Raw genomic sequence first — 57,039 nt, forward strand, 5'->3', positions numbered from 1 at the left:
ATGTCATAGAGGCAAAAAATGAAAACACAGAGGGACGCAATCAAGACGATCCAGTAGAGGTTACGTTGCAGCGCAAAAACAGCCTCCCAGAACAGGGGGCGCAGTATGAAGAACCATAAAAACTGGCCGACCGGTCCGAGCATCAGGATGACAGCGCCAAGAATCATCAAACTGATCATGATCCAATCACGTTTTTGAGGAGGCTTTTTCATGACATGAACTCACTTGCATAAACGGGAAATGACGGAAAGGTGGAGACGTCAAACATGGCCGGGTATGGCTTGGCGTAGAGTCGAGTGGTTGGGCTTCTCAGGCGGACATGCTCCAGCCCATCAGGCAGGATCTTATCGAGCGCGGGACCTTGCAGGGTCAGCAGGCGACGGGAGGAGAGCAGCGAGGAAAGCATGACAGGGAATCATGTGGCAAAAGACGGAACCGATCATGCACAGGATTGTGAATTCAGGGTATTGCCCCTAAGGGTAGAAGCGCTTATTCAATAACTGCGTATTTCTGAATACTCTCCCGACCAAGTATCGAAATATGGATATGAATTTATCAAGACCGCTAACAACCGACATAAAAAAACCGGCCATTTCGGCCGGTTTGATCCGCTTGCCAGCGATCAAGGCAAATCGTTAGTCACGGTCACCCAGTACTGCCATCAGAATCTGCAGCAGGTTGACGAAGAGGTTGTAGATATCCAGGTAAATAGCCAGCGTAGCCATCACATAGTTGGTTTCGCCACCATTCACAATGCGGCTCACGTCATACAGGATAAAGCCGGAGAACAACAGCACAGCCACGCCAGACAGGGCCAGTGAGAACGCTGGAATCTGGAAGAACATATTGGCCAGGGAAGCAATGATGAGCAGCACGATGCCGACCATCAGGAACTTGCCCATGAAACTGAAATCCTTCTTGGTGGTGGTTGCGATACCAGCCAGTGTCAGGAAAATAATGCCAGTGCCGCCTGCGGCAAGACCAATCAGCTGGCCACCATTACGCAGTTGCAGCGCCACTTGCAGGATAGGGCCAAGCATCACGCCCATGAACAGGGTCAGGGCCAACAGCAGAATCACGCCCAGGCCGCTGTTGCGGTTAGCCTGAATGCCATAAAACAAGCCAAACATGCCAGCCAGTGTAGCCAGTGCGAACATGATGGGGTGCTGAGCAGCCCAGCTGAAATTCATGCTCATGCCGATGAAGGCACCGATCACGGTGGGGATCATGCTGAGTCCGAGTAGCGCGTAAGTATTGCGCAGTACCTTGTTGCTATCGGCAACCAGCACTTCGGAATTACGTGCGATCTCATAATTGCTTTGCATCATTTGCGTTCCTCATCAAAAAAATCTGTACATCAATCAATTGTTAAGACTAAACAAACATCGTTAAAGTTTCAACCTTGGCGTGACATTTAGCATGGCCCATCAAGAGGCCTCGGCAAACATGTCATCCTCATGGATACCGATCTGGCTGATGGTGTGCACCGCCTCAATATACTCCTGGCTTTCACGCAGGCCCGTCATGTCCGCCGGATGCAGTTTGCCATGCATGCGGGCGAGGCGAGCCAGACTCGGCGCCGAAATATTCCACTGAAGATTTTCAAGCAGCTCATCGGCAAGGTCGGGACGATTGCACAGCAAGGCCATATCGCACCCGGCATTCAGTGCTGCCAGCGCACGCTGGGTAACATTGCCCGCCACCACCGCGCCTTCCATCGACAGGTCATCGCTGAAAATCACGCCATTAAATGCCAGACGTTGCCGCAGGACTTTCTGCAGCCAGCGCTCCGAGAAGCCAGCGGGCTTGTCGTCCACCTTGGGGTAGATCACATGTGCAGGCATGATGGCGGGCAAGCCGTCATCAATCATCTGGCGGAAAGGTTGCATGTCGGTGGAAGCAATCTCGTCAAAGCTGCGCTCATCCACCGGAATCGCGATGTGCGAATCCGCAGCAATGTAGCCATGGCCGGGGAAATGCTTGCCGACGGCGGCCATGCCGCCACGTTTGAGGCCTTGCATCAGCGCATACGCCAGTTCGGCAATAGCCTGTGGCTGCATGTGAAAGGCGCGATCGCCGATTACCTGGCTGACGCCGTAGTCCATATCCAGCACTGGCGTAAAGCTGAAATCGATGCCATGGGCACGCAACTCCACGGCCATCAGCCAGCCAGCTTCTTCGGCCAGCTGTTTGGCTTTTTTCGGTTGTTTGTCCCAAATCTTGCCGAATTCGCGCATGGGGGGAATGCGGGTAAACCCTTCGCGGAAACGCTGCACGCGGCCACCCTCATGGTCCACGCCTATCAGCAAGGGCGGCTGGCGCACGGCATGAATACTGGCGGTGAGGGCTTTCAGTTGAGCGGGCGACTGGTAGTTGCGGGCGAACAGGATCACCCCGCCCACCAGCGGGTGTTGCAAACGGCGGATATCGGCGGCATCCAGTTCGGTGCCAACCACATCCAGCATAATCGGGCCTAGTGTCATGGTTTGGTTTTTTAGGTTGAGTGTTAAGTGTCTGTTTTCAGGGCAAACGGATTGAAATCGGTATGGCGATCGTAGTAATCCTCATTTTCGGCACGCTTGAGCCACGCCACCACTTTGTATGTTACCGGGGTGAATACGACTTCCACGCCGACCTTGGCCACAAATTGCGCCAGCATCACCAGCGGCAGCTTGTCATCGGGGATCACTCCGCTACCGTAAAACGCCAGGGGATAAAACAGCGCGGAATCCACGCCTTCACCGAAGATGGTTGAACCTATGGTGCGCATCCACAGCCAGCGTCCGGCGGTCATGACTTTCATTTTTGCCATGATGTAGGAATTCACAAACTCGCCTGCAGCAAAGGCCACCAGCGAAGCCAGCGATACGCGCCAGGCCGAGCCAAAGGCAACTTCATAGGCTTCCTGGTTATGCCAGAACGGCGCGGCAGGTAAGGCAACGATCATCCAGGCCATGAACGAGGCAAAGGCCAGGCCACCGAACCCGGCCCAGATGACTTTGCGTGAACGGGAATAGCCGTAAACCTCCGTCAGGATATCGCCAAAAATGAAGGAAATAGGGAAAAACAACAGGCCCGCGCCGAAGGTCAGCGTGCCCAGCACCGGTACGTCGATCTGCGAAATCTTGGCCGGGCCAATCAGATTGGAGCAGACCAGCACGGTGACAAAAGCAGCCATCATGAGGTCGTAATAGCGGTAGCTACGCGGTGTCTGCACGGGGAAGTAAGTTTTGGAAAGCGATGCCGGAATAGTAGCAGCTTTTTCCGCTTATGCCCGCTTCACATCCCAATGGTCGCGCAGGCGATCGCCGAGCAGATTGATCGCCAGCACCAGCGACATCAGGCTGATGCCGGTAGCCAGCACATAATGCGGTGCCACCAGCAGATAGCGCACGCCATCGCGCAGCATGCTGCCCCAGGAGGCCTGCGGTGCCTGCACCCCCAGCCCAAGGAAGGACAGGCTCGCCTCCGCAATCACCAGGCCCGCCATGCTGTAGGTCGCCTCCACCACCAGCGGTGCGGCCAGCAAAGGCAACATGTGGTGCCGCATCAGTCGCCACGGACTGGCCCCAAGCGCTTCGGACGCCTGCACATGCTGGCGTTGCCGCAGGGAAAGCGCCTGCGCCCTGGTCAGGCGCGCATAGCCCACCCACGAGGTCATGCACAAGGCCAGCAGTAAATTGTTCAGGCCGGGGCCCAGCACGGCGGCAAATGCAATCGCCAGCAGCATGCCGGGAAATGCCAGGAAGATATCGGTGATGCGCATCAGCAGGCGGTCCAGCCAGCCACCATAAAATCCGGCCAGCAGGCCAAGCACGGTGCCTATCGACAAGGTAATCAGCGTAACGGCGCTTACCACCAGCAGCGACACCCCTGCCCCACTCAGCAAACGCGCCAGTATATTGCGGCCAAGATCGTCGTAGCCCAGCCAGGCATGGTGATCCGCAGCTGCCAGAATGTACTCGAGGTGGATATGGTCGGGTTGCAAATCAACGACGGCTGCCAACATCACGGCAGCAAGCCAGAACAGAATCACCAGTGCGGGCAGTTGCTTCATGACAGGCGCACGCGCGGGTCCAGCCGCTGGTAAGCGATATCGGTAACCAGATTTACCAGCACATAGGTCAGCGCAATCACCAGTACACAGGCCTGGGTCACCGGATAATCGCGCTTTTCGATGGACTCCACCAGCAGACGGCCCAGACCATCCCAGCCAAACACGGTTTCGGTAATCACTGTGCCCGCCAGCAGGCTGCCCATCTGCAGGCCGACGACTGTCACTACTGGCAGCAAGGCCGCACGCAGCGCATGGCGCAGGATGACATGCGACTCGCTCAAGCCCTTGGCCCGGGCCGTGCGAACGAAATCTTCGCTCAGCACTTCCAGCAGGCTGGCACGGGTCATGCGGGTCAGGATGGCACTCAGGCCAAAACCCAGCGTCAGGGCGGGCAGGATAATGGCGGAAGCTGGCGTCATGCCACTGATAGGCAGCCAGCCCAGCCACAGGCCAAACAGCAACATGAGCAAGGGCCCGAGCCAGAAATGTGGCATGGCCGATAATGAAAGGCTGAACAAGGTCGCCACGGTATCCGGCCAGTGCCGGGCGCGGAGCGCGGCGAGGATGCCGAGCGGCAGCCCCACCAGCAAGGCGATCAGCAAGGCCAGCATGGCAAGCTTGAGCGTCGCGGGCAGGCGCTCTGCCAGCAGGCTGCTCACGGCCTGCCCGCTATGGATGGAGCGCCCGAAATCGCCATGGGCAAGATGTTGGAGGTATTGCACGAACTGCACTGGCAAGGACTGATCCAGCCCCAGCTCGGCCCGCAGCTGGGCACGGTCTGCCACGGCGGCAGACTCGCCCAGCATGACATCCACCGGATCGCCCGGCACCAGATGCAACAGCAAAAAAGTCAGCAGCAGCACGCCAAACACAACCGGCAGCACGCCCCACAATCGCTTAATCACGCGCCGTATCATCCTCAAGCCATACGGGTGTTCCCACCGGCACCAGGTCAAACAGCGCGATGACATCCGTATTGCGCATGCGCACGCAACCATGCGAAGCCGCCACCCCCATGAGTTCGGTATCAGGCGTGCCGTGAATGTAGATGTAGCGCTGCATGCTATCGACCTGCCCCAGCCGGTTGAAGCCAGGCTCGCAACCGGAAAGCCAGAGGATTCGGGTCAATATCCAGTCGCGCCCCGAATAGTGGGCGGCCAGCTCAGGCGTCCAGATTTCGCCTGTAGGACGACGGCCACGAAACACGGTATATGGGGCCGCACCTGCGCCTATCTTGGCCCGTATGATATGCGCGCCACGCGGCGTGCATCCGCTATCTTTCTGCTCGCCGGGGCCATTCAGCGCGGTAGAAACAGCATAGCTCGCCAGCAGGGATCCGTTGTCATCAAGCACATCAAGCTTTTGCTTTTTAAAAGAAATATTAATCTGCATGGTCGTTTTTACTGTTCCGCGTTACCGTGATGAGGCCATCCCAATTACCGTCGGCTGCCAGCGTGTAATGGTACAGGCCACGCCGCATGGCGACAAACTGCCCTTCATACCAGAGCGGCACATACGGCAGCAGTGCATGAATACGCTGGGTGGCCGCTGGCCAGTCGCGCTGGTCTATCAGCGCATCCAGCTCGGCATCCTGCAGCCGCCCGCGGTTGGCGCCAAGCGGCGGGACGCTGGCCGAATGAAACGCCAGCCGGTAAATATCCGGCGTGCGGATGCCCACCCAGTTGAGGCTGTACATCTGAAAATGGCCCTGGCGGATATCATCAAAAAACGTGCCCCAGTCCAGGCTGCGTATCTGCAAATCGATACCCGCCTCGCGCATTTGGGCCTGCAGTATGGTGGCTAGCCGCACGCGTTGCGCATCGGTGGAGGTCTTGTAGACCAGCGTCAGCGGCAGGTGCACCCCGGCTTCCTGCAACAGCTGACGCGCCAGTTGCGGATCATGCGCATACGGCGTCAGGCTTGCATTGCCCGCCCAGTGTTCGGGCGGCAAGATGGCGCCTGCCAGACGGCTATCCGGCACCAGGGCCAGGCGCACGATGGCGGGCCGATCAATGGCATGAGCAATGGCCTGACGCACTTTGGGGTTGGCGAGCAGCGGGTCTTGCAGATTAAAGCCGAGATACGAAAAATTGGCACCCTGCGTATGTTCCACCTTGAGCGCCGGCTGGGTTTGCAGATACACCAGCAGCTCGGGCGGCAGATCACCCGCCAGCAGGTCAATTTCACCGCGCACCAGTTTCAGCACGCGCACAGTCGGGTCTTTCACCTCTTCCAGCACATAGCGCTGCCCGTCGGACTGACGTTGCAATACGAGGGGGCCGCGCCACCTTACAAAGGCGAGGGGCCCGCTGCCCACCGGCTGGCGACTGAAGTCGTGCCCGGCGGCAATCAGGTGCGCAGGCAAAATGCCGATGATGAGCCGCGCTGGAAATTCCGGGTCTGCCGCATCCAGCGTGAAATCAATCGTGTCATCGTCCATCGCCCACACCTTGCGGATATGTGAAAACTCGGCCGCCAGCGGGCTGGCGCCAGGCTTGAGCATGGACTGATAGGTCGCGACGACATCATGGGCGGTCATGGCACTGCCGTCATGAAAACGCGGTACGGGTTTCAGCAAATGAAAGCGGTAGTGATCGGCGGCCAGTTGCTGCCAGTCGGCCAGCGCCGGTTGCGGGCGGGCATGGGCATCAAAGCGCACCAGGGCCTGATAAAGCAGACGATTGACGCGGGCAGAGGCAGCATCCGTCGCCATGCGCGGATCCAGATTGACCGGGGCCTGCGCCAGCCCCATATGCACCGCAGTGTCGGGGGCGGACGGCGTGCAACTGCTGAGCACCAGCGCCAAGCACAGCCACCAAGCGCTTAAATACCTATGCAAGCGTCATTCCCTTTCCCGTCATTGTCGATTCCCGCTGCCTGGCATTCTATTACATTTAGGGAGTATTGCTTTTTTATGCGTCTGTAGCAGACTAGCGCGTTGATGCAGGCAACATATCCTGCCGCGCTGGAGTCTTATGGCATGTCGGGCCGCCATGGCGCCGCCCTTTCCCCAATCTTCAGGAGATGAAATGAATCCCAAGCAAACAGCACTGGTACTGATTGAATTTCAGAATGACTTTACGTCCGAAGGCGGCAGCCTGCATGGGGCGGTGAGCGGCGTCATGGCTCAGAACAACATGCTGGCAAATACCGTGGATACCGTGAATCAAGCGCGTGCCCAGGGCGTCACCATCGTGCATGTGCCCATCAGTTTTACGCCGGACTACCGTGAGCTGCCCAGCGCGCCCTACGGCATTCTCAAGGGCGTGGTGGATAGCCAGTCTTTTCGCAAAGGCACCTGGGGCGCCGAGATAGTGGATGTGCTGACACCTGCTGAAGGCGACATCATCGTGGAAGGCAAGCGCGGCCTGTGCGGGTTTGCCAGTACCAATCTGGATTTTGTCCTGCGCAGTCGCGGTATCCAGCATGTGGCGCTGGCCGGGTTTTTGACCAATTGCTGTGTGGAGTCCACCATGCGTACGGCTTACGAACTGGGCTACCAGGTGATTACCCTGGGCGATTGCACCGCCACGCTGAGCCCGGAAGAACAGGAAATGGCGATTGCCAAGAATTTCCCCATGTTTTCCGTTCCCATGGATCACAAGGGCTTCCTCGCCACATTACAGGGTTGATGCCATTTGAGTACGTTGCATTTCAGGATGGCTGACATCGCCGATATTCCCGCCTTGGCGGTGCTGGTCAATAGCGCTTATCGCGGTGAATCGAGCCGTCGTGGCTGGACTACCGAGGCTGACATATTGGGCGGGCAACGTACGGATGCCGGGGAATTGTCCGAGCTGATCGCGGCGCCAGCCTCCTACATTCTGCTGGCTGAGCAGGCGGGGCAGATCATCGCCTCCATTCATCTCAAGCAGACGGCCAACCAGTCGGCCTATGTGGGCATGCTGGCGGTGGAGCCAGGGCTGCAGCAGCGCGGCACTGGGCGCGCCCTGCTCACTCACGCCGAGAAAACTGCCTGCCAGGGCTGGCAAGCCAGTGAAATCTCCATGACGGTAATCACCCTGCGCACCAGCCTGATTGCCTATTACGAGCGCCTGGGCTACCAGCGCACAGGCAAGCTGCAACCCTTCCCCGATGACCCGCGCTATGGCCTGCAAAAAGTACCAGGGCTGATGCTGGAAACGCTGACCAAGCGCTTTTAGTCTAACCAGGCGCCTGGCCAGGTCTGAAAAACATGGCCAGACGCAGGTATCCGATGTCAGACGGATGTCTGGATTTTTTCAAAGAGCGCAATCGATTCCACATGCGAGGTGTGGGGGAACATATTGATCACGCCCGCAGCTAGCAGGCGATAGCCCTTGAGGTTGACCAGCACGCCAGCATCACGCGCCAGTGTCGCCGGATTGCATGAGACATACACAATCCGTTCAGGACCGGCTACCTTGGGGGCAACCGGCATGGTGCCATCCTCGCCACGGCCGACATCCGCCAGCGACTTGATCAGCTCCAGTGCGCCATCCCGCGGTGGATCAATCAGCCATTTGTCGAAGTAGCCCAGCGATTGCAGCGCTTCTGGCGTCATCTTGAACAGATCGGCCTCGCGATATTCCACCTGATCGGCCAGCCCATTCAGGCTGGCGCTTTCCACCGCACGCGCCACCAGCGCGGCTGAGCCTTCCATGCCCAGCACGGTCGCGCCGCTGCGTGCAATAGGCAGGGTAAAGTTGCCCAGGCCACAGAAAAAATCGGCAATACGCTCCTGCGGCTGGGCGCCAAGCAGCTGCATGGCACGGCGCAACATGACGCGATTGATATGCGGATTGACCTGGGTGAATTCAGTCGGCTTGAACGGATAGGTGAGCTGAAATTCCGGCAGCGAATAGGTCAACGCCGGGCCGTTCAATGGATAAAACGGCATGACGGTATCCGGCCCTTTGGTCTGGGTCCATATCTGTACGCCATGCGTATCGGCAAACGCCTTTAGGATGGGACCATCTTCGGGTCGCAATGCCTCGAGTATGCGCAGTACCAGCACGGTGGCCTGCTCGCCCACCGCTACTTCAATCTGCGGCAGGCGCTCACGCACGCTCAATTGCGCGATCATGTGCTGCAAAGGCACGATCAATGCCGACACATGCGGTGGCAAGACTTCGCAGCTATCCATATGGGCCACAAAGCTGCTGGCTTTTTCATTGAAGCCGACCAATACGCCGCCTTTTTTCGGCACATGGCGCACCCGCAGGCGTGCCTTGTGACGATAACCCCATGCCGGGCCGTAGATAGGCGGCAGCATGGTTTCCGCCTTCACCTTGCCGATATGCCAGAGATTGCCTTCCAGCAGCCGCTGCTTGGCCGCCACTTGCCCGGAGAAGTCCAGATGTTGCAGGGCACAGCCACCGCAATAGCCGAAATGCGGGCATTTGGGCGTGGTTCTGAGGTTGGATGGTTTCAATACCTCCACCACATCCGCCACCTCGTAACTGGATTTGCGACGATGCGATTTGTAGGTCACCTGCTCGCTCGGCAGCGCGCCGTCAATAAAAATGGTTTTGCCGTCCACATGGGCGACACCGCGCCCTTCCTGATCCAGCGACTCAATAAATGCAATAGTAGAATTTTCCATGGCCGGCATTTTACCGCAGACTGCCTTGCACACGGCATACATCGATGCATGCACCTTAATTTGTTGAACATGCACCCGGCAGGTGCAGAATCACTTGTACAAGCAGACAAATACCATGCAAACCAAGGCATTAAGGTCAATGTGCGCATGGGCATGTTTTTTGCTGAAGTGTTCTTGATCACATCCATTCAGAACAGAGGCCGTATGCAAACTGCATCTCATGCCGCATTGAGCACCATGACATCCAGCCTGATACAGCATCAGCAGACCGGGGACTTTGAACACCAGGCCAGCCTGCTCAAAGGCTGGAACCAGGATTACCTGCAACTCTCTGCCGGGGCGTTTGAGGGCTATGTCTCGGAGCTTTACCTGCGCGACATGCATCTGTTTCTCGAATACACCAACCAGGTGCTCTACCAGAGCGGCCATCTTGGCGAGGATGTCATTGCCATCGGCGTTCCCTTGCAAAGACCCCATGGCATGTTCTGTGGCAGTTCCTGTCAACCTGCTGCCGTCCATCTGTATTCCGGCAACCAGGGCTTTGAATATATCTCTGCCCAGGAAACCCTGGTGGGCGTGCTGACCATCAAGCGCGAAGTCTTAATGGCGGCACTGTGCCCTGATGAGCAGGCACAACTGTCGAATGTCATCAAGCAGGCCAGGCTGCTGCCTGTCAGTGAAAGTGCCTGGGTCAGGCTTTGCACGTATCTTTCCGGCACGTTTGAACGCTTGGCGACGACACCAGAGCTCGCAGATAGCACAGCATTCCTTGAAAGCGTGCGCATGGCGGGCCTGGAGGTCATTGCCGATTGCCTGTTGCCAGCCGCAGAGGCGATCCATGTGCCTGGCGCAAAATCCTGGAAAATGATTACCGAAGTGCGAGAGCTGGTCAGCCAGCCAGATACGCAGGCGCTGACCGTAGCGGATTTATGCCAGAGACTGGGCACCAGCCGCCGCAGCCTGCAATACCACTTCGAACAGGCGCTCGATATCAGCCCGATTGCCTTCTTGCGCGCCGAACGCCTCAACGGCGTACGTCGCATGCTGAAAACCGCCAACTCGGTGACGGAAGCCGCGACGCACTGGGGCTTCTGGCACTTCGGGCATTTTTCGCAGGAATACAAAAAGATGTTTGGCGAGCTGCCATCAACGACCTTCCGCCGCCTGCATCCGCTTAACTAATTCTCCGCCAAAAAACAAAGGCCTGATGTGGAGCACCCGTTGGTGTCCATCATCAAGCCTTTATTTATCGCCAACCTTCACCCATCCGGGTGCTCTTCTGGCGCGGAGCTTATGACTTACTCGGTTTCTTCCTGAAATTTGCGGCGGGCACGCACACCGGCAGCCAGCGTATCCAGCAAGGACACCGTGTCGTCCCATCCCAGGCAGGCATCGGTGATCGACTTGCCATATTCCAGCGTGCAGCCAGGGCTGTGCTCCTGACGCCCTTCGTTCAGGTGCGACTCCACCATGACGCCGATAATACGGTCATCGCCACCTGCCAGCTGGCCGGAGACATCCAGCGCTACATCCAGCTGACGCCGGTATTGCTTGAGGCTATTGGCGTGCGAGCAATCGATCATCACCTTGGCGGCCAGTCCGGCCGAGGCCAGCTCATGCGCTGCTGCTTCCACATAGGCCGCCTCGTAGTTAGGCTCCTTGCCACCACGCAGAATCACATGGCAGTCTTCATTGCCACTGGTCGACACAATCGCGGAATGGCCTTCCTTGGTAACGGACAGAAAGTGATGCGGGCTGGCAGCCGCCTTGATCGCATCGACTGCAATGCGGATATTGCCATCCGTCCCATTCTTGAAGCCCACGGGGCACGATAAGCCGGAAGCCAGCTCGCGATGCACCTGTGACTCGGTGGTGCGCGCACCAATCGCGCCCCAGCTCACCAGGTCGGCGGTGTATTGCGGCGTAATGGTATCGAGGAATTCGGTGCCCGCAGGCATGCCCAGCTCATTCACTTCCAGCAGGAAGCGACGGGCGAGTTGCAGGCCTTCGTTGATACGGAAACTGCCATCCAGGTACGGGTCGTTGATCAAGCCTTTCCAGCCCACGGTGGTGCGTGGCTTCTCGAAATACACGCGCATGACGATGAGAAGATCGGCCGACAGGCGATTGCGCTCTTGCAGCAGGCGCTTGGCGTACTCGACACCCGCATCGTAATCGTGGATGGAGCATGGCCCGATGATCACCAGCAGGCGGTCATCGGAGCTGTGCAGGATACGGTGAATGGCAGCGCGGGTTTCGAGGATATTGTCTGTCGTGGCACTCGTGGCCTGCAACTCATCCAGCAGGTCTGACGGTGGGCGCAACTCCTTGATTTCCTTGATACGGACATCATCGGTGGCAAATTTTTGACTAGGACTCATGAATTCTGCAATGCAGCGCAAGGCGCAAACGATGTGCTTGAAGTAAAACGGCTATTATAAGAGCTGTGCAAAAAAAAGTAGATTGATTATTTGCACCCTGACGATTTACGCCGCAAATCAGCCGCCGAGGCGGATTCCGGGCCCATACACAGGCCCACATGATTTAAGTCATTAGTCATAAAGGATTATTGCACCCGCATGATGCTTTGATTATCATGCAACACGGCTTGGGAAGAAGCCATCAAAACGATAAATCGGCATAGACCATGATTAGCTCCACTACGACGCCGCACGCATTGGGCGGTCATATCATTCAACATCGGAATAATGCGTAAGAAACTCCACACGCATTACGACAACCTCAAGGTTGCGCGCAACGCGCCACCCGAAGTGATTCGTGCGGCCTACAAAACCCTGTCGCAGAAATACCATCCCGACCGCAATCCGGATAATGCCGAGGCTTCGCGCATCATGGCGCTGATCAATACCTCGTACGAAGTGCTGTCCGATCAGGAAAAACGCAAGTCGCATGATTTGTGGATTGCCGAGCAGGAAGTGGTCGTACGCCGGCCACCACCTCCTCCGCCCGAACAGCCGCGAGCCAGCAGGGCCGAACCCAGAACAGAATCCGCTGCACCCAAGACTTCAGCTTCAGCCGTATTCGGGAGCCGCTTGCGCCAGCATTGGGCCACCCGGCATCTGCTACGCTATGGCCTGCTTTATATCAGCAGCGCGGTCTTTATCTGGACCTTCAGCAGCGACAAGCAGGCCCCGGCGGTCACCATGCCCAAGCAGTATGTGGCCACCCCGCCCATGGAACCGGAAGCCAGCCTCACTACCAGCAAGCGCACGCCATTTGCGCCCAATGGCGCGCCGTGGCCGCACAACGCGGGCTATGTGGATGGTTACCCAAAATTGCGTATGCAAGGTCTGTCGACCGTTACCGTGGACAATCGACAGAATGATGGTGATGTTTTCGTAAAACTGGTCTACCTTGGCGACGATCAGGCATTTCCGGTACGGCAGTTTTTCATTCCCGCCCGCGGGAAATTCACGCTGACCAAGGTCAACCCCGGCGATTACGATATCCGCTACCGCAACCTGCAAAATGGCGCCCTGGCAAGATCAGAAGCGTTCAAACTGGAAGAATCAAGCACCACCGAGGGCATTCAGTTCAGCAAGATCACCATGACGCTGTACAAGGTGGAAAACGGCAACATGCAGACCTACAACCTGACCGACGAAGAGTTCTAGTCAGGCAGATTCTCCCGGCAAACGCGGTACGGCCTGCACTTCGATTTCTACTGCGTCACTCTCATCCTTCAGCGCCACACCCGAAAGCTTGAGCCGCATGGATTCGCGTGCCAGCCACAGCAGTTTTCGAGCAGCCGCCGCGTACATCAGGCCTTCTGGCCGCACATTCGAAATGCAGTTGCGATCCGCATCGTTACGACCGGTGCGGGGGTCATAGGTCAGGTAAACACCCAGGCTATCCGGTGAACTCAGGCCAGGGCGCTCACCAATCAGCATGGCGACCATGCGGGCGTTGAGCAACTCGCCTATGGTATCGGCAATGGCCACACGCGCCTGGCGCACCAGCACCACCGGGCCCGTGCTCCAGTCCGGCGGAAAGATCGCCTTGATTTCGGCCAGCAAGCCGTGCACATGCCGCTCTACTGCCAGGGATGACAAGCCGTCCCCGACCACGATGAGCAGGTCTATCGGACTGGCGCTGCGCATGGCCAGCAGCTTTTCGCTATCAGCCTCACTGAGGCGACGCCCGAGGTCGGGCCGCAGCAGATAGGTCGCGCGATCCGGCGCACAGCTATGCACCTGCACGGTGTCGTAACCCAGTTCGGCAATGCCCGCCGCCAGTTGATCCATATCCAGCGCCAGATGCACGGCATCGCGCGCCATGGCATGCGACATGCCAAAATCCAGCACTTCACGCGTAGGCAGGCTGCTGCCCACCCGTCCCAGGGCAATGCGCGCACGGGTAAAGCCTTTCAGCTGCTGCCAGGGGTCATCGGCCAAGGCTTCTGGTTTAAGAGGTTGATCGTTTTCTTTCATGGGAAACTACGCTGCACTCAACAGATTCTTGGGCATGTTTTGCAACATGTGATGACCAGTACGCACCGGCTGCACCAGGCCTTGGGCGTCCATGATGTTCATTTTCATCAGCCACTGCTCGAATTCCGGCGCAGGCTTCAGGCCCAGCACCTTGCGCAGGTAAAGCGCATCGTGGAATGAGGTGGTCTGGTAATTCAGCATGATGTCGTCCGCACCGGGGATGCCCATGATAAAGGTCAGGCCAGCAGCCCCCAGCAAGGTCATCAGGGTATCCATATCATCCTGATCGGCCTCAGCATGGTTGGTGTAGCAGACATCGCAGCCCAGCGGCAGACCCAGCAGCTTGCCGCAGAAGTGATCTTCCAGCCCGGCGCGGATGATCTGCTTGCCATCGTAGAGGTATTCCGGCCCGATAAAGCCGACCACGGTATTGCTGAGCAAGGGCGAAAAGCGGCGCGCCACGGCATAGGCACGGGCTTCCACCGTTTGCTGATCCACGCCGAAATTGGCGTTGGCGGACAAGGCCGAGCCCTGCCCGGTTTCAAAATACATGACGTTATTGCCGACCGTGCCGCGCTTGAGCGCCTGAGCGGCGTCATGCGCCTCCTGCAAAATACCCAGGTTGATGCCAAAACTCTGGTTGGCTTTTTCGGTACCGGCAATCGACTGGAATACCAGGTCCACCGGCGCGCCCTTTTCCATCACCTGAATCTGGTTGGTGACATGCGTCAGCACGCAGGATTGGGTAGGAATGCCGTATTGGTTGATGACTTCATCCACCAGGTAATACAGATCCATCAGCGCCGGAATACTGTCGGTCGCCGGATTGATGCCGATCACCGCATCGCCGGAGCCATACAGCAGGCCATCCAGCATGGAGGCGGCTATGCCACGCGCATCGTCAGTGGGGTGATTCGGTTGCAAGCGCACCGACAGGCGGCCCGGCAAACCGATGGTATTGCGAAACGCCGTGGTCACATGGCACTTGCGCGCCACCAGTATCAAGTCCTGATTGCGCATCAGCTTGCTGACAGCGGCGGCCATTTCCGGGGTTATACCGGCAGCTACACGCTTCAGTGTGACGCTGTCGGCGATGTCAGACAGCAGCCAGTCACGAAAACCGCCCACGGTGAGGTGACTGATCTCGGCAAAGGCGGTGGCATCGTGCGTATCCATGATGAGGCGCGTCACCTCGTCTTCTTCATACGGCACGACCGCTTCCTGCAGGAACTGGCGCAAGGGAATATCGGCCAGGCACATGCGGGCGGCCATGCGTTCGGCATAGGTCTCCGCGGCCACCCCGGCCAGATAATCACCAGAGCGGGCTGGCGTTGCTTTGGCCAGCACGTCTTTCAAATCGGTAAAGGTATAGTGGACTTGGCCTACGCTATGACTGTATTTCATGGCATGCATCCATTGGGTTGAAGATGGCAGCAGGGGGCGACAATCTACCTGCATGCCGTGCCGGAGTCGCTAGACCCCGGCACTGACATTCCTGCGGCCATTGTTACATGACGATCACAATTAACTCTCTGACACTATACGGCAGTGCCTGCCACCACATTGTCTGACGAAGCATCGCGGTGATGCTGGGTCACACTGTAGTACACATAGGCCAGCGCCATCAGCACAACAAAGATGAAAGCCAGCAGCTGGTTATAGTAGATCATGGTCACCAGGCTGACGACGGCCAGACCCAGCGCAATTGCCGGGAACAATGGATAGGCAATCGCAGTGAACGGACGTTCCAGGTTAGGCTCATTTTTACGCAGCGCAAACAGGCTGATCATGGACATGATGTACATGACAATCGCGCCGAACACCGCCATGGTGATCAGGTTGGCCGTCAGCGTCATGCCGCCGAACTGGATCAGGTCATCACTGAAAATCGCGGCCACGCCCACGACGCCACCGGCAATGATGGCACGGTGTGGGGTCTTGAACTTGGGATGCACTTCACCGAAATACTTGGGCATGTAGCCAGCACGGGCCAGGGCAAAAATCTGGCGCGAGTAGCCCAGGATAATGCCGTGGAAGGACGCCACCAGGCCGAACAGGCCAATCCACACCAGCATATGCAGCCAGCCGCTGTTTTCACCCACGATCATCTTCATCGCCTGTGGCAATGGATCATTGATGTTGGACAGCGTGCGCCAGTCACCAGCACCACCGGCAAATACCATCACGCCTATCGCCAGCGCTACCAGCGTCAGAATGCCCGCGATGTAAGCCTTGGGAATGGTGCGCTTGGGATCTTTGGCTTCTTCTGCTGCCATGGCAACCCCTTCAATCGCCAGGAAGAACCAGATCGCAAACGGAATCGCCGCCACAATGCCGGGGATAGCCGCCATGCTGAAGGTGTTCTCGCCAGACCAGCCGTTAGCTACGAAATTGCTGAACGAGAAACCAGGCGACACCACGCCCATGAACACCAGCAATTCAATAATGGCCAGGATGGTCACAAACAGCTCAAAAGTCGCAGCAATGCGCACGCCAATGATGTTGAGACCAATAAAGATCACATAAGCCCCGGCCGCCATGATCTTGGGATCAACGCCCGGAAACTGCACATTCAAATAGGCACCGATCGCCATGGCAATCGCCGGCGGTGCAAATACAAACTCCACCAGCGTGGCAAAACCGGCAATAAAGGCCGCCTTGGAACCCAAGGCACGCCGCGCGTAGGCAAAAGGCCCACCCGCGTGCGGAATGGAAGTTGTCAGCTCGGTAAAGCTGAAAATGAAGGTGGTATACATGATCGCGATGAGGATCGCGGTGACCAGAAAGCCCAGCGTACCGGCTTGCGCCCAGCCGTAGCTCCAGCCGAAATATTCACCTGAAATCACCAGGCCCACAGCCAGGCCCCACAGGTGCCAGCCGTTCAAAGAGGATTTTAAAGAGGTGCTCATGACAGAACTCCGTATCGAAAATGGACGTGAAAAACCAATACGGCGGCCTCAGCCGCCGTATTGACCAGCATTAGAATGCTCTGGAGATCGAAACGAAGAACTTGTCTTTGGCGATATCCGACTTGGATACCGTGTTTTCCAGACTCAGGAAGTTCTTGTAGGCATCAGGTTCATTGGTACCGGAGTAGAAGGCACCGACAGACCAGCCCTTGTCAAAGGTTTTGGTGACACCCGCCTTGTAGTAAGTGATGTCCAGACCGGTCGAGTTGTTGATCACTTGATGACCGACTTGACCTGACAGGTTCCAGGTTGGCATCACTTCATAGGCAGCATCCAGCTCGTAGAAGTACGAACCCTTGGTGCTACCAGTCACGCCTGCGCTGAGGTCGCCAGCAAAACCACCATTAACAGGAGAGTTGTTGGTGTTCCAGCCCCAGTATTCAGTGGCAGTAATACCGGTCTTGAATGTCAGCCATTGATAAGTCAGCGAGCCGTAGATTTCCAGCGTATTCAGGCGATTGGCCTTGGTGGTACCAGCTGGATAGATTGGTGGGTTGAAAGCAGAGTCTTCCCAGTCAGCACCAGGGTAGATGTAGTAGATGGCACCCACATCGTAGCCAACTTCAGTACTAGGAATGGTGTTGCGGAAACCAGCATAGATATCGGTTTCCAGATTGGCACCTGGCAGCCACTTATCAGACACATTCGATGCAAAGAAACCAGCATACAAACCAGACTTGTGGTCTGCCTCAACGCTCAGCTGAGCCGCTGGCTTGCCCCAGGTCTGTGATTGACCACGGAAGATGTAATCACTAACAAAGCCGATGGTGCTTGGAAAAGTCCAATCTGACTCGGCAGCAGGTGCGGCCGCTTCATCAGCAGCAAAAACAGGAGCAGCAAAGCCTGCAGCAAACATCAGCGCAACAAGGCTCTTTACAGGTGTATTCAACATCACAATCCCCTTATTTAATGAATGAATAGAGATAAAAAAACAAACGTCACAATCGCGTCTTGGGTTTGATAATCCTCCTTTAAAAAACATCGCACTATCCCATTTTGGCAAAATAGCCACACCAGCCTCAGACTGTCTCTTTTTTGCACAACCAGGCACGCCAGCCGCCGCACACCGAGATATCCACGGCGTTTTCGGTGGCATAGGCTTCACACAAAAAACCCTGCACCTGCGAGCCGTCTTCCAGCACCAGCGTGCCGAAGCCCAAGGGCGCAGGCACACTGGCGACAAAGGCACCGTAATGAGTGAGCGGCAATTGCCAGACTTCCAGTGCAATCGCCGAACCGCCCTCCGTCACCCGCAGCAGCCCGGGCCGCTCGGGGGTGAAGCCATTCAGCTTGAACAGCTTGTAATAAGGCGAGGTACGGGTTTTCTCGACGAATTCGCCGCCCAATGCCATCAGTTGCGGATTGAGTGGCAGGCCGCTCATGTGGGCGCCGCACACGGCGACTTTGATCATGGCGGTATTCATGTTTTTTTCACTCATGCGGATAGCTCCTTGCGGGTAAAAGGGGTGGCACCCAGCGTGCGGGCTGCGTCTTCCATACGGGCGGCGAGCTCCAGCAGGGCTTCGTCATGGAAAGCAGGCGCACACAGAGTGACGCCAAATGGCAGGCGGTTGGCCTGGAATCCCGTGGGCACGGCAATGGCCGACAGGTCCAGCAGGTTCATGAAATTGGTGTAATAGCCCAGGTTGGAATTGGTTTGTACCGGGTCGGCCTCGACTTCCGCAATCGTGTAAATGGTGCCCGCCGTCGGGGTGACGATGATGTCCAGGTCATCCCACACGGCGGCAGCCTTGCGTTGCAATGCTTTGAGCTGATAGCCGAAGCTGTAGGCATCGGCGGCGCTGAAGCGTGTCGCGCCGCTGATGATCTTGTGCGTGACCGGGTACAGCGCCTCCGGCTTGGCTTCGATGAATTCACGGATCGCGGCATAGCGTTCAGCCACCCATGGCCCTTCATACAGCAGGCGGGCGGTTTGCAAAAATACGGTGAAATCGATCTCCACCGCCACCCCGCCCAGCGCCACCAGTTTGGCAACGGCAGCGTCAAACAAGGCTGGCGTTTCCGCATTACCAAAAAACTGCAGCTGATCGGCACGCGGTACGCCAAAGCGGAAGCCATGCTCGGGCAAGGGCTTGCCTGCGGTGAGTACCTCGCGCGAATACGGGTCTTCAGCATCAAAGCCCTGGGCGACATCCAGCACACTGGCGGCATCCTGTGCCGTCAGCGCAAAGATGGACACGCAATCCAGCGTGCGGCAGGCGGGCACCACGCCACGGGTGCTAAGCAACCCGCAGCTGGGTTTGTGCCCAACCAGATTATTGAATGCTGCCGGCACGCGGCCTGAGCCTGCGGTATCCGTGCCCAGGCTGAAACTTGCCAGGCCCAGCGCCACCGACACGGCCGAACCTGAGCTGGAGCCCCCGGAAATATACTCCGGGTCTATGCTGTTATGGCAGGCGCCATACGGCGAGCGCACGCCCACCAGGCCAGTGGCAAACTGGTCCAGATTGGTTTTACCCAAGGGAATCGCCCCGGCATCGATCAGCCGCTGCACCACGGTGGCGTGCTGGTCTGGCGTGTACGCATACTCTGGGCAGGCGGCGGTGGTAGGTACCCCGGCGAGATCAATATTGTCCTTGATGGCAAACGGAATACCATACAGCGGCAGGCTGGCAGGGTCACGCCCTTCCAGCGCCTCGGCGTACGACAGCAGCTGCGCCAGCGGCAGGCGATGAATCCAGATGCGGTGCGGGTCTTCCGTACCCATGGCGGCATCCAGCTGCCGCACCAGTTGCGAGGGGGTGAGACTGCCTGTGCGGTATTGCTCGCGCAGGCTGGGGATTTGCAGATCGAATGTGGTCATGATTTATTCCGTTGCAATGGCAATGAGGGTCTGGCCGGCACTGACGGGCTTGCCCGGCTGGCACAACACATGGCTGATGGTTCCGGCTGAGGGGGCAACCACGGCGATTTCCATTTTCATGGATTCAATAATCACCAGCGTATCGCCCGCCGCGACCGTATCGCCCACATTCACCGCCACCTGCCACAGGTTGCCGGCCACATGGGCGGCCACGGCCCGGCAGTCGTCGGGCAGCGCGTCTTCCGCCACCGTGCTCGCTGCCGACTCATCATTGCTGTAATTGGCTTGACCGTTGGCAATCCAGCGCTCGCGCTCGGCATCAAATGCGGCTTGCTGGCGCTCCTTGAACGCGATCATGGTGGCGGCTTCAGCGGCAATCAGCGCGTTGTAATCCTTGAGGCGGAATACCTGCTCTTCCACCTTGAGCTTGAATTTGCCACGCGGGAAATCCTCGCGGATTTGCAGCAGTTCTTCCGCGCTGACCGGGTAAAAGCGGATCTGGTCAAAAAAGCGCAGCAGCCAGGGTTTGCCCTGCGGGAAGTCGGCCGTGGCACGCCAGCGGTTCCACATCTGCAGGGTGCGGCCGACAAACTGGTAACCGCCGGGGCCTTCCATGCCATACACGCACATATAGGCGCCGCCAATGCCCACGGCGTTTTCAGGCGTCCAGGTGCGGGCCGGGTTGTATTTGGTGGTCACCAGACGGTGGCGCGGATCCACCGGGGTGGCGACAGGCGCGCCCAGATAGACATCGCCCAGCCCCAGGGTGAGATAGCTCGCCTCGAACACGATGCGCTTCACATCCTCAATGCTATCGAGGCCGTTGATGCGACGGATGAACTCGATATTGCTGCCATGGCCGGAGGCCACATCGCACCACGGCGCATCCTTGCGCACCGATTGCATGTACTTTTCCACGGCGAGCTGGGTAGCCGCATCGTCCCAGGACAAAGGCAGGTGCACGATGCGGGTCGGCACTTCCATTTCGTCGATGGCAGGAAGTTGTGTTTCCAGGGTTTGCAAGGTGGTCAGCAACTGCTCCACCGGCAGGCGCAGGCTGTCGTAATGCACCTGCAGCGAACGTATGCCGGGCGTGAGATCAATAATGCCGGGTACGTTGGCCTGCTCCAGTGCCTGCATGAGGGCATGCACGCGGAAACGCAGGTTGAGGTCCAGCACCAGCGGGCCGTATTCCACCAGCAGGTATTTATCACCGGCCTGGCGGTATACCACGGCCACGCGCTCTGCCGTCTCAGGCAAGGTGGCCAGAATGGGGGTTGTGGTGTGGGCAAGGTCGGAGGCGGGCAAGGCCAGCGGCGCAGTGGCGGTCGCCAGATCAGCTAGCATGGCGTTTTGCGCGATTTCCAGCGCACGCGCCTGTGCTTGGGAGAGGCGCACAAAGCGCACCTTGTCGCCCGCTTTCAGCTGGCCCATTTTCCACAACTCAGCCTGCACGATGGTGGCCGGGCAGACAAAGCCGCCCAGGCTGGGGCCATCCGGCCCCAGAATCACCGGCATGTCGCCGGTAAAGTCCACACTGCCTATCGCATAGGCGTTGTCGTGGATGTTGGAGGGATGCAAGCCTGCCTCACCGCCATCCTGCCGCGCCCATTGCGGCTTGGGGCCAATGAGGCGGATGCCGGTAGTGTTGGAGTTGTAATGCACTTCCCAGTCGGTGGAGAAGAACATCGCAATATCGTCGTCGGTAAAGAAATCCGGCGCGCCATGCGGGCCATACAGCACACCGATCTGCCATTCATGCGTGTATTGCGGGCGCAGGGCGGGCGGAATCACGGTGACCGCGGTTTCCGCCGCAGCCAGCTTGCCCAGATGCAGTACATCACCTACGCGCAGGGCGCGGCCGCCATGGCCGCCAAACTGGCCCAGGGTAAAGGTGGATTTGCTGCCCAGGTAATCCGGCACATCAAAGCCGCCCTGCACTGCCAGATAAGCGCGGCACCCCAGGTCGCCCAGCTTGCCGATGGAGAGTGTGCTGCCCGCCTTGACGGCATGCGCCTGCCACAGGGCAAGCGGCTCGCCATCCAGTGTCAATGCCAGCGCGGGGCCAGTCACAGCAATCACGGTATCGGTATTGAATTTCAGCGTGGGGCCGATCAGGGTGATTTCCAGGCCCGCCATGCCTTCGGCGTTGCCCACCAGGCGATTGGCAAAGCGGAACGCCAGATGGTCCATGGGGCCGGAAGGCGGCACGCCGATATTCCAGTAGCCGGTACGGCCGGGGTAATCCTGTATGGTGCTCATGACGCCGCCATCCAGCACATCCAGCGTGTGCGGACGGTAAACAAAGCTGTTGAGGTAGCGCGTAGTCTGTTGCCCGGCCGGGAAAATGCTGTCGGCCAGCACCTGGCGCAGGTACTCAAGGTTGGTTTCAATCCCGGCGAGGCGGGTCTGATCGAGCGCGGTTTGCATGGAGTGCACCGCAGCAGCGCGGTCACAGGCATGCACCAGCACCTTGGCCAGCAAGGGGTCGTAATACGGCGAAACCTCGCTGCCCTGCTCTACCCAGGCATCCACCCGCACATCGGAGGGGAACACCACTTCGGTCAGCACGCCTGAACTGGGCTGGAACTGCTTGTTGGCATCTTCGGCATACACACGCACCTGAATGGCATGGCCCTGTGGCTGATGCTGATAGGCAGCGATAAAGTCGCGCTCGCCTGCGGCCAGGCGGATCATCCAGCCCACCAGATCCACTCCGCTTACCAGTTCGGTCACCCCATGCTCCACCTGCAGCCGGGTGTTGACCTCCAGAAAGTAAAAATCGCCGCTGGCATTGTCGTAGACAAACTCCACCGTGCCCGCCGAGCGATAGCCGATGGCACTGGCCAGGCGCACGGCGGTCGCGGCCAGCTGCTGACGTATCGCCTCGCTGATATTGGGCGCCGGGGTTTCTTCTATCACCTTCTGGTTGCGGCGCTGTACCGAACAATCGCGCTCGCCCAGCGCCACCACATGACCTGCGCCATCGCCAAAAATCTGCACTTCGATATGGCGGGCGGCTTCGACGTATTTTTCCAGATAAAGGCCGGATTCCTTGAAATTGGCGCGTGACAGGCGCTGCACCGAGGCAAAGGCTTCGGCCAGTTCCTCTTCGCCCCAGATCAGGCGCATGCCGATGCCACCGCCACCTGCCGTGCTCTTCAGCATCACCGGATAGCCGATGCGTGCGGCATGCGTGCGGGCTTCGGCGACATCTGCCAGCAGGCCGGTGCCCGGCAGCAGCGGTACGCCATTGGCCTCGGCCAGTGCGCGGGCGGTGTGCTTGAGCCCAAAGTCACGCATCTGTTGTGGCGTGGGGCCGATAAAGGCAATGCCTGCGGCTTCACAGGCTTCGGCAAAGCCGGGGTTTTCAGACAGAAAGCCATAGCCCGGATGGATGGCTTGTGCACCAGTCTGGTGCGCCGCTTGCAGGATGGCGGGAATATTCAGGTAACTCTCGGCGGCAGGTGCCGGGCCGACACAGACGGCCTCATCCGCCTCCAGCACATGGCGTGCACCGGCATCGGCTTCGGAATAGACGGCTACAGAGCGGACACCAAGCTGCTTGAGGGTACGAATGATGCGGCAAGCGATCTCGCCGCGGTTCGCAATAAGCACTTTTTGAAACATGACTAACCTTGTGCGGGCCGTCCCGCTGGGTATAGATCTCACCGGGCCGTCCCGGTGAGCGGTTGATTCAGTTGGCTGACACTAACTGACCGTTGTATCCGTCATTCTCTAGCAGGTTGCATGCCAGCTTCTGCGTGGTGGCCTAGACGGCATCCCATACCAGCAAGCGAACTGGCGTTGGGTTATAGGCATTGCAGGGGTTATTCAATTGCGGGCAATTGGAGATCAGCACCACCACATCCATTTCGGCGCGCATTTCCACGTATTTGCCCGCACCGGAGATGCCATCATCAAACTTGAGATGACCGTCGGCGGTCACCGGCACATTCATGAAGAAATTGATGTTGGCAGTGATGTCGCGCTTGCTCATGTGCCGGTGCATGGCACAGCCGCAATGGTTGAGCGCATGCATGAAACTGTCGCGGCAGCTGTGCATGGGGCGCTTTTCCAGGGCATAGCGCACGGTGTTGCTCTCGGCGGCACAGGCCCCTCCCAGGGTATCGTGGCGACCACAGGTATCCGCGGTGATGGTCAGCATGGGCCGGCCTTCGCTCGAATACAGTACCGAGCCGGTAGTCAGGTAAAGCTGGCGCTGGCGGGCAATGGTATCCACCGCGCTGTAGCGCTCTTCGGGATCAGCGGCGCTGTAAAAAAGCGTATCCACCGCCTGGTTGCCTTCCAGGTCCAGGATACGGAATATCTGGCCCTTTTTCACTTCGGCCATCCAGGGGTCCCCGGCATCGCATACCTGATCCAGCACGGCGTTGCGCGTATCCAATGGGCTTTCGGTCAGCATCTGGCTCATAGGTAATACCTTTCCGTGTTGATAAAGCCGCGGGCGTTTTGCTCGCATTGCGTGCGGCACACATCATCGGGTGCAGCGGCGCCGGCATACCAGGCAGACAGTTTCACGGCCGCCGGTTTGTATTCGGTAGCAGGGTCAAGCGGATGTGGCGCAGCGGATAGCACCAGCAGCACATTCATGTCGAAGCGCACATCCACATAATCGCCCGCCTTGCTATGCCCGGCGACAAAGCTCAGCGCACCGTTGTCATCCGGCACCGCCTTGCTGAAGAAATTGACATTGGCGACCAGATCGCGCTTGCCCATGCCATATTTCGCCAGCTCCACCAGCAGGCCATCCTTGCCGCTACGGTGCATGGCATTGCGGTGGGTCTGGAAGGTGGCCTTGCCATACTGGGCTTCGATCATGACGGCATCGGTCACGCCGCAGAAGGTATCGTGCCAGCCCACGCTATCGCCGACGATAGAGCACATGACGCGACCCATGTCGGAATAACACACATTGCCGGTGGTGAGGTACGCCGTATGCTGCGCCTTCAGCGAATCCGGCATGTTGTACCGTTCCAGCTTGTCTTCCGGGTTGTAAAACAGCGCGGCCAGGTTGGCCCCGCCTTCCAGATCGGTGATACGTAGCGCAGTGCCACGGCGTATCAGGCCCGACCAGTGATTGCCGCCGGGGATGGTTTCCTCCCACAGCACGGCAGCAGGTTCAAATACAGCACTCATGCTTTTGTCCTTGTCTTTTTTCCGCGTTATTGCCCCGCCTTGCGGGCCTTGGGCGTCATCGGATGTAACGGCGGGATAACCGCCCCCATCAGTTGCAGCTTGCCGGTAATCACGCCACGCAGCGCGATGATCTCATTCGCCACGGCCTGCACAGTGAGTGCCGGGCCTTGTACCAGTATCACTTCCATGGTCTGGTTATCGGCCAGATGCACGTGCAGCGAGCTGATGACTTCATCCAGATGCTGGTACTGCAAATCCGCAATGGTTTTTTGCAGGCCGCGCGTGCCATTGTTGTAAAGAATGGTGATGGTACCCACCATGACCTCGTTGCCTTTTTCACGCTTATGCTCGGCCAGATGCTGGCGCAGCATGTCGTTGATGGCTTGCGAGCGGCTTTCGAATCCACGCTCAATCACCATGGAATCAAGTTCCGCATGCAGTTCATCCGGCAAGGAGATACTGATGCGATTCACCGGTGCCTTTTTGTTTTTCTCGTTCATGTTTCCTCCTGTGTGACTTGCCGGTTTGGCGCGACTTAGGGCGCCATCATGGCAGACCGGGGCTGGCCTTGCAGCCTGCCCCGTCAACACCTTGGCTTAGAACATGTAGCTGTAACGATCAATTTCCCACTGGCTCACGGTCAGGTGGTAGGTTTCCCATTCCTGGCTCTTGTAGGTGACAAACTCGTCACGCAACTCCTTGCCCAGGGTTTTTTCTACCAGCGGATCCGCAGCAAATGCCTCAACCGCTTCCTGCAGGGTTTGCGGCAGGAATTGAATGCCACGGCCCATGCGCTCTTCTTCGCTGATGGCGTACAGGTTGTCTTCGTTCGGTGCACCTGGATCCAGCTGCTCGCGTATGCCTTCCAGCCCAGCGGCCAATGCCAGCGTGGCGGCCAGATAAGGGTTGACGGCGCCATCGGCATTGCGGGATTCACAACGACCGCCGCCCATGGGCACGCGTACCGAGTTGGTACGGTTGTTGGAGCCGTAGGAGTTGAACACCGGCGCCCAGCTGAAGTAGCTCATGGCACCGCGGCGCACCAGGCGCTTGTAGCTGTTGACCGTAGGCGCAAAGGCGGCGCACAGGGCCGGGCCGTGCTTGAGGATACCGGCAATGAACTGGTAGCCCAGCGTGGTCAGGCCCAGGCCACGTGGATCATCCTTGGGGTCGCAGGCAAACAGGTTCTTGCCGGTCTTGAGGTCGTACAGCGACATGTTGAAGTGCGCGCCGGTGCCAGTCTTGTCGGCAAACGGCTTGGGCATCATGGTGGCCAGCAGGCCCTCTTCCTTGGCGTAGTGCTTGGCCATGTAACGGAAGAAGGTGAAGCGGTCGCACATGGTCAGCGCATCGCTGTAGTTGAAGTCAAACTCGAACTGGCTGTTGCCATCTTCGTGGTCAAATGAATACAGATCCCAGCCGAGGTCGTTGATGGCGGTTGCCATCTTGTCCAGCCAGCCGAAGTTATCCATAAAGCCACGTACGTCGTAGCAAGGCTTGACCAGCTTGTCGTCGGGGTTAGGGATGGACAGCTTGCCATCGGCTTCCTGCTTCAAGAGGTAAATTTCGCACTCAATGCCGAGGTTCATGCCAAAGCCCATTTCAGCGGCCTGTGCCAGCACGTTTTTCAGTGCGACGCGGGTGTTCAGCGCATAGGGCTCGCCCTGAAAGCCATTGTCAGCCGGCATCCAGGCCACTTTTGGTTCCCATGGCAAGGGAATGATATGGTCCAGATCAGGAACCGAGGTCAGTTCATCATCGCTTGGTGCCTGGCCCAGGCCATCCAGCGCGTAGCCGGTGTAGCGCTCGGAGCCAGCGGCCATTTGTGGCAGGTGATCAATCGGCACCACCTTGGCCTTGGGCACGCCGTGGATATCCACGTAAGCGCCTATGCAATACTTGACGCCCTTGGCTTTGAGCTCGTTCTGGATCGTGGCAATTTCTGCAGTCGACTTCGACATATACATACCTTTCAATTAAATCGGATTAGGGTGCTGCGGTTTTGCTGTGCCGGGCCTGACGTCTCAGGCAGCGGCATGGCTGAAATAGGAATGGGGGAGCGGTGGCTGTTCGGCCTGACCGCGGCGTATCAATTCGGATAAATCCTCGACCATCCAGGCAAACCATTCCGCGCCTTTTTCGGCACTGGAAATGCTGGGCTGGCCGGTCACGCCATTCAGGCTGGTGCGATTCACCGGATGCGCAAACACCAGGTCATCGGTGCGGTCCGGATCATCGGCCAGCGTGAGTTTGTCGGTGCGCACGATATGCGGGGCTTTTTCCAGCATGAGCGAGGTTTCGGCATCGTTGGCATGCCAGTCATCGCCATCGGCATGGTGGAACTGCTTGACGCGCGGACTCATGGTGGCGGTATTGATCACGGCCACCATCATGTCGTCGTGCTCGCTGCGCAGCATTTCCAGCGCGCAACGCAGTGGCGCGGCGTTGGTGACATGGCTGTTGATGATAAAGAGGCGACGCACACCGCTGTGGTAAGCCCAGTCGCCAATCTCCTTCACCAGGTTGATCAGGGTGATGGGGCTCAGGGCGATGGTGCCGGGCCAGCGACGGCTATGCCCTACCGAGCAGCCGTAGGGCATGGTCGGCAGCATGGGCACGCCAGTGGTTTCCGCCACTTCTCGGCAAAGAATATCGGCCAGGATGTAATCCATGCCACAGCCCATGTGCGGGCCGTGCTGCTCGGTCGCGCCTATGGGCAGCATGGCAGTGCCGCTGGCCGCAGCCAGCTTGGCGGGGAGTTCATCCCAGGTGGTTTCAGACCATTGCATCGTCATTTCTTTACTCCACGTTATCGGCAACATTGACGAAGCGAATCATGCGACTGGGCACGGAGACCGCGTCTTCATCCACCGGCTCAGCGGGGGGATGAATCAGCTCCTCCAGCCGCGCCTTGGTGGCAATGAATTCAGGGGTGAACAATTGATCGGGGCTACGCGGACGCGGCACCGAGACCTCAATCAGCTCCTGCACTTCACCCGGATGCGCTTTCAGCACCAGAATGCGGTCTGCCAGCAGGATGGCTTCATCCAGATCGTGCGTGATGAACAGGATGGTGATGTCGATGTTGCGCCAGATCTCCAGCAGGTGCGTCTGCATCTTGCAGCGAGTCTGCGCATCCAGCGCGCCAAACGGTTCATCCATCAACAGGATACGCGGCTGGTTGACCAGGGCACGAGCGATGGCTACACGTTGCTTCATGCCGCCAGAAAGCTCATGCGGATAGGCATTGGCAAATTTTTCCAGGCCCACCAGTTCCAGCCACAGCGCAACTTCACGCGAGGCTTCTTCAGAGGGCATGCCATTCATTTCCAGGCCGAACATCACGTTCTTTTTCACGCTGAGCCATGGGAACAGGGTGTAGCCCTGAAACACCATGCCGCGATCGCGGCCGGGGCCGGTGACCGGCTTGCCATCCAGCAGCACTTCGCCGCTGGTGTAGCTCTCCAGGCCGGCCAGCGTGCGAATCAGGGTGGACTTGCCACAACCGGAAGGCCCGATGACGCAGACAAATTCCCGGCGATGCGTCTTGAAGCTGACATCCTTCAGCGCCGTGGTTTCGCCCTTGGCGCCGCGGTAGACCTTGGTCAGGTTTTTCACTTCCAGGATCACTTCGCGCTGTTTCAGCTTGTCGAAGCGCGCCTTGACGGCTTCGGACTGGGTCAGGTAACTGATTTGATCTGTATTTGCTTGCATGACGGCCTACTCCTTGTTCGCCGGTTTATCCCAGGGGAAGAGACGCTTGCCCAGGCGGGCCAGCACCATATCCGTCCCAAGACCGATAATGCCGATAATCAAAATAGCGGCGTACACGTTTTCAAAGTGCTCATAGCGTGCCTGCTGCGTGATGAACCAGGTGATGCCGGACGAGGTGCCGATCAGTTCGGCCACGATCAGATAAGTCCAGGCCCAGCCCAGCAGAATGCGCTGATCGCGATACAACTCGGGCAGCACGCCCGGGATCACGACATGGCGCAGCAGTTTCCAGCGACTGGTGCCCAGCGTCATGGCGGCCTCCAGCAGCGAATAATCCAGTTTGCGTGTGGTGTTGCTGATGATCAGCACCTGTTGAAAGAAGGTACCAATCACGATGATGGCAATCTTGGGGCCATCGTAAATACCGAGCACTGCCACGGCCAGGGCGCCAAACGCCGGGGCGGGCAGGTAGCGGAAAAACTCGATAAACGGTTCAAACAAACGCGATACTGCACTGTAGGTGCCCGCCAGGATGCCGAGCGGCACCCCGACCAGCGATGAGATGACAAAGCCCCAGAAAATCACCTGTATGCTTTGCCACAGGCTTTGGTGCAACCACAGGCCGTCGCGCTGCACCGGTGGTGTGGTGAAAGCGGTGTACAAGGCTTCCACCACTTTATGTGGAGGCGGCAGGTAAATGGGGTTGGAGGGCACGCCCAGCGGCAGTTGCTTGCCCTCCTCCTGCATGGTGGCCGTTTCTTCCTCGAAGGTCACTTTGTTGACCAGCATGTCGACCTGGAAATACTCCACGTCGCCCGGCGAAGTCACCTTCACCATGGGATGCCAGATAAACGGCACATAGCTGACCAGCGCCCACACCAGCAAAGGCAGTAGAAACGATGCAATTGCCAGGAATTTGCGACGCTCTGGCGTCAACTCCTGCCGCACTGCAAACCAATTGGAACCCATAACCTTCTCCCTGCGCCTGATAACGGATGACTTACTTGCTGACCAGCGTAGGATCAATCGCCTTGTTCAGGTCCTGCGGCTTCTTGTAGATCGCGTTTTTAACGTTGAAGTCATCCACAATCTTGGAAGAACCGTACAGCGACTTGAAGCCATCGGCCTTCACCATGATGGCCTTGCCTTCGTCCAGGGTGAGCAGACGGGTGCCCTTGAGCAATGGCAGGTAGGCTTCTGGCTTGATGCCCACGCGCGCAGCCATGATCTTCACGGCATCAGGCTGGGTTTTTGGGTCATTGATGTAATCCACCACCTTGGCCCAGACCTTCACGACTTTTTCCCAATCGGCACGGCGGCTGGAAAGGCTGGCAGGGCTGACGGTCAATACGTCGTAGATCAGGCCGGGTTCATCGGCAGAGGTGTAGATAGGCTTGGCACCGGGGACGCGCTTCATGGCTTCGCCAGAGTTAGGCTGCCATGCACCAATCGCCGCCAGGTCGCCGGAAGCCAGTGCTTGTGGGGTTTCGTTGGTAGGCGTATTGACCAGCGTTACGTCGCTTTCCTTGAGACCGGCTTTTTGCAGGCCATTCAGCAGCAGCAGGTGCTCAACCAGGCCAAGTTCCAGACCGATTTTCTTGCCTTTCAGGTCTTTCAGGCTCTTGATGCCCGGCTTGCCGACAATCATGTCGTTGCCATTGGAATAGTCGGTCACGATGATCATGACGTTTTTGGCACCACCGGCGGCGGTAACCAGGGCATCGCCATTGGTCACGGTGACGGCATCGATCTTGCCAGCGCTGAAGGCATTCATGGAGGCGGAATAATCAAACCAGTCAAACTTCACATCCACGCCGGCTTCCTTGAACCAGCCTTTTTCGATGGCCACCTGCCATGCCACCCAGCCCGGCCAGTCGCTATAGCCGATCTTGAGCGGTGCGGCGGCTTCGGCCGCCATGGTGAAACAGAAACCGGCAGCTAATACCGCCATGCGTGCAATGTTTTTAATGCCTGAAGATGGTAAAAGTGATATCACAATGGCTCTCCTGGTTAGTATTACGAAAATGAATTTCAGTAATACTAAAGCAACCACTATGCCACGACTGACCAACTTCCAATAAATACCTTCAAGTTATTGTTTTTATATACTTTCCTAATAAAATCATCCCGAATATCAACCCCTTTTCATTTTTGTCACGCAGCACCAAGTCCGTGCAAAAAAGGCAAAATGCACCAGATTTGATGCACATAGAAAGCAAAAGCCCCGACCAGGGTCGGGGCTATGTTCAAGGCTTTAAATAATCGAAATTGCGTTACATGCTGCTCAGATCGTCAATCGCATCCATTACCATGCCGGTGCCCACGGCGATCAGCAGAATATCTGCCGCCACACGCACATATTTGTACCCGGCAGGCGGCGCGCCCAGATCAACGATAATGCGCGGTGGCAAGTCGTAATACACGACATCCCTTGGCAATGGATAGCCTTTACGCCATTTGCGGGCTTGGCCTGGTGGCATGCAGCCGTTGTGTTTCTTCGCCAGTCCAGGTGGGCAATGACCACGGCGGAATTGTTCGCCATAGTAATCATGCACGATGGTGCGTTGCTGATCGCCAAAATACATGCCCACACGCACATCGCCGCCGTGGTGATCACGGTCGCCACCGCGGTCACCGCCCTTGTACGCACCGCGGTCACCACCTCGATCACCGCCGTCGGGACGCCCGCCTGGTCCGTCATTACCACGTCCGCCACGGTCCGGGCCGCCATGTTGCTGACCTTGTCCATTGCCATTGCCGTGGCCTGCTCCATCCGGCTTGCCAGCAAAGGCGGGGGCAGAGAGTGCCAGCCCGCCCATCAGACACAGGCATGCCGCCAGATTCGCTAATTTATTGTTTTGCATTGTGCTCTCCATGGATATCAAACCCCGATCTTTTTAGATTAACCTATTGATCCGCTTGTTATATTCACCACGCCTTTGCGGTCAGGCGTTGCTTCCTGCATTCCTACATGAGAATCAGCTTATGTCGGATATGGACCAGACACCAGCCGTTTTAATCTTCCATCAACGCTTTTTTACTTTTTTTAACTTGTTGAACCGGGAGAATTCATCATGGAAAAGTTTGTTCATTTACTACTCGCTTTTTTACTTTTCGGCCCCGTGTTGAGCGGAATCGCGTCCGGGGAAATGAATGTTCAGAATCTGGAGGTACCCCGCTACACCGCGAGTCAGCAATAAGTGCAACTATTTGAGCCCGGTCTGCGGGACAGCCTGCCATAGCAAGTTTGGGTGGCTGCACTAAATAACTGGGCAGCCAGACTCGCCCGCAGACAAGGTTTTAATCGTCCGCCCACGCCGCCAGAAATTCTTTCCAGTGCGGCCCTTCACTGGCCGCCAGCGTCTGGCGCACCAGCGCAATCTCGCTGGCATATGACTCGGGGTTCAAATGTCCTCGCATCAGCTGAAAGCGCAGGTAGACCAGGTAGGTATTCGCCACATCGGTTTCGCAATAATTGCGTATGGCTTCAATCTCACCGCGGCAGTAGGCATCCCACACCTTGGAGCCATCCATGCCGAGCTTGCCAGGGAAACCGCATAGCTGCGCGATCTGATCCAGCGGAGCATTGGCGCGGGCCTGATACAGTGCCATTAAGTCCATCAAATCCAGATGCCGCGTATGGTAGCGGCTGATGTAGTTGTTCCACTTGAAGTCGCGATCATCCTCGCCCATATCCCAGTAGCAGCTCGCCTGCACGCCGTGAATCAAGCCGCGATAGTGCAGCACAGGTAGGTCAAAGCCGCCACCATTCCATGACACCACATTCGGTTTGTACTTTTCGATACCATCGAAAAACCGCTGAATGATCTCGCGCTCGGGGGCATCCGCTGCGCCCAGCGTCCACACCCGAAAGCTATCCCCTTCACGCATGGCGCATGAAATCGCCACCACCTTATGCTGTTGCAGAGGCAAAAACTCGCTGCCGTTTTGCTGGCGGCGCTGATGAAAGGCAATGCGCGCGACATCTTCAGCAGAAGTTTCAGGCGGCAGATCGTACAGGCGGCGCAGGCCGTCGACATCGGGGATGGTTTCAATATCGAACACAAGGGTCGGGGTCATGGTGTCACTCGGTGAATATCTGGTGAAAAAGCACGGTCAGGCGCTGGGTTATGAAAGGGCTAGCCAGATCGGCATTGAAGTCAGCTGTCCGCAAGCTTACTTCTTGACCCAGCCACTGCCATCCTGCACCCACCAGCCGCCCTGTGCCTTATCGGCCCAGCGCTTGGCGAAGGTGGCGCGGATTTCTGGCTCCCATTCGGGATGCTGGTTGCCATTGGCAATCTCAGCGTAGAGCGCGTTGCGGTCCTTGTTTTCGGCCGCTACCAGGCTATTCAGGGCTTGGCGCTGCGCCAGCGGGACAGCCGCGGCATCACGCACCGCCACCAGACCGTCACGGGAAAATCCGACCGCACCACTGCTATAAAACGGCGCCAGCTGGGCATGGCGCGCCTGCATGCTGTTTTTGATGGCACTGATGGCGGGCGTATTGATTTCAAGATCCGCCGCCGCATGTGCCGGGCTCAACGACAGCCACATGCTCATCATGAGGCTGAAGACGATAATGATAGTTTTCATGGGGAATCCTTTATGGCGCGGGTTGAACGGCAGGTGTTTCGCCAGCCGGGGCAGTCGGGGCCGCTTTTTTGTCCTGCAGTTGCCAGACATCATCAATGATGCGATCGGCGGCTTTTTCAGCGGCAGCCGCAGGGAAATAAATATTGATAGTGACACAGGCAGGTAGCAGCAATGCGGCGGGCAGCGCCCAGTAAACAAGCTTCATGGTATTAACTCTCCTATTTGATCACCGGTTTGACATTGCTCTCGGTGACGCGCCGGATGCGGCTTACGAGCTCGCTCCAGCCGACCAGGCGATTGTACCCCATGACCGTGATGGCCGGGATGCCACTGCCTTTGACGATAACATAGCCTTGTGGCGCCTGCGCCACGCCATCCATGGTGCATACATCCGCACGCAGGCGGCAACTCAAACCGAGCTTTTCATAATTGAACTGATCAAAAAAGCGCAGCACACTGCGCTGTATGGCGGCCGCCGCCCCCGCACCACCCAGGGCCGAGATATTTTCCACAGCGCGCTGCGAAATCTTGCGCGGATACTTCCCGGGACTGCTCTTGAGTACGGCGTCGAATGCCACGGGTTGCCAGTTCTGCAGCTCCAGATGCTGGATATCGCCATCCAGCTTGCCTTCAATGGCACCAAAGGAAAAGGTGCGGGTGAGATGCCCCAGATCCAGATTGCGCAATTCGATATCGGCATGCAGGCGCGGACTGCTGCCCAGCGGCGTCTGCATGCCCAGATTATTCACGCTGATATTGCCATCAAACAGATTGAAACCCAGCACCCCATCCGTGGTCAGCGTACCGGCGTTGTAGGTCACCATGGGAATGGAGGCCGCCACCTTGCCCGCCATGCGCGGCCAGCCCAGCGCGGTGCTTAGTTCAGGCATATCCAGAGGCGTGAGGTTGGCACGCAGATGCCAATACCACTGTCCGCCCAGCGTGGCCGCAGAGACATCCGATAACACCAGCGCGCCATCCAGTATATTCAGCCGCAGCTCAGGCGCCGTCAGCGCATAGCGGTTGATCTCCGCCTGCAACTGACTCGCGGCCAAGGGCACCTTGAGCAGATGCCCACCGGCAAAGCCCATCTTGACGGGCTGCGCCTGGTCATAATCCCAGGGGATATCGGCATTCAGCTTGTAAAAGGCGAAACGATGCTGCTCGTCTTCCATATCCACATCGCGCAAGCGCAGCTGGAATGCCTGCAATTGACCGGCCTGCCAGTCGGCCTGCAGCGCGACATTGCCGGCCATCTCGACATGCCCAAGGGCGCTCTGCTCCACCATGGGTTTGAGCAGCGCAGGATAAGCCTTGGCCAGATCGACATCAGGAACATCCACATGCAGGGTTTGCCACTTGCGTTCAGGCACTGACCACTTGCCGCTCGCATGCATTGTTGCCACTCCTGGCAGCTGCAACACGGCTTGATCCAGCTGCAAGGCCTGCGCATCCCATGTGCCAGCGGCTTTCAGCGCTTGCCCCTGGCCCTGCAGATAGAGCGGCTGCCAGAACAATTCGCCGCCTGACCAGGTGATGGCCGCATCCCACAGCCAGCGCCCCGCTTGCTGTCGCGCCTGCACTTCTGCACGGGCATGGAGCTTTTCAACGGCATGCAAACCCGCCGCATCGCTGAACTGGGCATCCTGCAACTGCACATTCAGCCGCAAGGCGGGCTGCCCGGCGACGGGGGTGGTATCAAGGGTGAGATTGAACGGGAGCCGAATACGATCGGCGCTGACGAGACCCTGCTGGCATACCCATGCACCGCGCCCGGCAGGCAGCCTGATCTGCCCACACTCGGCGTGCAGGCTGCTCCATGCGGGAGCCTTGGCAAGCTTGATCTGGCTGCTAAGGGCAAGCGCCGGACGCCGGGCAGGCGCCAGCACCAGTTTCACGGCTTTGGCCTGCCAGCCCTCCGCCTCTACCGTGTCGGCTTCAATGGTCAAGCTGCTGGCGGCCATGGCCGTGCTTGGCAGCCATGTCATGCAAACAAAAACAATGAGCGGAATGAGGCGAGTTGAGGCTCGCCAGCAGCCAACCGTGATACGCAAACCAGGCAGATCGCGTCGCGTGATCACGGCTGGCCTGGCTTAACCGGGGAATACCCCGGTGGAGAGATAGCGGTCACCACGATCGCACACGATGGAAACGATCACGGCGTTTTCGACCTTTTTGGACAGTTGCAGGGCGGCGTGGAGGGCGCCACCTGAGGATATGCCAGCGAATATGCCCTCGATGCTGGCAAGCTTGCGCGTGGTTTTTTCGGCATCCGCCTGGCTCACATACACCAGCTCATCGACGCGGCCTGCATCGTAAATACTGGGCATGTAGGCTTCCGGCCATTTGCGAATGCCGGGAATCTGCGCGCCTTCTTCCGGCTGCACGCCGATAATCTGCACGGCGGGATTTTGCTCCTTGAGGTAGCGCGAAGTGCCCATGATGGTACCCGTGGTGCCCATGCTGGAAACAAAATGGGTGACCTTGCCTGCCGTATCGCGCCAGATTTCAGGGCCGGTGCCTTCGTAATGCGCCAATGGATTGTCCATGTTGGCAAACTGGTCCAGCACAATGCCCTCACCTTCCGCTTGCAGCTTCATCGCCACATCGCGTGCCAGTTCCATGCTGCCATCGCGCGGCGTCAATACCAGTTCGGCACCAAAGGCTTTCATGGTCTGGCGCCGCTCCAGGCTCTGGTTTTCCGGCATGACCAGCACCATTTTGTAACCGCGCATCGCCGCTGCCATCGCCAGCGCAATGCCGGTGTTGCCAGAAGTCGCCTCGATCAGGGTATCGCCAGGCTTGATATCACCACGCGCCTCGGCCCGCTTGATCATGGACAGGGCCGGCCGGTCTTTTACCGACCCGGCAGGGTTGTTGCCTTCGAGCTTCACTAATATGGTATTGCTGGTATTGCCAGGCAAACGCTTGAGTTGCACCAGCGGCGTATTGCCGACAAAATCTTCCAGGGTTTTATACATAAAAATTGAATTCAGTTCTTTTTCAGGAATGCGAGATAGACCGCATAGAGGCCCAGCGCCGAGAATGCGATCAGCGACAGCTGCGGAATGGTGAGGCCAAACAGCGTCCAGTCAATAGCCGAGCATTCGCCCGTGCCCTTGAACACCAGTTCCATGGCCTTTTTCATGGGGAAGCTCTCAAACAGGTAGTCAAAGCCCGCGCCACACTCGGCCATCACCTTGTCCGGATTCGCCTGTATCCACATGTGCCGCGCCGCGATCACCACGCCGGTCACCGCGGCTGCCAGGTGCAGCAGACCATACACTTTACGACCTGCCGCCTTGGGATTATGCAAGGCCGCCAGCAAAAACAGCACGCCCAGCACCATGTAGACAATGCGCTGCGAAATGCAGAGCGGACAAGGCTCCAGATTGTGTTTTTGCTGAATATACAAGGCAAAGGCCACCAGACCAAAGCTGGCGATAAAGCCCAGCACATAACCGGTTCTGCCTTGCAGGCATTTAATTGTCATGGAGATTTCCTCAACACTTTATAATCGAGCCATTGTAACGGATTACAGGTAAGCACCGAAATGGCTGAATCAGCGCCCCGCATATTGACCGTGACCGAGCTGAATCGTTTGGCGCGCGACACACTGGAACGCGCATTTCCCTTGTTCTGGGTCTCGGGCGAAATCTCCAACCTCACGCGCGCCGCCTCAGGCCATTGGTACTTTTCCCTCAAGGATGCAGGCGCCCAGGTGCGCTGTGTCATGTTTCGCGGCCGCAACAGCTATCTGGACTGGCAACCACGCGAAGGCGACAAGGTGGAAGCACGCGCGCTGGTCACCCTGTATGAAGCGCGCGGTGACTTTCAGCTCACCATTGAGTTTTTGCAACGCGCCGGCCTCGGCACACTGTTCGAGGCCTTCGAAAAACTCAAGGCAAAGCTGCAAGCCGAGGGGCTGTTTGACCCCGCAAGCAAACGTCCGATTCCAGGGCATCCCCAACGCATCGGCATCGTCACCTCGCCCGATGCTGCGGCCTTGCGCGATGTGCTTAGCACCTTGCGGCGGCGCATGCCCTCGCTGGAAGTCATCATCTACCCCACACCCGTGCAAGGCAAAGGCGCCGCCGTGCAGATTGCAGCCGCCATCGAAACCGCCAGCGCACGCGCCGAAGTCGATGTGCTGATCGTCTGCCGCGGCGGTGGCAGCATGGAAGACCTGTGGCAGTTCAATGAAGAAATCGTCGCCCGCGCCATCCATGGCTGCAGCATGCCGGTGATCAGCGGCGTCGGCCACGAAACCGACTTCACCATCGCCGACTTTGCCGCCGACATCCGCGCGGCGACACCGACCGCTGCCGCTGAACTGGTCAGTGCCGACCGCCAGGCTCTGCTGCAAGCACAAGCGCAACTCAGCCGCCGCCTGAGCCGGGCCATGCAACAGCTACTCAGCCAGCGCATGCAACATATGGACTACCTCACCCGCCGCCTGCTTTCGCCCAGCCAGCAGATTGCCCACCGTGGCCATCAACTGCAGCAGTGGCAATGGCGCCTGCAACAAGCCATGCGCCAGAAGCTGGAACGCCAGACCCGGCAATTGCAAACCCTGCAGCAAAATCTCATGCACCTGAACCCGCAGGCCATTCTCAGTCGGGGCTATACGCTGGCCTATGCGGAAGATGGCAGCCTGCTGAAGTCTGTCCAGACCTTGCAAAAAGGCAACGAGATAACACTGCAGTTTTCTGATGGGCAGGTGACTACAACAGTAGACAGGGTAGATTCACGATGATGCGCTGAGAGTGACGACAAAGTCACATCAGAACTGCCAGCCATAAAAAAAGCCCGGTATAAACCGGGCTTTTTTCAGATCAACGCAAGCGGATTAAGCTTGGTTTTTCTTGGCCTTGCGACGAGCACTGAAGCCAACAGCGGCAATGCCTGCCATCATCATGGCGTAGGTCGATGGCTCGGGTACTGCCGAAATGCAATGCAGCACATAGTCGGATTGGTTGTTGCAGCTACCGCTACCACAAAGACCCGTCACAGCGGTGAACGACAATCCACTCACTTGCTTGTTGCCGAAAGGATTGGCAATCGCCCACAACGCGCCTTCGCCGTAGCTGGCTTCGCTGATGTTGCTCACGGTGCCAGGACCAGACCAGGTAGCCGTCGTCAGACCCGTAGCCGTCAGGAAGTAATCGGCCGTTGTACCATCCATGAAGGTAGCCGTGATCTTGGCGGTTTCGTTTACATCGCCGTACTCAGGACCATCAAACAGCAGACCCAGTGTGATGTTGGTGATGATGATGTTCTTGGTGAAGGAAACATCGATGCTTTCGCCAATATCAATTTCACCAGCGGTCTTGCCGGAAATGCCAATACCGGTGTAACCATCCTGAGTCTTCTTCTGGAATGTGCCACCGTGCGCCGTGAAAGTCGCATCAGTATCCGGAATGAAGTTCGTGAAGGTTTGCGTGGTTTTGCCTTCCTTGAAGTCCGAACCGAAAATGCTGTTGTCAGGATCGCAAACAGAACAACCATCATGCGAAGTGCTGTACTTGCCGTCGCGGTCATGGTTGTCGCCCTTGCCATACTTGAAGCTGGTAGCAGAGGCGTTCAGGCTGAATACAGCCAGAGCGACCATCACGCCGATTTTGAATTTATTCATGATTGAAATTCCCCGTATTTTTTATGTAAGCCATTAAAAATAATTACAAAAAACTTAAAGCCCCCGAGCTCTGCAATGGCATCAGAGCAAGCTTGTGGAACGAATAGTAGAAAATGGGCTGATACGCAGCAATAGTCCGTTTGATTAAAAATATATAACCATCTGTTTATAAATAAAAAAACGTCATTATTTGCCTGTTTTTTTCGCGTGAAACATTAGTCAGCCATCGCTTGCACAACAAAAATAAACTTAAAAAGCTGGACAGGCATTTTTTGAACCCTGTTAAAATTTGCAAACTATCATCCGAAGCCTGTCTGAATGGAATCCGCAAAAACCGGCAAGACCCCGCTCCCTGCATTGGCACTGGCTGCACTTGGCGTTGTATATGGGGACATCGGTACCAGCCCGCTTTACACCATGAAGGAAGTGTTTGCTGTCAGCCCCCACCCGGTTCCGCTGACGCATGACAATATTTTCGGCATCCTGTCATTGATCCTGTGGTCGCTGATCATGATCGTGTCGGTGAAATACGTGGCCTTCATCATGAAGGCAGACAATCGGGGCGAAGGCGGCATCATGGCCTTGCTGGCATTGGCCAGTCGCAACGTGGCAGGTAACGTGCGCAAAGAGCGCATGATCATGCTGATCGGGATTCTGGGGGCCTGCATGTTTTACGCGGACGGCATGATTACCCCTGCCATCTCGGTACTGTCCGCCGTGGAAGGTCTGGAAGTGGCAGCCCCGCACATGCATGGCGCCATCATCCCGATCACCATGGTCGTCATCTTCATTCTCTTCTGGGTACAGAGCAAAGGCACCGCGCTTGTTGGTGCTTTTTTTGGGCCTATCATGGTGCTGTGGTTCGGTACACTGGCGATACTTGGTGCGGTCAACATCATGCACGAACCGCTTGTGCTGCAAGCCTTGAGCCCGATTTATGCCGTACGCTTCTTTGCTGCGGCTCCCTGGGTGGCATTTGTGGCGCTGGGCTCTGTCGTGCTGGCGGTGACGGGCACGGAAGCGCTGTATGCCGACATGGGACATTTTGGCAAAAAACCCATCCGGCTTGCCTGGTTCGGCTTTGTGTTGCCAGCGCTGGTGCTCAATTACTTTGGCCAGGGCGCACTTATCCTGCATGACAATGCCGCCGTTAAAAACCCGTTTTACCTGATGGCGCCGGAGTGGCTGCTGTTCCCCCTGATTATCCTGGCCACGCTGGCGACCGTGATTGCTGCACAGGCAGTCATTTCCGGCGCATTCTCGGTGTCGCGTCAGGCATTGCAACTGGGCTATCTTCCCCGCATGCCAGTCATGCACACTTCCGATAAAGAGCAAGGGCAGATTTATATTCCCCGCGTCAACTGGGGCCTGATGCTGGCAGTGATGGCGCTGGTGCTGGGCTTTGGCTCCTCTGGCGATCTTGCTGCCGCGTACGGCATTGCCGTCACGGGCGACATGGTGATCACCACCCTGCTGGCGGGCGTGGTTTTCCATGGAATCTGGGGCTGGAGCTGGTTGCGCACGGGCGCACTGATCTCGGTGTTCCTGACGGTCGACCTCGCCTTCTTCGGCGCCAATGTGCTCAAAATCCCCGATGGTGGCTGGTTCCCGCTGCTGATCGGCATTGTCATCTTTACCCTGATGACCACCTGGAAAACCGGACGCGATCTTCTGTTTCGCCGCCTGAAAAGCGAAGCCATGGAGCTGGCGCCTTTTGTGGATGCGATTGGCAGCTTCCCTCCTACGCGCGTGCAGGGCAATGCCATTTACATGACGCCCAATCCTTACGGCGTCCCGCACTCCCTGTTGCACAATCTCAAGCACAACAAGGTGCTGCACGAAAAGGTCGTGCTCCTGACAGTGAGAATCGAGGATGAACCTTTTATCTCCCGCCGCGAGCGCATCATCGTCGAAGCCTTGCCGCATGACTTTTATCGGGTCAGCGTGCGCTATGGCTTCAAGGATGAATCGGATCTGCCGCGCGACCTGGAGCTTTGCGCCGAGCAGGGGCTGGAACTGGAAACCATGGACACCTCCTTCTTTATCGGCAAGGAAACCTTGTTCCCTGCCCGCCACTCAGAGATGGCGTTCTGGCGCGAAAAACTGTTTATCACCATGTTCCGTAACGCCGATAGCGTGACCAATCATTTCAAGCTGCCGCCTAACCGGGTAGTTGAGCTGGGGGCCCAGGTCACGTTGTAAGAAGCAACAAAATGATGCCATTGCAATGGCACACTTTAAAATTGAGTCATTGATATTCAGCAGGAGACCATCATGAGAAAAACCCTGATTCTGGCGTTTCTCATCGCCACGACCCAGCTTAGCGGATGCGCCACTACCAGCACGACCAAGTCAGGTGCCGTGGGTGTTGATCGTAAACAATATGTCGGCCTGGTTTCGGAACAGGAAGCCGAGCAGCAATCGGCGCTCGCTTACCAGCAGACCCTCAAAGAAGCCGAATCCAAGAAACTGCTAAATACGGACAGCAAGGAAACCCAGCGTGTGCGTGCCATTGCCGAGCGCCTGATTGCGCAGGTCGGCGTATTCCGGCCGGATGCCCTGAAGTGGAAATGGGAAATCAACGTGCAGGACAGCAAGGAGATCAATGCCTACTGCATGGCAGGCGGCAAGATCATGGTCTACACCGGCCTGCTTGACCAGATCAAACCGACGGACGACGAACTCGCTGCCGTCATGGGGCATGAAATCTCACACGCATTGCGCGAGCATGTACGGGAGCAGATGTCGCGTGCCAAGGTACAGCAATATGGCCTGCTGGGCGCTGCTGCACTGATTGGCCTTTCCACCAAGAGCGCAAACAATGCGACCAAGACGCTGGCACTGGGCGGTGCAGTTGCCGCGGTTGCCCTCACCTTGCCCAACAGTCGCACGGCCGAACACGAAGCCGATGAAATGGGTCTGGAGCTGGCAGCACGTGCGGGATACAACCCCAATGCCGCTGTCACGCTGTGGGAAAAAATGGGCAAGCAAGGCGGCTCCAAGCCACCTGAAATCCTCAGCACCCACCCCTCCGACGAGAGCCGCATTGCCGACATCAAATCGCTTATCCCGACGGTCATGCCGCTTTATGAGCAGGCCATCAGCGGTAAAAAATAAGCTGGGCCATGAGGCTACCCTGTGCGGCATGCCTCACTTCACATTCCTCCCTGCATAACTGCAATTAGGCAGATCAAGCAGGCTCTTTGAGTTAAAATAGCGGTTTTTACGCATTTATCCGGGAACATTCATGAGTCAATTGCAAGCCATCATCGAAGACGCATTTGAGCGTCGTGCCGACATTACCCCTGCCACCGCCACGGCCGAAGTCAAGGATGCTGTATTCAGCGTGCTGGCTGATCTGGACGCTGGCAAGCTGCGCGTAGCAGAGCGCGTGGGCGATACCCAGGAGTGGACGACGCATCAGTGGATCAAGAAAGCCGTGCTGCTGTCTTTCCGCCTGGAAGACAACGTCCTGCTGGATGATGGCGTGACCAAATACTTCGATAAGGTGCCTCCCAAGTTTGCCAATTACACCGAAGCCGATTTCAAGGCCGGTGGCTTCCGCGTCGTGCCTAACGCCATCGTGCGTCGTGGCTCCTATATCGCCAAAAACGCGGTCCTGATGCCGTCTTACGTCAACATCGGCGCTTATGTCGGCGAAGGCACCATGGTCGACACCTGGGCGACCGTCGGCTCCTGCGCGCAGATCGGCAAGAATGTGCACTTGTCGGGCGGTGTCGGCATTGGTGGCGTGCTGGAACCCGTGCAAGCCGGCCCTACGATCATTGGCGATAACTGCTTCATCGGCGCACGCTCGGAAGTGGTAGAGGGCGTGGTGGTGGAAGACAACTGCGTGATCTCCATGGGTGTGTACATTGGCCAGAGCACCAAGATTTATGACCGCGAAACCGGCAGCATCACCTATGGCCGCGTACCTGCAGGCTCCGTGGTGGTCTCCGGTAACCTACCCTCCAAGGATGGCAGCTACAGCCTGTACTGTGCCGTGATCGTCAAGAAGGTCGATGCCAAAACGCTGGGCAAGGTCGGTATTAACGAACTGCTGCGCGGCATCTAACGCAAGATTTGCAGGGCTGCGGGGCTTGCAAGGCTAACCTGGGGACCTCCTGGGTTAGCCTTTTCCATTCATGCGCCAATGGCAATCCGGCATGGGCCCACCCGTTGATAATGCCGGCCTAAAGCAAAGGCCAGGCTGTTAAAATCGATATTTGATTAATTGAGTCAGGCAGGCAGATGAAACTCTACGGCATACCCAATTGCAACACGGTGAAAAAAGCACGTACCTGGCTGGACGATCACCAGATTCCTTATGAATTTCACGACTTCAAGAAGCTGGGAATAGACGCCGCCACGCTGGAACAATGGTTACAGCAAACCACCTGGGAGAAACTGGTCAACCGTAGCGGCATGACCTGGCGCAATCTGTCTGAGACAGAAAAATCCGCTGTCACCGATAATACTTCTGCCATACGCCTCATGCAGGATAAAACCTCCGTCATCAAACGCCCGGTCCTGGTCGCTGATGGCAAACTGCTGGCACTGGGTTTCGATGAATCCACCTACGGAAAGCTGCAAACGTCATGAGTAAAACCCTTGCCCTGGCTCAGGATCTGATCGCACGCCGCTCAGTCACGCCAGAAGACCTCGGCTGCCAGGAACTGCTGATTTCACGGCTTGAACCCCTGGGATTCAAGATTGAGCGCATGCGTTTTGGCGAGGTAGACAATTTCTTTGCCCGGCGTGGCACAGAAGGCCCGCTGCTGGTATTCGCAGGCCATACCGATGTGGTGCCTACCGGCCCGGTCGACCAATGGCACACTCCACCCTTTGAGCCCACCATCAAGGATGGCATGCTGTATGGGCGCGGTGCAGCGGACATGAAGACCTCACTGGCGGCGTTCATCACCTCCATTGAAGAATTTGTCGCCGGGCACCCTGACCATCAAGGCTCGATTGGCCTTCTGATCACGTCGGATGAAGAAGGCATTGCCACCCATGGTACGGTCAAAGTCGTTGAGACGCTGAAAGCGCGCGGCGAGTTGATTGATTACTGCATCGTCGGCGAACCCACTTCCAGCAAGGTGGTCGGCGACATGATCAAGAATGGCCGCCGGGGTTCGCTCTCCGGCAAACTGGTCGTCAAGGGCGTGCAAGGTCACATCGCCTACCCGCACCTGGTCAAAAATCCCATTCACCTGGTGGCCCCTGCGATCAAGGAGCTGGCAGATACCGTGTGGGATAGCGGCAATGAATACTTCCCGCCCACCTCCTGGCAGATCTCCAACATGAACGGCGGCACTGGCGCCACCAATGTGGTGCCGGGCGAAGTCACCATCCTGTTCAACTTCCGCTTTTCGACGGCCAGCACGGCAGAAGGCTTGCGCGAGCGCGTGCATGCCATTCTGGACAAGCACGAACTCGAATACGATCTGCAGTGGGAGCTTTCCGGCAAGCCCTTCCTGACACCCAAGGGGACCCTGGTCGAGGCCATCAGCGCCGCCATTGAGACTGCCTTTGGCGTCACGCCGGAACTGTCGACCAGTGGCGGCACCTCTGATGGCCGCTTCATTGCGGACATTGCCAGTCAGGTCGTTGAATTCGGCCCGCTGAATGCCACCATCCACAAACTGAATGAATGCGTAGGCGTGGCCGATATCGAGCCCTTGAAAGATGCCTACCGCCTGACTATGGAAACCCTGCTGACATGACACACTATCCCCGCCTGAGCGAAGAGCTGATCACCATCCGCGACTGGCTGCGTTTCGCCGTCAGCCGTTTTGAAGAAGCCGGCATTTTCTTTGGCCATGGCACCGACAATGCCTATGATGAAGCCGTCTGGCTCATCATGAGCGCGCTGCATCTGCCGCACGACACGCTGAACAACTTTCTGGACAGCCGTTTGCTGGAGTCCGAACGCAAGCATCTGGCGCATCTGCTGGAGCGCCGTGTCGAGCAGCGCGTGCCGACCGCTTACCTGGTACGCGAGGCCTGGCTCAAGGGCTTCAAGTTCTACGTGGACGAGCGCGTCATCGTGCCGCGCTCGTTTATCGCCGAGTTACTGGAAGATGGCCTGTCACCCTGGATTGATTACCCCGAAATGGTGGAAAGCGCGGCCGATATCTGCACCGGCAGTGGCTGCCTCGGCATATTGCTGGCGCATGCCTTCCCCGATGCCGAGGTCGATGTCGCGGATATTTCCGCCGATGCCCTGGCGGTCGCCAATATCAATATTGCCAATTACGGTTTGCAGGATCAGGTCAAGGCGATTCAGTCCGACATGTTCAGCGCGCTGCAAGGCAAGACTTACGATCTCATCATCAGCAACCCGCCATATGTCGACGCCCCCTCCATGGCCCAACTGCCGGAAGAGTACCGCAATGAGCCGCAAATCGCGTTGGGCAGCGGTACCGACGGACTGGAACATACGCATACCCTGCTGCGCGAAGCCGGTAAATACCTCAATGACGGCGGCCTGCTGATTGTGGAAATCGGCCACAACCGGGATGCCTTGCATGAGGCTTATCCCGACCTGCCATTTACCTGGCTGGAAGTGGAGTCCGGCAACGAGTTTGTGTTCATGCTAAGTAAAAAGCAGCTGCCTTGAGTCATCCGCTGAATAAACACACGAACAGGTCGTTAGATAGATGGGCTGCCGCATCGTAAAGATGTAGGCAGCCCATCCCTTTTATTGATTTATGGCATGCATTCATTGATACGGATCCCTTATCTCGCCGCCTGCCTGCTTGGCACCATGGTTTTGCTGCCAGGCACCGCGTTGGCGGCCAGGGACATTACTGACATTCCGCTAGAACAGCTGGTCGAGACGGATGTGCAGACGGCTGCCGCCATTTCCGAACAGATCAGTCAGTCCTCCTCGGCTGTCAGCATCGTCACGGCAGAAGACATCAAACTGTTCGGTTATCGCACGCTGGCCGATATCCTCTCCAGCATGCGTGGCTTGCAGGTTTCCAATGACCGTCAGTATGACTATATGGGCGGGCGCGGATTTGGCCGCACGGGCGACTACCCTGGCCGGGTCATGCTGCTGATTGATGGTTTTCAGGCCAATGACAATCTCTACAACTCGGCCTACCTCGGGCAGGATGGCCTGCTTGATACCGAGCTGATCGAGCGCGTGGAATATGTATCGGGCCCTGGCTCTGTGACGTATGGCAATGGCGCCTTTTACGGCATTATCAACATCATCACCAAAACCGGCCAGCAGTTTGACGGCACGCAGGTCAGCACTGAATTTTCCAGTCATCAGGGCCGCAAACAGCGCATTACCTATGGCAAGGTGCTGGATAACGGGGCCGATGTGCTGATGTCCGCCTCCACCTTTTACAGCGCCGGGCAAAACCTGTATTTCAAGGAATTCACTACCGGTGGCAGTGATGGCGTGGCACGCGACCTGGATGGTGAGCGAAATCGCCGCTATTTCATCAAGGGCAGTTACGAGCGATGGTCGCTAGAGGGGGGATATGTCTCCCGCTACAAGGACGATCCCACTGCCGCCTATGGCGCAGATTTCAATGCCAGCCCCAGCAGACTGGGGGATGCCAATGGCTTCCTCAATCTCAAATACGATGACACGCTGAGCCCGGTACTCAAGATGTCATTGCGCACGTATTACGGCCAGTACCGCAATGCGGGTCGCTATATATATGACGGAGAGCTGTTCAGCGAGCGCGGAATCGGCCGCTGGTGGGGCACGGACATCAAGTTCGTGGATACCCGCTTTACCGGACACCGCCTGCTGCTCGGCGCTGAGTACCGCCAGGATTACCAGCAGGATTTCGAGTTACCCGGCCTTGCACAGCACAGGCAGACACAAACCATCAGCAGCTATCTTCAGGATGAATACAGCTTGTCGCAGCGGCTGACCCTGAACTATGGTGCAAGGCTGGATATGGGCAATGATCACCTGCACCAGCTATCCCCCCGCCTGGGCATGGCTTACCAACTGAATGAACTGACGACACTGAAAGCCTCGTATTCCAGTGCGTTTCGTCGGCCCAATGTCTATGAAAAATACTACACGGACAACGCTACCCAACGCCCGAATCCGGAGCTGAAAAATGAACTGGTGCAGGCTTATGAGCTGGTACTTGAGCATCGTCCTTTGCCCAATATCCGCCTTCTGGGTTCGGTATACCATTATCAGACCCGGCGCCGGATCGGTTCTGCCAATATCGCGCCAGACACGATTCAGTTTTTCAACTGGCCCGACAGTCACGCCCGGGGAGCCGATATCGAGCTGGAACAGCATTGGGATAATGGCGCGTATGCGCGGGCCAGCTATGCCTGGCAGGATAACCGCGATGATAGCGGAAAGCAGATGATCAACTCGCCGCGGCATATGGCCAAAAGCAGCATTTCCTATCCACTGCTGGGGCCAAGCTTGAATTCCGGCGTGGAGGTGCTTTACATGGGCAAGCGCCCTGACGATGCCCGCGCTACCCTGCCCTCTTATACCTTGGTGAATCTGACCCTGGTATCGCGCCAGGTGATCTCCAACCTGGAAATATCCGCCAGCCTGAAAAACCTGCTGGATCATGACTATACGGTGGCAGCTCCCAGCTATATGCTGCCTGAGCGCATCGCGCAGAATGGCCGCACCTTCTGGCTGCAATGCATCTACGATTTCAAATGATGCGGATACGGGCACTCCTGTTGATGGCTGTCTGGCTGCTGCCCATCATGCACAGTCAGGGAGAGAATGCTATCCCGATCACCGATATGCGCGCAGCCTATCTGTATAACTTCGTCGTTTTCACCGAGTGGCCGGAGAGTGGCAAGGATGTCATCAATGTATGTATCCTGCCGGGCCAGACACATCTGGTCAACGTACGCTTGCTGGCAAGCAAGCAGGTCAATGGCCGCCCACTGCGCATTATCGAACCAGCCAATCGCGATACTGGCGATTGCCAGATACTCTACATCGGCGACACAAAAAGCACCGACATACGCCAAACACTGACCAAGCTGGTCAACAGTCCCGTGCTGACGGTGGGGGAAGGCAGTCAGAGTCAGGCCATGATTCAAATGCACGTAGAAAACAAACGCCTTGGTTTTGATGTGGACCTGGTGCAATCGAAACGCGCCAATCTCAGCATCAGCTCAAAACTGCTGAGGCTGGCCAAGACCGTACGCAAGGAAGACGATGGCTCTTAAAGGATTCAATATCAGCTCAATACGCACCAAGCTGCTGATTTTACAATTTATCGTCACCGCGACCGCGCTGATCGTTGTCTTTGCCGTCATGCTGGTATTCCAATACCAGAGCGCGCTCACGGATATCGAAAATGACCTCAATGCCCAGGCCGAGATCCTGAAAAGCAATCTCAGCGCCGCCGTGGTATTTGACGACCAGAAGACCGCGGATGAGATATTGTCCAGCCTGCGGCTGGTGCCGAGTATCAATCGCGCCGAGGTATATCTCAACAATGGCAAGCGCTTCAGCCAATATGTCAAAGTAGCCAATCCTCGTGCGCCGGATATCCGTGTTCCCTATACCGGCCTGCATCGCATGAACCGGCGCTATGTGCTGATACTGGAACAAAAACCGCTGGCGATCCTGTATATCGAGATTAACCTCAACAAACTGAATGCGCGTCTCGGCCTGTTTTCCCTGGTGGTATTGATGGCGGGCCTGCTCGCCATGCTGGCCGCACGCCTGATTGCCGCCAGACTCAATCTGCTGATTACCGAGCCCCTGAGTTCGCTGACAGCCTTTGTCAGTCGCGTCTCGGCGGAGCAGAACTATGGTCTGCGTTCCAACATGGCACGGCGCGATGAGTTTGGCACGCTGGCCCGCGGCATAGACGGTATGCTGATGAGCCTGTACAACCATGGCAAGCGCCTGGAGGATGAGCTTTCGCAACGCAAGCTGGCCGAAGAGCAGCTGGACAAACTGGCTTACTACGATACCGTCACCCATCTGCCCAACCGGCATTTTTTCAATGAGCAACTTGCCTTGATGCTGGAACATGCGGCCCAGCGCCAGCAAAACTGCTACCTGATGTTTATTGACCTGGATAACTTCAAGACCGTCAACGATACCCTGGGCCATCTGGCGGGCGACAGCCTGTTGCGGGAGGCCGGCAGCCGCATCCTGCAAACCCTGGTGCCGGGAAGCATTCTCTGTCGCATAGGCGGGGATGAGTTTGCCATCATCCTGCGCGACCAGCCGCTGTCAGCAATCGATGCCACGGCGAGCGCCATTGTCGCCCTGTTCTCGGAAAAATTCGTCATTAACGCGCATGAAATATTTGTCGGCGCCAGCATAGGCATCAGCAACTTTCCCGCCGATGCGGACAATGTATCGGGGCTGTTGCGCAATGCCGATACCGCCATGTACTGGGCCAAGGCCGATGGCAAGAATACCTTCCGCTATTACTCGCGTGAGCTTGAAGACTCGGCCCACCAGCAGGAAAAGCTGATGTCCATGCTGCAAAAAGCATTGCCCGGACATGAGCTGGAGCTTTACTACCAACCCATCATTGCGCTGGAAAGCCGCAAGATCGTCGGCTTTGAAGCCTTGTTGCGCTGGCTCCAGCCCGAGCTGGGCAATATACGCCCTGATGTCTTTATCCCGCTGGCCGAGGCTTCCGGACTCATCATGCAGATAGGTGACTGGGTACTGGAAACCGCCTGCCTGCAGGCTAAAGCGTGGCAGGAACGCTATGCAAACGATCTGATCATGAATGTGAATTTTTCAGGCCGGCAGTTCCACCACCCGAATATCGTGCAGAACATCGTCAATATGGTAAACAAGGTAGGACTCGACTCCCGCCTGCTCAATATCGAACTGACGGAAAGTGTGCTGATGGATCAGTCCAGTGTGATGATCGAGAAAATGCACATGCTGCGCCAGGCCGGGCTGGGCATTGCCATTGATGATTTCGGCACCGGTTACTCATCCATGAGCTATTTGCGGCAGTTCCCCATCAATACCATCAAGATTGATCGCAGCTTCATCAAGGGCTTGCCCGATGACCCGGAAGGCAGCGCCATTGCCCAGGCGATACTGGCACTGGCAAAAACGCTCAAACTCAGCGCCGTGGCGGAAGGCGTGGAAACCTTGGCACAGGCCGATTTCCTGCGTGCCAATGGCTGCGAAAAAATTCAGGGATATCTGTTCAGCCCACCCGTGACGGCAGACGATGCCGAGCGGCTGATTTGCCAGCAGCTCGGCCGGGATATGGCTTAATTAAGGTCTTGCCAAAGCCCGCTTAACGCTTGGTGGAGGGGCGACGCGAACGCGGCGCGGGGATATCGGCATCCTGACGGATACGGCGTGATTGTGCAGGCTTGCGCGCAGGGCTGGCGCTGGTTTTTCTGCCATCGGCACGGCCTGCCGCATCCGGGCGAGCACCATAGGCTGGACGGCCTGTTGTGCCCTCGGCACGTGGTTCACGTTCAGGCGCAGCACGGCGCGCTTTCGGGGTAAATACCTGCCCGGCTTTCTCTTTTTCACGCGCGGTACGCTGGCGCAAAGGCGCTTTGGGCAGTGGCAAGCCAGCCCACTCCAGCAAGCCCAGCACTTCCTTGGGATCCAAATTCAGCATCTGGCCGCGTTTCAGGCGTGGCGGCAGATTGACCGGGCCAAAGCGCACGCGCATCAAGCGGCTGACCGGCTTCTGAAAGGCATCAAACAAACGGCGCACTTCACGGTTGCGACCTTCGCGCAGAATAACCTGATACCAGTGATTGGCCCCTTCACCGCCCTGGGGACGAATGCTGTCAAAACTGGCCGGGCCGTCTTCCAGCTCAATGCCTTGCGTCAGCTGCAGCATTTCACCTTCGGTCAGCTCGCCAAAAATCCGCACGGCATATTCACGTTCCACTTCGTAGCGCGGGTGCATGAAGCGGTTGGCCAATTCGCCGGAAGTCGTGAAAATCAGCAAGCCGGAGGTATTGATATCGAGACGGCCAATGGCAATCCACTTGGCACCGCGCACACGTGGCAGCTTGTCGAATACGGTCGCCCGTTTTTCCGGGTCATCCTGGCTGACGATTTCGCCTTCGGGCTTGTGGTAGATCAGCACCTGGGCCAGCTCGGCCTCAAATGGCAGATGCACCGGGCGGCTATCAAAGCGCACCACATCGCCAGGCACCACGGCAGCCCCCACCTCGGCCACCTTGCCGTTGATGGTGATGCGGCCGCTCAGGATCAGCTCTTCCATCTCGCGACGTGAGCCCAGGCCTGCCAGCGCGAGCAGCTTGTGCAAACGCTGTGGTACTGCATCCGGATCGGTACTGACGGAGGCAGTGGGTTTGATATTGCCGGGGTTGCGTTGCTGTTTGAAGGGACGTGCCATCTGAATCTTGCCTGAATAATTAAGTGCTTATTATACGGGCAACCAGAGCGCTAAAAAATTAAAACTTGCAGGAGCTAGTCGGGTTGCGGCGGCTCAAACAGAATATCCTGCTGGCTGAAGTTCTCCATCGCAGGCAATTCAGACAGCGAGCGCAGGTTCAGATCGTCAAGAAAGGTCTTGGTAGTGGCATATAACGATGGCCGCCCCGGCACATCGCGCTGCCCCACCACATCAATCCAGTTGCGCTCAATGAGCTGGCGCATGATGTTGGGGTTGACCGCCACACCGCGAATTTCCTCGATATCGCCGCGCGTCACCGGCTGGCGATAGGCAATGATCGCCAAGGTCTCCATCGCGGCCCGTGAGTAGCGTTGCTGGCGCTCGGGATTGATGCGGGAAAGATAAAGCGAAAACTCCGGACGCGCCTGAAAGCGCCAGCCGCTGGCGACCTGCACCAGCTCCAGGCTGCGCTGCTGCCAGTCAGCCTTCAGCTCATCCAGCAGCATGCGCAAGGTGGCACGCTCCATGCGGCCATCAAAGGGGCGCAGCAACTCATCCAGCGAAAGCGGCTGCCCGGCGGTGAGCAAGGCAGCCTCCAGTATTTGTTTCATCTGCGCGGTATTCAGCGGTTCCTGCAACACCTTATCGCTCCTGTGCCTGCAAATAAATAGGGGAGAACGAGGCCTGCTGCGTGATCTTGACCAAGCCTTCTCGTGCCAACTCGAGTATCGCCAGGAAATATACGACCAGCTTGGGCAGGCCGTCATTCACCACGTCAAACAGGTCCATGAATTCCACCATGCCATCGCGCTGCAAGCGGCGCAACACCAGGCTCATGTGCTCGCGCACCGAGAGTTCGGCGCGGCCGACACGGTGGTGTTGAAAATGGCTGGCACGCTGCAATACCGCTTGCCAGGCAGCCACCAGATCTTCAAAACTGATGCCGGGCGGGCCTGCCACGGCAATCTGCTCAAAATAGGCATGTGCCACGACTATCTCCTGCCCGACCTGCGGCATCTCATCCAGGCGCTGGGCGGCAAGCTTGATAGCTTCGTATTCCATCAGGCGGCGAACCAGCTCAGCGCGCGGATCATCTTCCTGCTCAATGTCGGCGGGCTTGGGCAACAGCATGCGTGACTTGATCTCAATCAGCATGGCAGACATCAGCAGATAGTCCGCCGCAAGCTCCAGTTTGGTGGCACGCATCTTTTCCACATAATCCATGTACTGGCGGGTGAGCTCGGCCATGGGAATATCCAGAATATCCAGATTGTGTTTGCGGATCAGGTAAAGCAGCAGATCGAGCGGGCCTTCAAACGCCTCCAGATAGACTTCCAGCGCATCGGGGGGAATATAGAGATCCTGCGGGATGGTATCGAGTTGCTCGCCATAGATACGAACGTCAATTGCGAGCTGGGTCTGCATCAGTGGGCCACCGCGCGCGAAAACACATGGATGACGATGACACCGCTGATGATGAGCGCAATGCCGAGTATGGCGGGCCAATCCAGCGATTGCTTGTAGAACACCCAGCCCAGCAAGGCCACCAGCACGATGCCGACGCCGGCCCAGATGGCATACATGATGCCCACCGGAAACACGCGCAGGCTGACCGTCATGAAATAAAACGCGGTGCCATAGCCTGCCACCACCATCAATGAGGGCACCAGGCGGGTGAAGCCCTCGGTGGATTTGAGGGCCGTGGTAGCAATTACCTCAGCGATAATTGCAATACCAAGCGCAAGCCAGTGGTTCATATCTGCTTCAAGAGTAATTCAGGCCCATGACCTCGCGTACATCCCGCATGGTCTCGCGTGCCAGTTTCCGGGCGCGCTCGCAGCCTTCGGCCACCACGTTCTTGACCAGCATCGGGTCTTCGGCATACTGCGCCGCACGCTCCTGTATGGGTTTCAGTTCTTCCAGCACGCTCTCGATCACCGGTGTCTTGCATTCAATGCAACCAATGCCAGCACTGCGGCAGCCCTGTTGCACCCACTCGCGGGTTTTGTCGTCGGAATACACTTCGTGCAGCTGCCATACCGGGCACTTCTCCGGATCACCAGGGTCGGTACGGCGAATACGTGCGGGATCGGTCGGCATGGTCTTGATCTTCTTGGCCACCACGTCTGGCGATTCGCGCAATGAAATCGTGTTGTTATAGGATTTGGACATCTTTTGCCCATCCAGCCCCGGCATCTTGGAGGCCGGGGTCAGCTTGTACTCCGGCTCCAGCAGAATGATCTTGCCGCCGCCTTCGAGGTAACCCAGCAAGCGCTCCTTGTCGCCCAGGCTCATGCCCTGCTGCTCATCAATCATGGCTCGCGCCGACTCCAGCGCTTCATCATCGCCGCTTTCCTGGTAGCGTGTACGCAGTTCTTCGTACAAGGCGCCGCGCTTGTTGCCCAGCTTCTTGATCGCGGCCTGGGCTTTTTCTTCAAAGCCTTTTTCACGACCATAGATATGATTGAAACGACGCGCAATCTCGCGCGTGAATTCAATATGGGGAATCTGGTCTTCGCCCACCGGCACCTGGCTGGCCTTGTAAATCAGGATGTCTGCACTTTGCAGCAGGGGATAACCCAGGAAACCGTAGGTCGAGAGATCCTTGCTGGCGAGCTTTTCCTGCTGATCTTTATAGGTAGGCACGCGCTCCAGCCAGCTCAGCGGAGTAATCATGGACAGCAAGGTGTGCAGCTCGGCATGCTCGGGCACGCGCGACTGGATGAAAATGGTCGCGCTGGCGGGATCCACACCGGCGGCCAGCCAGTCAATCACCATCTCCCAGACACTTTCCTCGATGACTTCAGGTGTGTCGTAGTGGGTGGTCAGCGCATGCCAGTCAGCCACAAAAAACAGGCATTCATGCTCGTGTTGCAAGCGTGTCCAGTTTTTCAGCACGCCATGATAATGCCCAAGATGTAGATTGCCTGTGGGACGCATCCCCGATAAAACACGCTCAACCGCCATGATGTCTAGAAGTCCAAAAAGTGAATTGTTATTTGAATAGCCAAGATATTAAGCCGATCGAGGCGTTTATGAAAGGATGCATGATCTGTGACAGCACCCCGGTAAACAGCAGCACCAGCAAAATAACGAAGCCGTAACGCTCAATGCCGGCGTACTTTTCCGCCAGATGGTTGGGCAGCAGGCTGACGGCGATACGACCACCATCCAGGGGCGGCAAAGGCAGCAGGTTCAGGACCATCAGTATCACATTGATCATGATGCCGGCCTGCGCCATCAGGCTTAAAGGCACGGCCATGCTTGGCGAGAGTGCCGGGGCAAATTTCCAGATCAACGCCCAGATGAGGGCCATCACAAGATTGGAAGCCGGGCCAGCAGCGGCCACCCACAACATGTCTTTCTTGGGATGGCGCAAACGCGAAAAATCCACGGGCACGGGCTTGGCCCAGCCAAACAGGATGCCGCCAAAAAACAAGGTAAGTGCAGGGATCAGGATAGTGCCGATCGGATCGATATGACGCAGCGGGTTCAGTGTAATGCGGCCAGCCTGATGGGCCGTCATGTCGCCAAAATAGCGGGCGGCATAGCCATGCGCTGCTTCATGCACGGTAATGGCAAAAATGACAGGCAACGCATAAATCGCAATTTTCTGGATGAAAGTGAGTTCCATGGCGAACGAGGATTTCCTTGTAAAGGTAGGCAGTTATTCTGTGAGGCCAAAAGGTGCCAGACTCCCGGCACCGGCTCTGACCAATATGGGGCTATCGCCAGTGAGATCAATCACCGTGGTCGGCGTAGCGGAACAGGCACCGGCATCGATCACCAGGTCCAGCTGGTGTTCCAGCCGGTCGCGGATTTCCCAGGCTTCATTCAGGACATCATCCTCCCCGGGCAATTGCAGCGACATGCTCAGCAAAGGCTCATCCAGCGCTTCCAGCAGGGCCTGCGTCACGGCATGATCCGGCACGCGCAGACCCAGGGTGCTGCGCTTGGGATGCTGCAGGCGACGTGGCACTTCACGCGTCGCTTTCAGGATAAAGGTATATTGCCCCGGCGTATTGGCCTTGAGCAGGCGAAACTGGCTGTTATCCACCTGGGCATAGACAGCAAGCTCGCTCAGGTTGCGGCAAACCAGGGTAAACAGATGATCTTCATCCACGCCGCGGATAGCGCGTATTCTATCCTGCGCGTCCTTGTTGCCCAGCATGCACCCGAGGGCATAACTGGAGTCAGTAGGATAGGCAACTACCCCACCATTACGCAAAATCTCCACGGCTTGCGCGATCAGGCGCGGCTGGGGGTTCTGCGGATGTAAAACAAAATATTGGGCCATTCAGACGTGCCTGTCGTTAAAGTGAGGATAGTGCAGAAGGTAAGGGCGTGAGGTTTTCCAGCTCTGGCCAATCCTGCCAGACCGGAACGCATCCATGGGGAAGATCGGGCAAACGCCCCATCTCGATATACGTGTGGCCGGGACCATGATAATCCGAGCCCAATGAAGCCCGCAGGCTGAATTGCCGCGCCAGCTTGCCAAATTCCTGGAACTGGTCGGGCGTATGGCTGCCAGTGACGACTTCAATCGCACTGCCACCCAGTGCGCGAAACTCCTCCAGCAGCAACAGCATATTGGTGCGGCCAAGGTCATAGCGCCCGGGATGCGCCAGCACGGCAACGCCGCCACTTTCGATAATCCAGCCCAGAGCTTCGTCCAGATCTGCCCAGTGATGTTCGTAATAGCCCGGTTTGCCTTTGACCAGGAAGCGCTTGAACACCTTGCGTGTATCGGCGGCATAGCCAGCCTCGACCAGATAGCGGGCAAAATGGGTGCGGCTGATAATGCCTTTGGCATGCCGATACGCACCCTCCAGACTGCCCTCGACACCGGCCGCCTGCAAGCTCGCCGCCATGCCCTGGGCTCGGATGTGCCGACCAGCACGAATACGCGCCAGGCCCTCTGCCAGCGGCGGATAGGCCGGATCTATGCGCAAGCCTACAATATGCAGGGTGCGTCGTTTCCAGGTGACTGAGATTTCAACACCGGGGATAAATTGCATGCCATGTGCATCCGCCGCCTGACGAGCTTCTTCCAGGCCGGCCACATCGTCGTGATCAGTCAGGGCGAGCAGCCTGACCCCTTGTGCCGCCGCGTGGCGCACCAGTTCTGCCGGGGTCAGCGTACCGTCGGAAACCGTGGAGTGGCTATGCAGATCAATCAAGAGACGCGTCTCGAAAACATCTTGCAGCAGGCCATGTCAGGCTGGCAATGAAGGACATGAAGTGTAAAGTCTTGTGGCACAAGACGAATCATAGCAAAATACCGATAGGGCTAATACCTCACGCATGCAAATGCGGCAACTCATCCTCAACGCGCAAGGCTTGTTATGAAGTTTCTTTTTGACCTCTTTCCGGTCATTCTGTTTTTCATTGTCTTCAAGATTTCAGGCATATACGCCGCGACAGCGGTTGCGATGATCGCCACAGTACTGCAAATTGCCTGGGTGAAGTTCAAGCATGGCAAGGTGGATAACATGCTGATCGCCAGTGGCGTCATCATCATTGTCTTTGGCGGCGCCACCCTGTTTTTGCATGACGAAAACTTCATCAAGTGGAAGCCGACCATTCTTTACTGGGTATTCGCCATTGCCATGGTGGTTTCGCAATTTTTCTTTGGCAAGAATGCCATGCGCGGGCTCATGGAAAAACAGATCACCATGGCCGACAGCGTGTGGAGCAAACTCAATCTG

57 protein-coding genes (1 of these 57 only partly in view) are annotated in these 57,039 nt (G+C 57.4%); 15 read left to right on the forward strand and 42 right to left on the reverse strand.

The annotated features are described in order from the left end of the window. The 9 genes from LG203_RS08655 to LG203_RS08695 form a co-directional block, all read right to left on the reverse strand. On the reverse strand, positions 1 to 212 hold a 212-nt coding region (locus LG203_RS08655; RefSeq protein ID WP_230345405.1), incomplete at its 3' end, for a hypothetical protein. After that, on the reverse strand, positions 209 to 406 hold the full coding sequence (locus tag LG203_RS08660) for a hypothetical protein (protein ID WP_230345406.1): 198 nt from the start codon (positions 404 to 406) through the stop codon (positions 209 to 211). The genes LG203_RS08655 and LG203_RS08660, both read right to left, overlap by 4 nt. 229 nt (positions 407 to 635) lie before the next feature. Beyond that, positions 636 to 1,328 carry a Bax inhibitor-1/YccA family protein gene (locus LG203_RS08665; RefSeq protein ID WP_013441802.1) on the reverse strand — a complete coding sequence of 231 codons (693 nt, stop codon included), beginning with the start codon at positions 1,326 to 1,328 and terminating at the stop codon, positions 636 to 638. 99 nt (positions 1,329 to 1,427) lie between these two features. Then, positions 1,428 to 2,483, reverse strand: coding sequence for a beta-N-acetylhexosaminidase (nagZ, locus tag LG203_RS08670; protein WP_230345407.1), 1,056 nt, complete (start codon positions 2,481 to 2,483; stop codon positions 1,428 to 1,430). 23 nt (positions 2,484 to 2,506) lie between these two features. Continuing rightward, positions 2,507 to 3,217, reverse strand: a complete 711-nt coding sequence (locus LG203_RS08675) for a queuosine precursor transporter (protein ID WP_230345408.1) — start codon at positions 3,215 to 3,217, stop codon at positions 2,507 to 2,509. A 51-nt stretch (positions 3,218 to 3,268) separates the two neighbouring features. Beyond that, positions 3,269 to 4,057: an ABC transporter permease gene (locus LG203_RS08680; protein ID WP_230345409.1), complete on the reverse strand. Its 789-nt coding sequence runs from the start codon at positions 4,055 to 4,057 to the stop codon at positions 3,269 to 3,271. After that, entirely contained in the window at positions 4,054 to 4,974 is a 921-nt protein-coding gene (gene nikB / locus LG203_RS08685; protein WP_230345410.1) for a nickel ABC transporter permease, read from the reverse strand. Before nikB ends, LG203_RS08680 begins: the two co-directional genes overlap by 4 nt. Then, the gene (locus LG203_RS08690; RefSeq protein WP_230345411.1) at positions 4,955 to 5,449 is read right to left on the reverse strand and encodes a L,D-transpeptidase; all 495 of its coding nucleotides are present in this window, start codon (positions 5,447 to 5,449) and stop codon (positions 4,955 to 4,957) included. Before LG203_RS08690 ends, nikB begins: the two co-directional genes overlap by 20 nt. Then, the gene (locus LG203_RS08695) at positions 5,439 to 6,896 is read right to left on the reverse strand and encodes an ABC transporter substrate-binding protein (protein ID WP_230345412.1); all 1,458 of its coding nucleotides are present in this window, start codon (positions 6,894 to 6,896) and stop codon (positions 5,439 to 5,441) included. Before LG203_RS08695 ends, LG203_RS08690 begins: the two co-directional genes overlap by 11 nt. Positions 6,897 to 7,086: 190 nt before the next feature. Between LG203_RS08695 and LG203_RS08700 the strand changes: the two genes are divergently transcribed. Both LG203_RS08700 and LG203_RS08705 read left to right on the forward strand, forming a co-directional pair. Next, positions 7,087 to 7,689, forward strand: a complete 603-nt coding sequence (locus LG203_RS08700; protein WP_230345413.1) for a cysteine hydrolase — start codon at positions 7,087 to 7,089, stop codon at positions 7,687 to 7,689. Between the two features lie 27 nt (positions 7,690 to 7,716). Next, complete coding sequence (locus LG203_RS08705) at positions 7,717 to 8,220, forward strand: GNAT family N-acetyltransferase (RefSeq protein ID WP_230345414.1); 504 nt, start codon at positions 7,717 to 7,719, stop codon at positions 8,218 to 8,220. Positions 8,221 to 8,276: 56 nt separating this feature from the next. Here the strand turns inward: LG203_RS08705 and rlmD are convergent, their stop codons facing one another. Next, positions 8,277 to 9,650 (reverse strand): 23S rRNA (uracil(1939)-C(5))-methyltransferase RlmD, encoded by a 1,374-nt coding sequence (gene rlmD, locus LG203_RS08710; RefSeq protein WP_407665383.1) that lies wholly within the window; start codon positions 9,648 to 9,650, stop codon positions 8,277 to 8,279. A 195-nt stretch (positions 9,651 to 9,845) separates the two neighbouring features. Here rlmD and LG203_RS08715 point away from each other — a divergent pair, with 195 nt between their 5' ends. Then, a complete protein-coding gene (locus LG203_RS08715; protein ID WP_230345416.1) occupies positions 9,846 to 10,823 on the forward strand; it encodes a helix-turn-helix domain-containing protein in 978 nt (325 codons plus the stop codon). Between the two features lie 116 nt (positions 10,824 to 10,939). Here LG203_RS08715 and aroG read toward each other — a convergent pair whose 3' ends face one another. Further along, entirely contained in the window at positions 10,940 to 12,022 is a 1,083-nt protein-coding gene (aroG, locus tag LG203_RS08720; protein WP_230345417.1) for a 3-deoxy-7-phosphoheptulonate synthase AroG, read from the reverse strand. A gap of 327 nt (positions 12,023 to 12,349) precedes the next feature. Between aroG and LG203_RS08725 the strand changes: the two genes are divergently transcribed. Further along, positions 12,350 to 13,276, forward strand: a complete 927-nt coding sequence (locus LG203_RS08725; protein WP_230345418.1) for a J domain-containing protein — start codon at positions 12,350 to 12,352, stop codon at positions 13,274 to 13,276. Here the strand turns inward: LG203_RS08725 and eutC are convergent, their stop codons facing one another. The 22 genes from eutC to LG203_RS08835 all read right to left on the reverse strand — a co-directional run bounded on the left by eutC (position 13,277) and on the right by LG203_RS08835 (position 36,848). After that, the gene (gene eutC / locus LG203_RS08730; RefSeq protein WP_230345419.1) at positions 13,277 to 14,092 is read right to left on the reverse strand and encodes an ethanolamine ammonia-lyase subunit EutC; all 816 of its coding nucleotides are present in this window, start codon (positions 14,090 to 14,092) and stop codon (positions 13,277 to 13,279) included. A gap of 6 nt (positions 14,093 to 14,098) precedes the next feature. Next, complete coding sequence (locus tag LG203_RS08735; RefSeq protein ID WP_230345420.1) at positions 14,099 to 15,496, reverse strand: ethanolamine ammonia-lyase subunit EutB; 1,398 nt, start codon at positions 15,494 to 15,496, stop codon at positions 14,099 to 14,101. A gap of 134 nt (positions 15,497 to 15,630) precedes the next feature. Beyond that, complete coding sequence (eat, locus tag LG203_RS08740; protein WP_230345421.1) at positions 15,631 to 17,001, reverse strand: ethanolamine permease; 1,371 nt, start codon at positions 16,999 to 17,001, stop codon at positions 15,631 to 15,633. Positions 17,002 to 17,071: 70 nt separating this feature from the next. Next, a complete protein-coding gene (locus LG203_RS08745; protein WP_230345422.1) occupies positions 17,072 to 17,953 on the reverse strand; it encodes a TorF family putative porin in 882 nt (293 codons plus the stop codon). Positions 17,954 to 18,080: 127 nt separating this feature from the next. After that, positions 18,081 to 18,500, reverse strand: coding sequence for an allophanate hydrolase-related protein (locus LG203_RS08750; RefSeq protein WP_230345423.1), 420 nt, complete (start codon positions 18,498 to 18,500; stop codon positions 18,081 to 18,083). Beyond that, entirely contained in the window at positions 18,497 to 19,885 is a 1,389-nt protein-coding gene (atzF, locus tag LG203_RS08755; RefSeq protein WP_230345424.1) for an allophanate hydrolase, read from the reverse strand. Before atzF ends, LG203_RS08750 begins: the two co-directional genes overlap by 4 nt. 3 nt (positions 19,886 to 19,888) lie before the next feature. Then, on the reverse strand, positions 19,889 to 23,515 hold the full coding sequence (uca, locus tag LG203_RS08760) for an urea carboxylase (protein WP_230345425.1): 3,627 nt from the start codon (positions 23,513 to 23,515) through the stop codon (positions 19,889 to 19,891). A gap of 142 nt (positions 23,516 to 23,657) precedes the next feature. Continuing rightward, a complete protein-coding gene (locus tag LG203_RS08765) occupies positions 23,658 to 24,320 on the reverse strand; it encodes an urea amidolyase associated protein UAAP2 (RefSeq protein WP_230345426.1) in 663 nt (220 codons plus the stop codon). Beyond that, positions 24,317 to 25,045: an urea amidolyase associated protein UAAP1 gene (locus tag LG203_RS08770; RefSeq protein WP_230345427.1), complete on the reverse strand. Its 729-nt coding sequence runs from the start codon at positions 25,043 to 25,045 to the stop codon at positions 24,317 to 24,319. Before LG203_RS08770 ends, LG203_RS08765 begins: the two co-directional genes overlap by 4 nt. A 26-nt stretch (positions 25,046 to 25,071) precedes the next feature. Continuing rightward, positions 25,072 to 25,545 carry a nickel-responsive transcriptional regulator NikR gene (gene nikR, locus LG203_RS08775; protein WP_013441780.1) on the reverse strand — a complete coding sequence of 158 codons (474 nt, stop codon included), beginning with the start codon at positions 25,543 to 25,545 and terminating at the stop codon, positions 25,072 to 25,074. A gap of 96 nt (positions 25,546 to 25,641) precedes the next feature. After that, entirely contained in the window at positions 25,642 to 27,006 is a 1,365-nt protein-coding gene (gene glnT, locus LG203_RS08780) for a type III glutamate--ammonia ligase (RefSeq protein ID WP_159355956.1), read from the reverse strand. A 63-nt stretch (positions 27,007 to 27,069) separates the two neighbouring features. Further along, positions 27,070 to 27,840, reverse strand: coding sequence for a creatininase family protein (locus tag LG203_RS08785; RefSeq protein ID WP_328486812.1), 771 nt, complete (start codon positions 27,838 to 27,840; stop codon positions 27,070 to 27,072). A gap of 4 nt (positions 27,841 to 27,844) precedes the next feature. Continuing rightward, complete coding sequence (locus LG203_RS08790; RefSeq protein ID WP_230345429.1) at positions 27,845 to 28,759, reverse strand: ABC transporter ATP-binding protein; 915 nt, start codon at positions 28,757 to 28,759, stop codon at positions 27,845 to 27,847. A gap of 6 nt (positions 28,760 to 28,765) precedes the next feature. Further along, positions 28,766 to 29,728 (reverse strand): ABC transporter permease, encoded by a 963-nt coding sequence (locus LG203_RS08795; protein WP_230345430.1) that lies wholly within the window; start codon positions 29,726 to 29,728, stop codon positions 28,766 to 28,768. A 31-nt stretch (positions 29,729 to 29,759) separates the two neighbouring features. Further along, complete coding sequence (locus LG203_RS08800) at positions 29,760 to 30,710, reverse strand: ABC transporter substrate-binding protein (protein WP_049757276.1); 951 nt, start codon at positions 30,708 to 30,710, stop codon at positions 29,760 to 29,762. A 322-nt stretch (positions 30,711 to 31,032) separates the two neighbouring features. Beyond that, a complete protein-coding gene (locus LG203_RS08805) occupies positions 31,033 to 31,623 on the reverse strand; it encodes an RcnB family protein (RefSeq protein ID WP_230345431.1) in 591 nt (196 codons plus the stop codon). 436 nt (positions 31,624 to 32,059) lie between these two features. Beyond that, positions 32,060 to 32,839, reverse strand: a complete 780-nt coding sequence (locus LG203_RS08810; RefSeq protein ID WP_230345432.1) for a 3'-5' exonuclease — start codon at positions 32,837 to 32,839, stop codon at positions 32,060 to 32,062. Positions 32,840 to 32,935: 96 nt separating this feature from the next. Then, positions 32,936 to 33,355 carry a YdbL family protein gene (locus LG203_RS08815; RefSeq protein WP_230345433.1) on the reverse strand — a complete coding sequence of 140 codons (420 nt, stop codon included), beginning with the start codon at positions 33,353 to 33,355 and terminating at the stop codon, positions 32,936 to 32,938. Between the two features lie 10 nt (positions 33,356 to 33,365). Then, complete coding sequence (locus LG203_RS08820; protein WP_230345434.1) at positions 33,366 to 33,560, reverse strand: hypothetical protein; 195 nt, start codon at positions 33,558 to 33,560, stop codon at positions 33,366 to 33,368. Between the two features lie 13 nt (positions 33,561 to 33,573). Then, a complete protein-coding gene (locus LG203_RS08825; protein WP_230345435.1) occupies positions 33,574 to 35,343 on the reverse strand; it encodes an AsmA family protein in 1,770 nt (589 codons plus the stop codon). Positions 35,344 to 35,448: 105 nt separating this feature from the next. Beyond that, a complete protein-coding gene (gene cysM / locus LG203_RS08830) occupies positions 35,449 to 36,336 on the reverse strand; it encodes a cysteine synthase CysM (protein ID WP_230345436.1) in 888 nt (295 codons plus the stop codon). Between the two features lie 11 nt (positions 36,337 to 36,347). Next, positions 36,348 to 36,848 (reverse strand): disulfide bond formation protein B, encoded by a 501-nt coding sequence (locus LG203_RS08835; protein ID WP_230345437.1) that lies wholly within the window; start codon positions 36,846 to 36,848, stop codon positions 36,348 to 36,350. 60 nt (positions 36,849 to 36,908) lie between these two features. Between LG203_RS08835 and xseA the strand changes: the two genes are divergently transcribed. Next, complete coding sequence (xseA, locus tag LG203_RS08840) at positions 36,909 to 38,111, forward strand: exodeoxyribonuclease VII large subunit (RefSeq protein WP_230345438.1); 1,203 nt, start codon at positions 36,909 to 36,911, stop codon at positions 38,109 to 38,111. A gap of 93 nt (positions 38,112 to 38,204) precedes the next feature. Here xseA and LG203_RS08845 read toward each other — a convergent pair whose 3' ends face one another. Continuing rightward, the gene (locus LG203_RS08845; RefSeq protein WP_230345439.1) at positions 38,205 to 38,990 is read right to left on the reverse strand and encodes a PEP-CTERM sorting domain-containing protein; all 786 of its coding nucleotides are present in this window, start codon (positions 38,988 to 38,990) and stop codon (positions 38,205 to 38,207) included. Between the two features lie 318 nt (positions 38,991 to 39,308). Here LG203_RS08845 and LG203_RS08850 point away from each other — a divergent pair, with 318 nt between their 5' ends. The 9 genes from LG203_RS08850 to LG203_RS08890 all read left to right on the forward strand — a co-directional run bounded on the left by LG203_RS08850 (position 39,309) and on the right by LG203_RS08890 (position 50,220). Beyond that, positions 39,309 to 41,192 (forward strand): potassium transporter Kup, encoded by a 1,884-nt coding sequence (locus LG203_RS08850; RefSeq protein ID WP_230345440.1) that lies wholly within the window; start codon positions 39,309 to 39,311, stop codon positions 41,190 to 41,192. Positions 41,193 to 41,264: 72 nt separating this feature from the next. Next, on the forward strand, positions 41,265 to 42,107 hold the full coding sequence (locus LG203_RS08855; RefSeq protein WP_230345441.1) for a M48 family metallopeptidase: 843 nt from the start codon (positions 41,265 to 41,267) through the stop codon (positions 42,105 to 42,107). A gap of 130 nt (positions 42,108 to 42,237) precedes the next feature. Beyond that, entirely contained in the window at positions 42,238 to 43,065 is an 828-nt protein-coding gene (gene dapD / locus LG203_RS08860) for a 2,3,4,5-tetrahydropyridine-2,6-dicarboxylate N-succinyltransferase (RefSeq protein WP_230337630.1), read from the forward strand. Positions 43,066 to 43,241: 176 nt separating this feature from the next. Continuing rightward, positions 43,242 to 43,592, forward strand: a complete 351-nt coding sequence (locus LG203_RS08865) for an ArsC family reductase (RefSeq protein ID WP_230345442.1) — start codon at positions 43,242 to 43,244, stop codon at positions 43,590 to 43,592. Then, positions 43,589 to 44,716 carry a succinyl-diaminopimelate desuccinylase gene (gene dapE / locus LG203_RS08870; RefSeq protein ID WP_230345443.1) on the forward strand — a complete coding sequence of 376 codons (1,128 nt, stop codon included), beginning with the start codon at positions 43,589 to 43,591 and terminating at the stop codon, positions 44,714 to 44,716. Before LG203_RS08865 ends, dapE begins: the two co-directional genes overlap by 4 nt. Next, positions 44,713 to 45,612 (forward strand): 50S ribosomal protein L3 N(5)-glutamine methyltransferase, encoded by a 900-nt coding sequence (gene prmB / locus LG203_RS08875; protein WP_230345444.1) that lies wholly within the window; start codon positions 44,713 to 44,715, stop codon positions 45,610 to 45,612. Before dapE ends, prmB begins: the two co-directional genes overlap by 4 nt. 96 nt (positions 45,613 to 45,708) lie before the next feature. Continuing rightward, positions 45,709 to 47,661, forward strand: a complete 1,953-nt coding sequence (locus tag LG203_RS08880) for a TonB-dependent receptor plug domain-containing protein (RefSeq protein ID WP_230345445.1) — start codon at positions 45,709 to 45,711, stop codon at positions 47,659 to 47,661. A gap of 23 nt (positions 47,662 to 47,684) precedes the next feature. Beyond that, positions 47,685 to 48,182, forward strand: a complete 498-nt coding sequence (locus LG203_RS08885; RefSeq protein WP_230345446.1) for a YfiR family protein — start codon at positions 47,685 to 47,687, stop codon at positions 48,180 to 48,182. Beyond that, entirely contained in the window at positions 48,172 to 50,220 is a 2,049-nt protein-coding gene (locus LG203_RS08890) for a bifunctional diguanylate cyclase/phosphodiesterase (RefSeq protein ID WP_230345447.1), read from the forward strand. Before LG203_RS08885 ends, LG203_RS08890 begins: the two co-directional genes overlap by 11 nt. Before the next feature lie 22 nt (positions 50,221 to 50,242). Here the strand turns inward: LG203_RS08890 and rluB are convergent, their stop codons facing one another. From rluB to LG203_RS08930, 8 genes are all read right to left on the reverse strand, one after another. Continuing rightward, a complete protein-coding gene (gene rluB / locus LG203_RS08895) occupies positions 50,243 to 51,331 on the reverse strand; it encodes a 23S rRNA pseudouridine(2605) synthase RluB (protein WP_230345448.1) in 1,089 nt (362 codons plus the stop codon). A 74-nt stretch (positions 51,332 to 51,405) separates the two neighbouring features. Next, complete coding sequence (gene scpB, locus LG203_RS08900; RefSeq protein ID WP_230345696.1) at positions 51,406 to 51,969, reverse strand: SMC-Scp complex subunit ScpB; 564 nt, start codon at positions 51,967 to 51,969, stop codon at positions 51,406 to 51,408. 4 nt (positions 51,970 to 51,973) lie between these two features. After that, on the reverse strand, positions 51,974 to 52,756 hold the full coding sequence (locus LG203_RS08905; RefSeq protein ID WP_230345449.1) for a segregation and condensation protein A: 783 nt from the start codon (positions 52,754 to 52,756) through the stop codon (positions 51,974 to 51,976). Further along, positions 52,756 to 53,088, reverse strand: coding sequence for a DMT family transporter (locus LG203_RS08910; RefSeq protein WP_230345450.1), 333 nt, complete (start codon positions 53,086 to 53,088; stop codon positions 52,756 to 52,758). The genes LG203_RS08905 and LG203_RS08910 overlap by 1 nt, the downstream gene beginning before the upstream one ends. Before the next feature lie 7 nt (positions 53,089 to 53,095). Continuing rightward, positions 53,096 to 54,298: a tryptophan--tRNA ligase gene (locus tag LG203_RS08915; RefSeq protein ID WP_013441752.1), complete on the reverse strand. Its 1,203-nt coding sequence runs from the start codon at positions 54,296 to 54,298 to the stop codon at positions 53,096 to 53,098. A 28-nt stretch (positions 54,299 to 54,326) separates the two neighbouring features. Beyond that, complete coding sequence (locus LG203_RS08920) at positions 54,327 to 54,965, reverse strand: site-2 protease family protein (protein WP_230345451.1); 639 nt, start codon at positions 54,963 to 54,965, stop codon at positions 54,327 to 54,329. Positions 54,966 to 54,998: 33 nt separating this feature from the next. Beyond that, a complete protein-coding gene (locus LG203_RS08925) occupies positions 54,999 to 55,628 on the reverse strand; it encodes an L-threonylcarbamoyladenylate synthase (protein ID WP_230345452.1) in 630 nt (209 codons plus the stop codon). A 16-nt stretch (positions 55,629 to 55,644) separates the two neighbouring features. Beyond that, positions 55,645 to 56,541: a 3',5'-nucleoside bisphosphate phosphatase gene (locus tag LG203_RS08930; protein WP_230345697.1), complete on the reverse strand. Its 897-nt coding sequence runs from the start codon at positions 56,539 to 56,541 to the stop codon at positions 55,645 to 55,647. Between the two features lie 135 nt (positions 56,542 to 56,676). On the opposite strand from LG203_RS08930, the gene LG203_RS08935 reads away from it, so the two are divergent. Continuing rightward, positions 56,677 to 57,039: the 5' portion of a septation protein A gene (locus tag LG203_RS08935; protein WP_230345453.1), read on the forward strand. The gene runs 171 nt beyond the window's last position; the window shows 363 of its 534 coding nt (coding positions 1-363); it begins with the start codon at positions 56,677 to 56,679; its stop codon lies off the right edge, out of view.

Source organism: Methylovorus mays (assembly GCF_020531915.1).
In the GTDB taxonomy this organism is placed as follows: Bacteria; Pseudomonadota; Gammaproteobacteria; order Burkholderiales; family Methylophilaceae; genus Methylovorus; species Methylovorus mays.

What these genes read in the sequence shown, in the direction of transcription:
- LG203_RS08770 (WP_230345427.1), bottom strand. Translation starts at nt 25,045, where the DNA reads ATGAGTGCTGTATTTGAACCTGCTGCCGTGCTGTGGGAGGAAACCATC.
- LG203_RS08835 (WP_230345437.1), bottom strand. Translation starts at nt 36,848, where the DNA reads ATGACAATTAAATGCCTGCAAGGCAGAACCGGTTATGTGCTGGGCTTT.
- LG203_RS08700 (WP_230345413.1), top strand. Translation starts at nt 7,087, where the DNA reads ATGAATCCCAAGCAAACAGCACTGGTACTGATTGAATTTCAGAATGAC.
- uca (WP_230345425.1), bottom strand. Translation starts at nt 23,515, where the DNA reads ATGTTTCAAAAAGTGCTTATTGCGAACCGCGGCGAGATCGCTTGCCGC.
- rlmD (WP_407665383.1), bottom strand. Translation starts at nt 9,650, where the DNA reads ATGCCGGCCATGGAAAATTCTACTATTGCATTTATTGAGTCGCTGGAT.
- LG203_RS08925 (WP_230345452.1), bottom strand. Translation starts at nt 55,628, where the DNA reads ATGGCCCAATATTTTGTTTTACATCCGCAGAACCCCCAGCCGCGCCTG.
- LG203_RS08920 (WP_230345451.1), bottom strand. Translation starts at nt 54,965, where the DNA reads ATGGAACTCACTTTCATCCAGAAAATTGCGATTTATGCGTTGCCTGTC.
- glnT (WP_159355956.1), bottom strand. Translation starts at nt 27,006, where the DNA reads ATGTCGAAGTCGACTGCAGAAATTGCCACGATCCAGAACGAGCTCAAA.
- LG203_RS08880 (WP_230345445.1), top strand. Translation starts at nt 45,709, where the DNA reads ATGCATTCATTGATACGGATCCCTTATCTCGCCGCCTGCCTGCTTGGC.
- LG203_RS08910 (WP_230345450.1), bottom strand. Translation starts at nt 53,088, where the DNA reads ATGAACCACTGGCTTGCGCTTGGTATTGCAATTATCGCTGAGGTAATT.
- LG203_RS08905 (WP_230345449.1), bottom strand. Translation starts at nt 52,756, where the DNA reads ATGCAGACCCAGCTCGCAATTGACGTTCGTATCTATGGCGAGCAACTC.
- LG203_RS08800 (WP_049757276.1), bottom strand. Translation starts at nt 30,710, where the DNA reads ATGGCGGTATTAGCTGCCGGTTTCTGTTTCACCATGGCGGCCGAAGCC.
- LG203_RS08725 (WP_230345418.1), top strand. Translation starts at nt 12,350, where the DNA reads ATGCGTAAGAAACTCCACACGCATTACGACAACCTCAAGGTTGCGCGC.
- LG203_RS08690 (WP_230345411.1), bottom strand. Translation starts at nt 5,449, where the DNA reads ATGCAGATTAATATTTCTTTTAAAAAGCAAAAGCTTGATGTGCTTGAT.
- LG203_RS08915 (WP_013441752.1), bottom strand. Translation starts at nt 54,298, where the DNA reads ATGGCGGTTGAGCGTGTTTTATCGGGGATGCGTCCCACAGGCAATCTA.
- LG203_RS08885 (WP_230345446.1), top strand. Translation starts at nt 47,685, where the DNA reads ATGGCTGTCTGGCTGCTGCCCATCATGCACAGTCAGGGAGAGAATGCT.
- nagZ (WP_230345407.1), bottom strand. Translation starts at nt 2,483, where the DNA reads ATGACACTAGGCCCGATTATGCTGGATGTGGTTGGCACCGAACTGGAT.
- LG203_RS08790 (WP_230345429.1), bottom strand. Translation starts at nt 28,759, where the DNA reads ATGCAAGCAAATACAGATCAAATCAGTTACCTGACCCAGTCCGAAGCC.
- LG203_RS08890 (WP_230345447.1), top strand. Translation starts at nt 48,172, where the DNA reads ATGGCTCTTAAAGGATTCAATATCAGCTCAATACGCACCAAGCTGCTG.
- LG203_RS08865 (WP_230345442.1), top strand. Translation starts at nt 43,242, where the DNA reads ATGAAACTCTACGGCATACCCAATTGCAACACGGTGAAAAAAGCACGT.
- LG203_RS08705 (WP_230345414.1), top strand. Translation starts at nt 7,717, where the DNA reads ATGGCTGACATCGCCGATATTCCCGCCTTGGCGGTGCTGGTCAATAGC.
- nikB (WP_230345410.1), bottom strand. Translation starts at nt 4,974, where the DNA reads ATGATACGGCGCGTGATTAAGCGATTGTGGGGCGTGCTGCCGGTTGTG.
- LG203_RS08795 (WP_230345430.1), bottom strand. Translation starts at nt 29,728, where the DNA reads ATGGGTTCCAATTGGTTTGCAGTGCGGCAGGAGTTGACGCCAGAGCGT.
- LG203_RS08815 (WP_230345433.1), bottom strand. Translation starts at nt 33,355, where the DNA reads ATGAAAACTATCATTATCGTCTTCAGCCTCATGATGAGCATGTGGCTG.
- LG203_RS08735 (WP_230345420.1), bottom strand. Translation starts at nt 15,496, where the DNA reads ATGAAATACAGTCATAGCGTAGGCCAAGTCCACTATACCTTTACCGAT.
- LG203_RS08680 (WP_230345409.1), bottom strand. Translation starts at nt 4,057, where the DNA reads ATGAAGCAACTGCCCGCACTGGTGATTCTGTTCTGGCTTGCTGCCGTG.
- nikR (WP_013441780.1), bottom strand. Translation starts at nt 25,545, where the DNA reads ATGAACGAGAAAAACAAAAAGGCACCGGTGAATCGCATCAGTATCTCC.
- LG203_RS08845 (WP_230345439.1), bottom strand. Translation starts at nt 38,990, where the DNA reads ATGAATAAATTCAAAATCGGCGTGATGGTCGCTCTGGCTGTATTCAGC.
- LG203_RS08745 (WP_230345422.1), bottom strand. Translation starts at nt 17,953, where the DNA reads ATGTTGAATACACCTGTAAAGAGCCTTGTTGCGCTGATGTTTGCTGCA.
- xseA (WP_230345438.1), top strand. Translation starts at nt 36,909, where the DNA reads ATGGCTGAATCAGCGCCCCGCATATTGACCGTGACCGAGCTGAATCGT.
- dapE (WP_230345443.1), top strand. Translation starts at nt 43,589, where the DNA reads ATGAGTAAAACCCTTGCCCTGGCTCAGGATCTGATCGCACGCCGCTCA.
- rluB (WP_230345448.1), bottom strand. Translation starts at nt 51,331, where the DNA reads ATGGCACGTCCCTTCAAACAGCAACGCAACCCCGGCAATATCAAACCC.
- LG203_RS08665 (WP_013441802.1), bottom strand. Translation starts at nt 1,328, where the DNA reads ATGATGCAAAGCAATTATGAGATCGCACGTAATTCCGAAGTGCTGGTT.
- eutC (WP_230345419.1), bottom strand. Translation starts at nt 14,092, where the DNA reads ATGAAAGAAAACGATCAACCTCTTAAACCAGAAGCCTTGGCCGATGAC.
- eat (WP_230345421.1), bottom strand. Translation starts at nt 17,001, where the DNA reads ATGAGCACCTCTTTAAAATCCTCTTTGAACGGCTGGCACCTGTGGGGC.
- prmB (WP_230345444.1), top strand. Translation starts at nt 44,713, where the DNA reads ATGACACACTATCCCCGCCTGAGCGAAGAGCTGATCACCATCCGCGAC.
- LG203_RS08805 (WP_230345431.1), bottom strand. Translation starts at nt 31,623, where the DNA reads ATGCAAAACAATAAATTAGCGAATCTGGCGGCATGCCTGTGTCTGATG.
- LG203_RS08855 (WP_230345441.1), top strand. Translation starts at nt 41,265, where the DNA reads ATGAGAAAAACCCTGATTCTGGCGTTTCTCATCGCCACGACCCAGCTT.
- aroG (WP_230345417.1), bottom strand. Translation starts at nt 12,022, where the DNA reads ATGAGTCCTAGTCAAAAATTTGCCACCGATGATGTCCGTATCAAGGAA.
- LG203_RS08765 (WP_230345426.1), bottom strand. Translation starts at nt 24,320, where the DNA reads ATGAGCCAGATGCTGACCGAAAGCCCATTGGATACGCGCAACGCCGTG.
- LG203_RS08750 (WP_230345423.1), bottom strand. Translation starts at nt 18,500, where the DNA reads ATGAGTGAAAAAAACATGAATACCGCCATGATCAAAGTCGCCGTGTGC.
- LG203_RS08785 (WP_328486812.1), bottom strand. Translation starts at nt 27,840, where the DNA reads ATGACGATGCAATGGTCTGAAACCACCTGGGATGAACTCCCCGCCAAG.
- LG203_RS08820 (WP_230345434.1), bottom strand. Translation starts at nt 33,560, where the DNA reads ATGAAGCTTGTTTACTGGGCGCTGCCCGCCGCATTGCTGCTACCTGCC.
- dapD (WP_230337630.1), top strand. Translation starts at nt 42,238, where the DNA reads ATGAGTCAATTGCAAGCCATCATCGAAGACGCATTTGAGCGTCGTGCC.
- LG203_RS08825 (WP_230345435.1), bottom strand. Translation starts at nt 35,343, where the DNA reads ATGACATGGCTGCCAAGCACGGCCATGGCCGCCAGCAGCTTGACCATT.
- LG203_RS08850 (WP_230345440.1), top strand. Translation starts at nt 39,309, where the DNA reads ATGGAATCCGCAAAAACCGGCAAGACCCCGCTCCCTGCATTGGCACTG.
- LG203_RS08660 (WP_230345406.1), bottom strand. Translation starts at nt 406, where the DNA reads ATGCTTTCCTCGCTGCTCTCCTCCCGTCGCCTGCTGACCCTGCAAGGT.
- LG203_RS08715 (WP_230345416.1), top strand. Translation starts at nt 9,846, where the DNA reads ATGCAAACTGCATCTCATGCCGCATTGAGCACCATGACATCCAGCCTG.
- atzF (WP_230345424.1), bottom strand. Translation starts at nt 19,885, where the DNA reads ATGACCACATTCGATCTGCAAATCCCCAGCCTGCGCGAGCAATACCGC.
- cysM (WP_230345436.1), bottom strand. Translation starts at nt 36,336, where the DNA reads ATGTATAAAACCCTGGAAGATTTTGTCGGCAATACGCCGCTGGTGCAA.
- LG203_RS08810 (WP_230345432.1), bottom strand. Translation starts at nt 32,839, where the DNA reads ATGACCCCGACCCTTGTGTTCGATATTGAAACCATCCCCGATGTCGAC.